This is a genomic window from Bacillus sp. RB3, assembly GCF_030164735.1.
In the GTDB taxonomy this organism is placed as follows: Bacteria; Bacillota; Bacilli; order Bacillales; family Bacillaceae_G; genus Bacillus_A; species Bacillus_A cereus.
The window spans coordinates 519043-570949 of sequence record NZ_JASNGE010000001.1; the positions used below are offsets into that span (position 1 = coordinate 519043).

Consider the following 51907-nt stretch of genomic DNA (forward strand, 5'->3'; position numbering starts at 1 on the left):
CTTCCGCTTTTAATTAAAATACTTGTTCTACTTCGATAACGCCTGGTACTTCTTCAAGTAACGCGCGCTCGATACCAGCTTTTAGTGTGATTGTAGAACTTGGGCAGCTTCCGCATGCACCCATAAGGCGTAGTTTTACGATACCTTCTTCAATGTCTACTAATTCAACGTCTCCGCCATCGCGAAGTAAGAATGGACGTAATTTATCTAATACTTCTAATACTTGTTCTTGCATATGTGGGTTTTCCATTTTTATCGACTCCTTTCATCAGTTTTATTATAATCAAGATAGAGGGGAAAATCTATTTTTTCTCTTCTTGTTTTATTGTCGAAATTTTGTATCGTGTTTTTTCAGTATAGGGGTATGGAATAAGTTTGTAAAATGATGTGCTTATGTAATAAGACATCTGAATATACTGTTGGGACAAGAAGTGGGGGAGAAGAAATGGTTAATGTTCAAGTGTATGGGACGAAAGTAATTTGTGCGAGCTGCGTTGGAATGCCATCTTCAACAGAAACGTTTGAGTGGTTACAAGCGGCAATTGGTCGTAAATATGAAGGACAAGAAAATAAATTTAATTTCGAGTATATTGATTTCCAAGAAGAACAAGAAGATGCGGATAAAAAAGCATTCGCAGAGCGCGTAGTGGAAGAAGATTTATTTTATCCGGTCGTTCTTGTAAATGGAGAAATTGTTGGAGAAGGAAATCCTCGTTTGAAGGATGTTTACGAAGAAATCGAGAAATATTTATAAAACAAGAAGTCTTTGCGAATTTGCAAAGGCTTTTTTTATTGGAGGGATAGATATGAAAAATGGAGTGAAGCATGCGTTACCAACGGAAGTAGAGCAGTTAATGGAGCGGTACACAGTAGAATTAAAAGAAATTTTTTTGGATGAAAAAATAGTCGGGGTATATATTTACGGATCCATCGCACTAGGTGCATTTCATAAGGAAACGAGCGATGTTGATTTTGTTACAGTGATAAATGATTCCGTGAATGAAGCTGAAAAACAGCAGCTTGTGGAACTACATAAGAAACTTAGTGATAATATGCTAGGTAAAAGAATGGACGGTATGTATATTCCGCTTGCTGACTTAGGGAAATACAATGATGAAATGAACGAGTACGTGTATTGTGCAGATGGTAAAGCTAATGTTGGTCATTGGGACATTAATGCGGTCACATGGTGGACGTTGAAAAATCAAGGCATTACAGTTACCGGAAAAGAAGCAGAAGATCTTCCGCTGCAAATACAATGGAATGATGTAGTAAATACGATGAAATACAACGTAGAACAGTACTGGAGTGAAAAGGCGAAGAAGCCATATTTATTTTTTATAGAAGAGTGGGTAGAATCAGCTGTCGTTACGATGGGACGTATTTTATATACACTAGATCATAAAACAATCGTTTCAAAAGATAGAGGCTTGCAATACTTGTCAGAACGTTCAGCGGAAGAATGGGAGCTTTTATTAAAAGAAGTAGCGAGAATACGGCAGAACCCAAAAGAAAAGCGAATGCTCTCAAGGTGGAGAAGGGCAGATATGACGAAGAGGTACTTACTGCATTTAATTGAGATGTGTAGAGAGAAATGGTAGGGAAGAAAATGGACAATACAGTGGGGTGTATTGTCTTTTTTATTTTGTAGTAGATAGAAAAGTATTTACAAGTATTGTGTAGAGGAAAGATAATAGAAAAAAATATGTGCATGGGGGAAGATGATGAGTAAATATAAATTACATATAGATAGAGAACAATTATGGAAAGGATGCGTTTTAAATTCGATTGCCCATGCAATTAATGTAGCGCATTGTCCAGATTTCTCACATGAAAGTTCATGGGATGGATTTAACTATAGTATGCAAGATAGCCAAGGCGGACAAGGGGCAATTACGTTTCATCCGAATTACACGATTGTATGTCTTCAAGATGTGAATAGTGAGAGAATGGATGAGTGGATTGATGCGAAAAGTTATTTTGAAGGGGCACCTTCGGAAGTAATAGATATTGCCAAAGAAGAAGCACTTCAATACGTATTAGAAGAAGTAGAAGGCGAAACAGTTCCTTTTATTACAACTGCATTTTGGATTGAGGATAGTGGTGCGTATTCAATTGATTCATTTGAAGAGATGGAAGAGCACGGTGGATTCTTATTAGAAATTCCATTACTTGATACAGAATCAGCAATGGAAAGACTGGAAGAAGAGTATGAACTGACAGAGGAACAAATAGAGCTTTTACAACTCGTGTATGAGAAAAAAATCCAAAGGCCAAATGAGGAAATTAAGTTGTCTAAAGAAGAAGTAGTAATGATTGGAACGGAAGATAGCGAAGGATTGGAAGCTAGTAAGGAGTCATTTGCAGAAATGAATATTACTTGGGAGTTGTAGGATAGGATATAAAATTGTGATAAAGGACTAGTAGAAAGAACAATGTGAAATTACATTGCACTTTCTACTAGTTTTTTCATATACATATCAACTTCGTGAAAGAATATGGGCTCTTTTTCCTTAGTATTCAGATGCACGGTGCAATGTAAATATTGCTGTAAGTAGCGATTAGCTTGTTCGTACTGTTTTAATTTGTAGAAAGAAAAACAGGTAAGAAGTAGAAACGCTTTTTCTTCTAATATTGGAACGACAGCTAGTACCGGAGTAATGGAATGTATATTTATTTCCACTAAATTTTCATAAGATGTCCATGTTTGAAACCAGTCGAAAATAGTAGAAAGGTAATTCGGAATGTTGATAGTTTCATGTGAAACATTATGCAATAGCTGGTTCTGTTTGATATGTATAGGCTCTATTCTCGTTTGTAGAATGCAATCGAATATTGAAATGTTTTCTTTTATTTGTAATTGGTGCGTAATAAGCTGCGGGAGACCGATAGGGTGGACTCCTATATTTATATAAAAGTCATCTCCAAACTGGCTTTTTTGTATGTTAATGAGCTTATAAAATCCGTTTTCAGTTTTGAAAAATGTATGTCTTTTTTTCTTAAAGCCGAGTGGTTTTAAAGTGGCGTGTAAATTTGTAATAAAATCTTGCTCCTTTTTAGAGCCAGGTTTATTCTTCGTCATATTCATAAGTAGTTAAGTTTTGTAAGAAACTTTCAAAGTTAGGTGCTAATTCAATAATTTCCTCAAACTCATTATCGATAAATATAACTGGAGGATTTTCAGCTACATTTCGATAGTCTAATGCAATCCATGTATGTCCATCACCAGATAAAAGTATGATATTCTCAGGCATTTCCCATTCTCGAATTAAATAGTGGCTCTCTAAAATACTAGATTCATTTTCATCAAAAGAAATACTATATAAACCAGATACATTAACGTGATCGTCTGCCCAAGAATTTGGCTTTGAAGTAGGGTGAACATCGAGACGAAGAGTTCCCCCATTTTGTTCTTTTAGAAGGTTTATATATGATTCTGGAAGCTTTACGTTCAGTACTTCTTCTGCTTTTTTGATTAGTTCATCGTTAATGGGTGCTAGTTTTAAATAGTCATCGTCTGCCCAAATTGTACTCTTCATATTCGATCACCTCAAATAATAGTTTTAAGAATCTTATGTCATATATTATAGTTAGTTTAGATAACATGCAATAGAGGGAGGGACGGAGTATGGATGTGTATGAATACCTCGATCACGTAAATTCTAAAGAAGATTTATTAAAATTTCTTGTATACCTCCAAAAGGATTTTAAAGTGAATAGAGATGAATGGGAGAATGTAGAGGTAGAGACTTATTTAGAGGCATTAAATAGTTGGTTAGGTTCTTGTGAATCGGTTTATATAAATCAAGGAGAGAAGTTTCCAGAAAATATTTCATGGAAGTTTATTGCTCAAATGTTACTTGCGGCAGCTCATTATGAATAAAATTAGATTTTTAAAAGATAGAATGGAGAAGATATCTTGATTAACCATAATAAAATTAAACAACTTTTAGCACATGTAGATCGTGCTGATGATAATGAAATTGAGCTAGAGTATGAATCTGAACCTATGACGATAGAATTGTTTAATAGTGAAGAAATAGAAGAAAGGCAACTTGGTTATAGTTTTGATGAAGAAGGACAAAGCTTAGTCGGGAATGAAGAAGGAGATTGGAAAGAAGGATGGATTGTAATAGGGATAGATTCATATCTTGGAGACCCGATTTTTGTAGATAGTAATGATGAGAACTGTCCAGTTTATACAGCTATGCACGGTGAGGGAGAATGGGAGCCGGAATGTATAGCGGAGCGTATAGAAGATATTATTGAGAAAGTGAAGGGGAATGTGCGAGAAATAAAATAGTATTTCAATGTGATTAAGAGGGAGGGAATGTAGTATATATTCACTAAAAAAGATGTATAAAAATGATTTTGATGCATCCTTTTTAGTGAATATATAAAATAATTAACTTAGTGTATTAAATATATGATACATGATTATTTTAATATATTTAAAAGTAAAATGAAATAAGAAACGGATAATTGTCGGAATATATTCGATTTCCGTTCATTTTTATGAAATATGTGTACTTTTTGTTAGATTCCTTCATTTTGTGCATATACAATAAATGTATATAGAAATAAGAAAAGGATGATGCACGTGAAGGACACTGTTTTACAAGAAACGATTTCTCCACAAGAATTACATAAAGTTGTTCAAAAGAATACAGCTTATTATGACTTTAAGTGGGGGAAAGTAGAAAATCCAGCGCAAGGGAATACATGGAATTGGGTAGCCTTTTTCTTCCCAACTTTTTGGTTAGCTTATCGAAAAATGTATAAGTTATTTATTATATTTGCGTTATTGGCTATACCTAGTATAGTTATACCCCCTTTTATAGATATTCCAGATGGGATTTATGTAACATTTAATTTAGCTCTTCAATTAGGAATGATGATATTTACTGGATGGCAAGGAAACCGTTTATATTACAAGCATGCTGTTCGTGTTTTTCGTAAGGGAGAAGATTCGTCTGATCATGAGAAGGCGTATTTCTTACAATCAAAGGGTGGCGTGAGTATTGCTGGTATGATTGGTTTACAGGTTATAGTCGGGATTGTGTTTGGGTTAGCTGCGCTCGGGCTGTCCTTTTTACCAACTGAACCGAATATTAAAAACGTTGTTCGTTCAAGTGGTGAAGGGGTTATTTTAGAGATTATGACTGATAATCCAACTTGGAAGTTTGTTAAGAAAGAAAAAGATTATGACGTAGTAGAGTTTACTGGTTATGATTATACAGAGAAGAAAAACGTGAAAATTAAATTTGCTGTTTATTTCGATGAAGATTATTTCGAGTGGCAAGAGGTATATGAAAATAATAAGAAGTTAAGTGAAGAAGAAGTGGAAGAATATCAAATTTACATTGAAGAAAATAATTTGGGTTTCTAGAGAGAACTCGTTCATTTTGAAAAGAAGAATCTTGTGAAGGTTCTTCTTTTGTTTATTAGGGGGAGAGAAATGATTTCAGCATGAATAGAAGCTCTAATAGGATCTATTAGTTTAAGTACGGGTTTACACACGAAAAAGATTGATGCTAACATACGTTACTTGCAGCAGTATGAATGGTTTCGAATGATATATGAAGACGAGAAGTATCAAAAGTTATTTATTACGAACTACAAAGTTCGCTCATATTTACAAAGTAAGCTAAGAGTTCGATTGCTCGTGAAAAATAAAAATGCACAACGAAGATTTTTAAAATTAGTAGAAGAGCAAATAGAAAAACGGCATACAAATTGAAATTTTGTAAAATACAATAAAAAATGAGAATTTGAGGTAGGGTTGTCAATAACGTGAGACTATGGCACTATAAAGAAATGCTATACAAATTTTATTTATCGAGATGTAAACATCAATTTTGATTTTTACGTATAAATAATGAACGGAGGAAATGAATTTATGGCTACTTTACCAAATTGTCCAAAATGTAATTCAGAATATACGTATGAGGATGGCGTTCTTTTCGTATGTCCAGAATGTGCTCATGAGTGGGGCCAAGAAGCAGAAGCTGAAAATAATGATGGTGCAAAAGTTGTAAAAGATGCGAACGGAAACGTTCTTCAAGATGGCGACGCTGTTACTGTTATTAAAGATTTAAAAGTAAAAGGAACTTCTTCAGTTGTGAAGATCGGTACGAAAGTAAAGAGTATCCGTCTAGTTGATGGCGATCACGATATCGATTGCAAAATCGACGGTTTCGGAGCTATGAAGTTAAAATCACAGTTCGTTAAGAAGGCGTAAGTAAATAGAAGAGGAGGCGAATAGCCTCCTCTTTTTATTATGTCACTTTTTGTCGGTAAATCGATATTTCGTACAAAATCGTTGATATATTCTGAGTTATGATAGATATATTTGAAAAATCGTTGATATATTGCAAGTTATGATAGATATATTTGAAAAATCGTTGATATATTGCAAGTTATGATAGATATATTGAAAAAATCGTTAATATAATTTCACTCACCGAGAACGATGCATCATTTACCTCGCATCATAGTCAACCTCTTTCAACTGACATCGCTTATTAAAGAACGTTTTATATCCAAGCTGTAAAAAGATAATGACAGCAAAGGCAGTACTTCCAGAAATACCGAGTATGATGGCGATTTGATATTGAATGGCTGTGAATGGTGATACACCGGATAATATTTGACCAGTCATCATGCCTGGTAAGCTTATAATTCCCATTCCGACCATAGAATTAATTGTTGGTAAAATAGCAGAGTCAAAAGCTTCTCGAATGAGCGGAGCAGCAGCTTCTTTCGGTGTTGCGCCGAGCATAAGTGCACCTTCAATTTGACCTCTTTGCGATTTCATATTGTTTAAGAACGTATTTGCACCAAGAGAAACACCAGTCATGGCATTCCCAACTAACATTCCTGTAATAGGGACGATATATTGCGGAGCATACCAAGGGTCATGACCGATAATAACAAAGATAAATAGTAGAAGTGGCCCAATTGATCCGGCGACCATGGAAAGGGCGGCTACTCGTTTTAATTCTTTAGACATTGGGATGTTAACTCGTTTATAAATATTAAAAATTGCAAAGGTAGTAATAGAAGTGATGAGAGCGATTGTATAAAATGGATTACTGTTTTCAAATACGTATGTAAGGACATATGCAACAAGTACGAGCTGAATGGTCATACGGAATGTTGCGAGCGCGATTTGTTTTTCGCGAGGTATTCCTTTTAATTTTACAAGTCCAATTAAAATAAGAATGAAAATATAGGCAGCTGCAAGTTGCCAAATTTGGAGTTCAATAACGCCCTTCAACTGAGAGCACTTCCTTTCTAGTTGCACCCTTTGTTTTGCTAATTTCAATAATATCATCTGCAATTTCTTCTGGAAGTTGTTGTGAGTGTGTGATGAAGATAACTGTTTTTTTCTTTTTTCGTGCTAGTTCAGTAAATTGTTTCATTACGCGTCGTTCTGTATCACTATCTAATGCTGAAGTTGGTTCATCTAATAAATAGACAGGCGGATCCATAAGTACGATACGTGCAAAGGCAAGTCTTTGTTTTTCACCGCCGGATAATGAGGAGGTGCTATCTTCTAATTGCTTGTCTAAGCTAACGGTTTGTAATGCACTCCGCAGGGCATCATCATTTGGAAATGGTTTTTCAGAAAGACGAAGTCCCATTAATAGGTTGTCTTTAACGGTTCCATCAAAAATAGGTGGAGTTTGCCCAAGCATAACTACGTCACGACGTAATTGAATAGGGTAATAATCAGAAATTAATTTTCCGTTATATTCAATTGTACCGGATGTTGGGGATTGTAAATCGTTTAACATGCGAAGTAACGTGCTTTTTCCACTTCCGCTTTCACCGATAATACAAGTAATCTTTTCTTTTTGAATCTGTAAATAAGGAATGTGTAGTATATCTTTATATATAACGTCTTTTAATATAAACATAAATCGCTCCTTTCTGATTCTAGTTATATCGTATCAAAAAAAGAGGGGAAAATGGTTATAACGAACAACGTTTTTTCTTCGTCTTGAGTTTTATTAATAAGTTAAGTAAACGATCTAATTCTTGGCTGAAAGAAATCACTTTATCATGAGTGAATCCGTATCGTTCAACGAGATAGATTAGCTCTTTCTTTTTCGCTTCTATTCGATTGTTTAGTTTCGATAAGTTCATAAGTGGAATGTAATGCCTCCTACAAAAGTATTTATCACATGAAAAATAAGACCGAATGAACTCGGTCTTAAAGGAAGTAATAAAACAACTTACAAATAGCATACAATGTTTATCAATATTTTTTAATATAAAAATGAAAAATAAATCATTATAAATATTGAGAAAGATGTGTCTGATAATTTTTAAAAACTGATGCAAAGAGGCTGCCTACATAGTAGACAGCCTGTAAGGTATTAACCTTTATGATATTTGTACATCCAAAGAAGACCAGATTTTAATAATCTCGGTACACGTCCCATTAATGGTTGGTTTGCTAGTAAACCAAAGCCGTGCTTCTTACCAAGAGATCCTAGAACACCTTTTAATTTAATAACAGGTAGTTCATCCGGGAGTGGTTCATTATTCCAACGTTTTAATAATATTTGGACAATTTGTTCTCCTTGACCTTCAGCCAGTTGGGCAGATGGTGCATGTGGAAGTGCTGCGCAATCTCCTACAACGTAAACATGATCGTTATTTGGAATATTATGATATTTAGTTAAGACAACCCGTCCGCTACCATCTTGTTCAACTGGAAGGTTTCGAACAACTTCATTTGCTTGAATACCAGCTGTCCAGACGATTGCATCACATTCAAGTGGTTCATCGTGGTTGTACACAATATTTGGTTCTACTTTTGTAATGTTAGAGTTTCGTATAATGTTAACTTTATGCTTTACAAACCATTCTTCTACGTATCTACTTAATTTCTCTGGATATGGGAATAAAATTCTATCTTTTCGATCAAATAAATAGATTTTTAAATCAGAACGGCTTTCACGAAGTTCACTTGCTACTTCAACGCCACTTAAGCCAGCACCAACGACAGTTACTGTTGCATTTGGTTCTAGACTATTTAATTGTTCATATGTCTTACGTGTTTGTTCAATTGATTGTAGACTATGTGTATATTCTCTAGCTCCAGGAACGTTATGATATTTATCTTCACAGCCAAGTCCGATAATTAAATCATCATATTGGATCGCTTCGCCGCCATCAAGATGAACAGCTTTTTCTTCGAGGTCAATATTTGTTACTGTGCCGTATTGAATATTGAGGCGTGGGTGTTCAGGAAACGGTATACGAATATGCGTTTCTGAAATAGTACCCGCAACTAATGCATAATATTCAGTTTTGAAGCAATGATATGGTACTTTGTCGATTAATGTCACTTGTACATCATCTGGAAGTTGGTTGCTTGGAAGTAGCCTTTGCAGAATTCTCATTCCACCGTAGCCCCCACCTAGTATTACGAGGTGTTTCATGATGGATTACCCCTTTTCTGTTGAAATATCCCCTAATCATAAAATTTTATATTAATAAAATATTTTGACTTTACTCAATCAAATTATATCGAATTTGTGAACAAATAACAATGCATGAATGAATACTCTGTTGTACAATAAGAAGAAAAGTAAACTGTTTTTCTTTTTAAGTTACTCTTTCATTGTAAGTAGCATGTTATATAGAAGAAATCATCTACTTTGAAGTGAAGTAATGAAGTAACTAAATAGTTTAGACTGTGTAACGAAAACAACAAGAAACAGCTTAGTTTTCTTCTTATAGATAAAGTGAAAAGGTAATTTGTTTTGTAGTACAGGGGGGAGAATTTTGATTAAACCATTAATTGAATTTTGTGTAGGTAACCTTGCAAGTGGTTCACAAGCAGCTCTAGAAAAATTAGAAAAAGATCCGAATTTAGATGTAATGGAGTATGGTTGTTTAGGATATTGTGGCATTTGTTTTGAAGGACCATTTGCACTTGTAAATGGTGAAGTTGTACAAGGTGCAACAGTAGAAGAGCTTGTTAATAATGTATATGAGTATTTGGATGAAAATCCAATGTTTTAAGGTGTTGCGAATTAGTAGCACCTTTTTCATTAGATAAAACTTTATTTCGTGGGGAAGACTAATACTGAGTATTAGTCTTCCCCAATCGAAAATAGTAGGATAAATAAAAAAAGGCCCTTTTTAGAAGGGCTTTTTTCTTACACAAATTGTGTAAGAGTGGCTCATCGCCAAACGTTGTCAAATATGAGAAACGGGGGACATTCATATTGTGTTCTAAAAGCATGCATTTTATACTTAACATAACAAATTATTTTTGGAGTGAATATAAATGAGCCAATTTTCTTTTACAAAAATGCATGGTCTTGGCAATAGTTATATATATGTAAATATGTTTGAAGAGCAAATTCCTGAAGAAGATTTAGCCCTTGTGGCCGAAAAGGTTTCAAATATTAATACTGGTATTGGAGCAGACGGGATGATTTTAATTTGCCCTTCAGACGTAGCTCCGGTGAAGATGCGTATGTTTAATAATGATGGTTCTGAAGGAAAGAGCTGTGGTAACGGTTTACGCTGCGTAGCGAAATATGCGTATGAGCATAAACTAGTAGAAGAAACAGTTTTCACAATTGAAACGTTAGCTGGTATTGTAACGGCTGAAGTAACAGTAGAAGATGGTGTCGTGACATTAGCAAAAATCGATATGGGAGCACCTCGTCTAACACGTGCAGAAATACCGATGCTTGGTGAAGGTGAAACACCATTTATTCGTGAAAACTTCTTATACAATAATCATCGTTATGCATTTACAGCTGTTTCAATGGGAAATCCGCATGCGGTTATTTTTGTTGATGATGTAGAAAAAGCACCTCTTACAACACTTGGACCAGTTCTCGAGACACATGAAATGTTCCCAGAGCGAGTAAATGTTGAGTTTATCGAAATTTTGAATAATGACGAGATGAACTTCCGCGTTTGGGAACGTGGATCTGGTGTAACGCAAGCTTGCGGAACAGGAGCGTGCGCTGCAGTTGTAGCTGCTATTTTAAATGGAAAGATGGAACGTGGTAAGGAAATTACAGTCCATTTAGCTGGCGGCGATTTAATGATTGCGTGGACTGAAGAAGGAAACGTGTTAATGAAAGGACCTGCGGAAGTAATTTGCCGCGGAGTGTATGAGTACAAGATAGAAGCGTAAAGATGTATAATGAACTAAGAACAGAAAGGAAGGTGTATTTCATGATTGAAGTAACAGAACAAGCAGCTTTTCAAATTAAAGATATGTTAAAAGATGCTGAAGATGGAGAGAAGTATGTGCGCCTTGCTGTACACGGCGGCGGATGTAGCGGTCTTTCTTACGGCTTAGGATTTGAAGTAGAACCAAAAGAAGACGACACAGTGCTTGAGTTTTTCGGTGTTGAATTTGTTATCGATACAGAAAGTGCTCCAATTGTTAAAGGAGTAAAAATTGACTATAAACAATCTATGCTTGGCGGCGGATTCACAATCGACAATCCAAACGCAATCGCATCATGCGGATGTGGATCATCTTTCCGTACAGCATCGAATGCTGGTAAGCCAGAAGAGTGCTAAGTTTTTAGCAGAAATAGAGAAAGACCTTTTTAGCGATAGAATAAAATCGTTAGAAAGGTCTTTTCTTTTTGCGTTAAAACAGGAAATGTATGTAAAGTTAATCTAGATATTAATTTAAATGTTATTATATATGGTATATATGGTTAATACTGTGAATTCGAGATTCATATTGTTCATTTTAAGATAAGATTATGTAGAAAAAATGTAAATGATTAGCAAAAATATACTATTTATTAGTTATATTTAATGTTAATATTTGTAACGAAGATGATTGGCGAGGGCTGATTAAAGTTTCACTTTATACAAAAAAGGTGCATGAGCGAGAAGGCTATAGCAAATTGTATAGAACTGAATAGTTCCGTATTAATTAAAATACGTTGATTATTAGATATAAAAAACACCGGGGGGATTAGAGTGAAGTCATTTAAGAGAGTACTTATAGTAGGGATGGCGTTGACTACAGTATCGATTTTGGGAGCTTGTTCTAGCGATACGGACGTATTAACAAAAGCAGGAGCAAAGCAACCAGCGAAGGCGGAAGGTGAAGTACTAAAAGATCAGAAGAAAACACCTATGACTACGAGCAAACGTGAAAGTATTAAAAATGAGGATGCACCATCATCACAAAAGCGTTATATTTCTCATGATGAATCTCAAAAGATTGAGGAAGGGATGACGTATACGGATATTCTTAATACGATTGACTATGGTGGTGAGAACATAAAACATTATAATAACCATGAAAAACGCGTATTTTATACTGAAAAAGATACGGATGGTACATATGAAATTATGGTTGAATTAAATACATATGGTTATGTTGTAAACATTGAACGTACTGCTATAAAGGATGAAGATAAAGATACAGATAAAGAGAATCAGGTATTTACGAAACGTAGTGAAGGGCCTGTAAAGGAATATGAAGAAAAAAACGATCGTGTACCGTGGTATAAAGATGTAAATAACAATTCGGCAGCAGTAAGTTACAATCATTATTTGAAAATCAAAAAAGGTATGCCCGCGAATCAGGTAAAAGCTGCAATTGGACAGCCACATGTGATTGAGAAATATAAATCTTATTCAGTATATGACTATACTGGTTATGGTGGAGAAGGATCATTACGTGTAATCTTTGAACCGAATGGAACTGTTACGGATGTAGTGGAAGACGGTTTACCACGATAATAAATTAGTTACGGGAAGAATTGTAGTAAAGTTGTCTTTGATTTTATAAAGTTTTTGGGAGCATCTCCGAATATAGGTGAAAAAATAATTCTCTTAGCCATGTTAACTACAGTATTAGTATTTACCGAAGTTTCTTCCAAATTCAATAGCGTTATCGTGGATGTTGTTGTCGTATTATCTTTGTTGATATATACCGCAGTAGGGCAGAAATTGTAACTGGACGCGGAGGAGTAGCAGCTTCCTTTTAAAAGAAGGAGGAAAATATGATGGAGGATATTCTTGAATTTATAGGGAGATACGTAATTAAACCTATTATTAGTTTAGTGAGATATCTTGTAATAGAGATTATAATTGAGGGCATAATAGAAGGCGTAATAAACGGTATAAGGAAATTACGTGATAAGTGGCGAAATTGGCGTGAAAGACGTTATTGGCGGTAGTGTAGCTGATGAGCGTGAGAAACAAAAACGTTATACAGAAGCTTAATGGAATGACAATTTCTAAAGTGAAGAAATAATTATTATCTTACAAAAGTGTAATGTTCATGTCATGTTTTTGAATTTCTTCTTTAAGCTCCGGGCTTTAAGATAAGAATATAAGAAAAAACATATGAGGTGAAGGAAATGAAAAGATACATTGCACTATTTAGTATTTTAGTTGTATTTGCAAGTTTGTTAGTTGGTTGTGATTTAAACCGTATGGGTAAAGATGAGTATTATGTTCAAATTACAGTAGATGGAAAAGAATTTGATAGTAAAGCTAGTAATGGGCAGAAATTTAAAGATTATGAATATAAGCTGACTGGCTTTGATAAAGACGGTAAAGAGAAAGAATTAGAATTCATAGCTCAAAAAAATCTTCGTAAAGAAGCATTCCTACGCGTATACCACTCAGATAAAAAAGGTGTAACAGCTTGGGAAGAAGTGAAAAAAGACGAGCTTCCAGCGAAAGTGAAAGAAAAACTAAGTGTGAAATAAGACAGATAAAAAGGAATTGACGAACAGGGTCAATTCCTTTTTTTGTTTTCAAATTCTTCTTCTGAAATGACTTTAAATCCGTGTCTTTTAAATAAAGCAGTTGTCACTCCGAAACCAGTTTGCTTATTACCGTTAAATTCTCCAGTGTAAATCGTAGAACTACCACAAGATGGGCTGCGTTCTTTTAAAATAATATATTCTGGGTGTAAATCTTTAATTTGTTCTAATGCTTTATAAGCACCATTTACGAAAGCTGCTGTGACATCTTCACCATTTTTTGTTATCACTTTCGCTTTTCCGTCTAAAACGTCGTCGCCATTCCCGCCAATAATTTCAGCGGAAGGACGAGGTGTTGGTAGTCCTCCTAATACTTCAGGGCAAATGAGGACTGTATCTTCTTTTTGCAGAAGCTCCTCTATTTTTGAAACGAGATTGTCATTCCCGTCATAACGGCAAGCAATCCCACCTAAACAAGCGCTAATTACGATCATATTTTCATCTCCATTAAAAAATATTAACTATCACGCCAATTTCGCTTCCTGCCTCTTACTTATAAATGAGGTGATATAAATGGGAAGCTTATATAATTTAATGAAACCATATAGTGAATTTCGAAGTAAAGAAGAGTTTAATACATATCAAAAACAAGTTTTGAAGTGCTACCGATTTCAATTGAATAAAACTGATTCTATCATTATTCATTTTTTAGGAAAATATGCGGTGAATGAGAAACAAAAAACAGTAGGAGTCGCTTGTCCATTAATGGGGACGATTGCGACGAATGTTGGAAAGAGTATTCGTACAGTACGCCGTTCAATTGCAAAGTTAGAGGAACTAGGAATTATAAAGCGTGTTGCAACAAAAGAAAGGCATAAACGCGGCGGGTATAGTGCGAACTTATATGTATTTCTTACATCTGCGATTGACCGCATGGATGACCGTATGAAAATGTCCGCTTGTAAAACTGAGGATAATGCAACTGGCTGTAGTAAAAATGAGCAAAAAATTGCTGGGGAAACAATTCTTTCTAAAAACATTTCACAAATAAAAGAGAAAAGAAAAGGAACGTATGAGCTTGATGAGACGTATTGCCGTCATGATATACTGAAGCCTTTTATATACGCACTGGTGCCGATGACGAGTAATCCGAAGAAAATTAATATATTTTGGAGTAAGGTCGAGCTTGCGTATAAAAAGAGTGGGTTACTAGAACAAGGTGTTTTACTGGAGCAAATATTAGCTGACGAAGAAGTGTATGGAAATTTAATTTGGCGCGTGAAAAGTGTTGTAAGAGCATATAAATATGGGGAAATTCGTAAAGACATTGGGGCACTTTTATACAGTACAGTGCGAGATTTATTTTTAGAGGTTGGATTAGAATGGGGAGCAGCATTAAGGAGAAGTAAGGGAATATCACTATTTGATCCATTCAAAAAAGAGCCATGCGTATAATACATGACTCTAAGTGGCTAATCGAACTTCCTTACAACTGGAACACGAATCGCTACAAATAGTACGAAGACGATAACAGCTATTGCACCACTTTTCATAACGGTTACGATTGGAATTCCCATTGCAAGTGCAAGTGATGTGAATGCATAAGAGAGCGGGATAAAGCCCATTGATGATAGCATAAGTAAACTCATTACGCGTCCCATCATTTCTTCTTTTACTGTCGATTGAATCATTGCCATAAGCGGTACAATCGCCATTGCGATTGTAATACCATAAAACATGCCGGCTAATAGTGCTTGCCAAAGTACGGTACTAAAGTTGATAGCTAAGAAGAATATACCAGACAATAGCATCATGATAATACAAAATAGACCGCGTCTACGATTAATATTTTTTAAACCGACAATGACAGCACCGATTGCCATTCCGCCACCTACAGATGCTTCTAAGTAACTAAAATGGAGCGAATCACCATGCAGAACGTTTTTAACAAAAAGCGGGAAACCAACTTGCATCGGGCCGATTAAAAATAAGTTTAAAAAAGCGCTACAAATAAGGAAAGTTGAAAGGAATGGCGATTCCTTTACATATAAGATTCCTTCTTTAATGGAAGTGAACATACCTTTATCTGTATCTTTTTGTTCTGGCATCGTAAATTGTATTTTTTGAACGAGTATGGCAGCGACAATCAGTAATAAAATCGTAATGGAAAAGATTGTCTCATAGTTCGTAAATTTAATGAGAATACCACCAAGTACAGGGCCTAAGATGACCGATGCTTGGTTCGTCATTTGTGTAAGCGAATTTGCTTGTGTTAACCGGCTTTTTTCTACCAATTCCGGTAAGATAGATCCATCTGCTGACCAGAAGAAAGCATCAGCAAGTCCAAAGAATAAAGCGAATAAAGCAAATGTATATAGTGTTACATCACCGACAATGAACCATGTGAGAATGGTTGCGACAAGAATCGCTCGAATGATATTGGAGTAAAACATAATGTTTTTTTTCGGGAATTTATCAGCTACAGCGCCGCCGACAATCATAAAAATAAGCCTTGGAACACTAAGAGCTACGAAAACAACACCGAGTGAAGCTTCAAGGTTTAATGTTTTTGCTATGTACCACGTTTGTGAAAAAGTAAAAAAGGCTAAAGCAAAGCTTGAAAAAAGAGTAGCTGCCCAAAGAAAAAGGAAATTCGTATTTTTTAATAACGGTTTTCCGCTTCCTTCTAAAGCAGTTTTATTTTGTTGTAGTTCCTCCATATTGCTTCCTTTCTATGTGACGAATTTAAACTAAAAAACTTATTAACAATCGTTTTATACAGTTTCTAATATTTCTATACTGCACTTTCTCATTGTAGACAATAATAATGAATTTGCCCAGTAGCTATTTAACGACAAAAAAAGATGCCGAATGGGCATCTTTTTTTAGGCTAACGCAATATAAATATCCAATTGAACGTTGTTTGGATCTAACGCTCTTTCATCGTAAAGCTCAAAGTCTGTTGTGAAGGCACGTTTATTTTCTTTCGACCATTTCCAAATATATTCCCAAGCTTCACAAACGACTTCAGCAACTGGTCCTTTTCTTGTTGTAAATACCGCATATGTAGCGGCAGGTATTGTTAAAGTTGTCATATTTTCAGGAACGTCTTCTAATGAAGAAACAGGCATACCGATTGTAAATTGATATGTACCGGTTTCATCTGATTCGTAGTTTGAGTAGAAAGCGAATGTTTCTTTCGTTTGTTGATTTGGGATGTGATGCATCATTTGTTCTTGAAAGTATCGGTTCCAAAGTTGTGGAATGTTTCCTTCAGTAGATGCCTCTTTTTCATTAGTCGTCGTAACCGAAACGCCGATTGCGTGGAAAGCTTCTTTTTTTACGATAATAGGTTCGTGTAGCATAAAAAATTCCTCCTTTTTTAAAAAAGAACATTTGTTCTTGTTTTAATATAACATATTTTTACATGTAACGGTTGTTATTTTTAGAAAATTTTAATCATAAAAAACAAACTGAAAATAACTAAAAAATGGTAAATTTTCTATTGTATGTATAAATAGGATGAGGAGTATGTTAAAATTTTTAAGTATCCTTTAACTGTTATATAAACCTATACAGCACGGTGTTTTTACTATATTAAAAGTATGGTAACGGTTTGTATAAGTGTCCGGTATATATGCTATTTTTGATAAATTAAAATAGTAATATTCTATGAGATTTATATTGTTGACATTGGGATTTCAACGATACATTTTCGTAGGTCGGATTGTTGCGAGTGGATATATATTGCTATGTATTCGGCTACTAAATGAAAGGGTTACTGAAATGAAGTAGGCGGATAGCAAGTATATAGAAAGGAGAAAGGTAGAAAATATGAAGCAAGTATTGAAGTGTTTTAATGTCGTAACAATGATCACACTTCTTCTATCCATCATATTGCCTTCGCCCAGTGCTTTTGCTACAGAGATAAATAAAAAAAGCTGGGATGAGTTACAAGGAAATGATGTGAAAATTAAGGCAGATCAAGTGAATGCTGAAATGTATAAGGGAGAAGTAGCGGAGAGGGAGCACGTATTTCAATATAAGATTGAAAATACGGGAGATACACCAATCCGAGAATTAGTAATTAAACAAAATAATGACAATGGAATTGAGTTTCTTTCGCAATCTGTGAAAGTAAACGGAGAGAAGTTACTTGAAAATAAGGTAGCGGATTTCTATGTAGAGGAAAAAGATAATGGAGGAAAGGTTCTTTCTTCTAATCTTAAAATTCAAGATTTAAAATCACATGAAAAAATGACTGTATTAATAAAAGCTCGTCGTGCGCAACATTTTAATAAAGAGTATAAGCAAAAAATTAGTGTGCAAAAGGATCAACTACAAATAGGAAACATGTCTGTAGATGTTGAAGGGCTTCCTTCTGAAGAGAAGTTAGAAGCTAATACCGATGATGAGGCTGACAGTAGTAAGAAAGCTATCGGATCAACAACTGATTCAAAAACTAAAGAAGTGGATGGAAAATTAAAAGTATCTGTAGAAGATAAAAATACATCTGCACAAAAAACAAAAATAGAGAAGATAAAACAACCTGAGGCTGAGAAGCAACTAGAAAAAGAGAAAAAGCAATCACCTTTAGCAGTAAAGCAGAGTGATGCAGAAGTACAAGCTGCATCAGAAAATGCTTCGAAGGTTCAAATCCAAACAGGAGATAAACAAGGATTTGGAGACCCGTTGTATTCTACAATTGCTCCTGGTAATTTAGTACAGACTGGTAATGTGACGCTTGGTTTGACATCTGATCATTATGGCAGACAAAGTATGGGTTATAAAACGAATAAAATGACGGTTGATGTTGATAACGATGATAGTACTTTTAATTCGTCAACAGGTGCATTTCCTAACATTCCTGCTGGAAGTAAAGTGAAAAAGGCTTACTTATTCTGGACAGCAGCAATGGGGTTACCAGGAAATATCGCTGATAGAAAGGTTACCGAGGATCAAGTAAGGCAACCAGTCAAAATGAGAATGGGAAATAAAGAATATGCAGAGGTAACTGCTGATAGCATAAGAAAAGCTGATTATCTACCTTATATTTCTAATTACTCAGGTAGTGGCGCAGGATATGTAGCGTATGCAGATGTAACAAATATAATTGCACAGCAAGGTATTTCTCAAACGTTGACAGTTGCAAATGTGCCACAAATTAAAGATGTAACAGGTGGCGGCTATTACTGGGGTAACTGGAATCTTATATTAGTTTATGAAAACTATAAAGAAACAGTAAAAGACATGAAGATTTGGGAAGGGCTAGTCTCTCAAAAAAGTACAGCCTGGACAGATATTAGTGTTAATAAAATAAACACACCAAAAGAAGGCGCTTTTAAGGCGAAATTTAGTTATTTTTCATCGCAAGGTGATCCAGCTGATAATGATGGATATGCCTATGATTATGGAGAGTATGATTTTGGGTTAGGGTATCAAAAGTTTAAAAATATTAAAGGTAAAGATAATGATGTTAATGACTCATCTATGACAGAAGTACAAGTAGATGGCACTAACGAATTTGTTACGAAAAAATACCCAGGATATAATCCAGATTGGACAAATTCTTTCAGTACAGATATTCATACGTATCACCTTGAAGGACCCACTCAAGTAAAGAATGATTTGAAAGAAGGAAAAATGCGTTTTAGAGCATATGGTGGTGGCGGTGATATTTACGTATTAAACAACGCCACATTCGTTACAGAACATAATGCTCCAAACTTACAAGTTGATAAAAAGGCATTAGATAGTACCGGTAAAGAAGTTAAGGAAATTAAAGCTGGTGAAGAGTTTACGTATCAAATTGAAGTGAAAAATGATACGAAAAATAATCAAGCGCCGGTATCGAATGTAAAAGGTTTTGATAAATTAGATGACCGTTTAGAGTATGTTCCAGGGTCTATTCAATATGTTTCTGGAAGTAGTAAAGGAAATAAAACAGATGATGCAAGCGATGATGAAGCGGAGTTTGTAAATAATCAAATTGATTTCCGTGTTGGTGAAGGTGCTAATGCTAAAGACGGCGGTGTTTTAAAGCCTGGTGAAAGTACCGTTATTACATTCAAAGTAAAAGTGAAAGATTCTGTACAATCAGATACAACAGTAAAAAATGTCGTTGTTGTAAAGGGACAAGATAGTGCCGAGATAAAGTATGAAACTGAGGACGATGCAAATGTTACGGTTACTACCCTAAAAGAAGTTCCAGGGGAAATAGAGGCGAGAAAAATAGCTTCTAATAAAACACCGAAGTTAGGTGATGAGGTAGAGTATCGTATTACATTTAAAAATAAGACAAAAGATGGACGTCTAGATGTATTGACCATTGAAGACGAATTACCAAGTAGTCTTGAATACGTGAAAGATAGTTTGAAAGCTGAAGGTGTAAAACCAGAGCCAGTAGAGCTGAAGTTTGAAAATGGAAAAGTAATTGCAAAGTATCCAGAAATTATGGATATGGAAGAAAGAAGTATCGTCTTTAAAACAAAAGTAAAAGAAACTGCAAAAATTGGTGAAGAAATTGTTAATAAAGCAACCGTTAGAGATAAAACAAATCCATCAAAGAATCTAGAAGAGAAGATTACACCACAGCATAAGGCCGGTAAAATTGCTGCAAAGAAAAAAGCAACAAATAAGAAGCCGAAGCTAGGAGAAGAAGTTGAATATCAAATTAGCTTTAAAAATACGGTGGAAAACGGAAAACTAGATGCAGTTACAATAGAAGATGAAATTCCAGCTAACTTAGAATTTGTTCAAGGCAGTGAGAGGGCTGAAGGTACTGAACCAAATCCGGTAGAGTTAAAAGAAGAAGCTGGAAAAATTACAGCGAAGTATGAAAATATTACTGATACAGCTGAGCGTAGCATTATCTTTAAGGTAAAAGTAACAGAAGCAGTAAAAGTCGGGAAGAAAATCGTGAATACGGCAATTGTGGATGATGATAATCCGAAGAATCCTCCGCAAAAACCAGAAGCGATTATTACACCGGAGTATAAGAATGGAAAAATAAAAGCTGAGAAAACAATAAATAACCCAGCTCCAAAATTAGGAGAAGAAGTAGAGTATCGAATTACGTTCCGTAACGTAGTTGAGCACGGAAAATTAGCGAAGGTGAAAATTAAGGATGAATTACCAAACAGTTTAGAGTTTGTAGAAGGTAGCGAAAGAGCTGAGGGGGATAATCCAAAACCGTTGCATGTAAAAGTGAAAAACGGCATAGTACTCGCAGAATATCCAGAAATTACGGATACGAAAGAAAGAAGTATCGTCTTTAAAGCAAAAGTGAAAGAAAAAGCTAAAATTGGCGAAGCGATTGTGAATACGGCGGTTGTGGAAGATACTATAAATCCACCAGAGAAACCGAATGTCGCGATACAACCTCAACATAAAGAGGGTGTATTACAAGCTGAAAAGACAGTGAGTAACCATGAACCGAAGTTAGGAGAAGAAGTAGAATATCGAATTAGTTTTGAAAATACAGTAGAAAACGGCAAACTAACTGAGGTAAAAGTAGAGGACGAAATTCCAGCTGGTTTAGAATACGTACAGGATAGTATAAAGTCTGATGGGCCGGAACCAAATCCAGTAGAACTTAAAGTTGAGAATGGAAAAGTAACAGCAAAGTATCCAGAAATTACGGATACGAAAAAAAGAAGTATCATCTTTAAAGTGAAAGTACAAGAAACGGTACAAGTAGGAAAAGAAATTATAAACAAGGCGGTTGTGGATGATAATAATCCGACAAATCCACCAGTTGAGTCACTTATACCAATTACACCTCAATATAAAGATGGGAAACTAGAGGCAAGGAAAGAAGTAAGTAACCATGAACCAAAGCTAGGGGAAGAAATCGAATATCGAATTACTTTTAACGGCACAGTAGATGGCGGGAAGTTAGTTGATGTAAAGATTGAAGATGAAATTCCGTCTGGTTTAGAGTATGTGAAAGAAAGTCTGGAGGCCGTAGGTGATAAGCCTGTGCCAACAGAACTTAAAATCGAGAATGGAAAAGTAACAGTGAAGTATCCAGAAATTACGGATACGAAAGAAAGAAGTATCATCTTTAAAGTAAAGGTAAAAGAATCAGTAAAAGTTGGAGAGGAAATAACAAATAAAGCGATCATTCATGTAGATGATCCAGATCATCCAGTTATGGAACCGACAGCGACAATAAAGCCAGAATATAAAGATGGTAAGTTAAAAGCGACGAAGACAGTAAATAATAAAGAACCGAAGCTAGGAGAAGAAGTAGAATACCGAATTAGTTTCAAAAATACGGTAGAAAACGGCAAACTAGCAGAGGTAAAGGTAGAAGATGAAATTCCAGCCGGTTTAGAGTACGTGCAAGATAGCATTAGATTTGAAGGGGCTGAACCAAATCCAATAGAGTTAAAAATGGAGTTTGGAAAAGTAATAGCAAAGTATCTAGAAATTACAGATACGAAAGAACGTAGTATTATTTTTAAAGTGAAGGTAAAAGCAGCACCAAGTAAAGGGATAACAAATAGAGCGGTAGTGGACGATAAAATAAATCCACCACTTGAGCCTACAGTTACAATTTTACCGAAAACAAAAGAAGATCTTAAGATACCAGAAGAGCCGAAAGAACCAGAAGTGAAACCGGAGGAACCGAAAGATCCGAAGGAACCAGAAGTGAAACCGGAGGAACCGAAAGATCTGAAGAAACCAGAAGTGAAACCGGAGAAACCGGAAGTAAGACTGGAAAAGTTAATTAAAGAACCGCAAGTAAAAGTAGAAAAAGAATTACCGAAAACAGGGGCAGCACATTCATGGATGATGTCAGTTGGTGCGGGAATTTCATTCTTAGTTGGCGGAGTATTATTCGTATTAGGTAGAAGAAGAAAACAATAATTTTTTAGACGAAAAGCACACTGAGTTCGATAGTTTATTGGACTCAGTGTGCTTTTATGTTATATAAAAGGAAAGCTCCTTCCACGTATGGAAGGAGCTTTATTTTTGCATATTAAAACATACTTGAGCTATGCATCGGTTGAAGTTTTGCATTTGGATCGAAGTAAGCTTTTGCATTGTTTACTGCTGTCGGTGCTTCGCCAAATCCACAAGCGATAAGTTTTACTTTTCCTTCATATGTACAAATGTCACCAGCAGCGTAAATGCCAGGAATATTTGTTTCCATTTTTGAATTTACAAGGATGCTGTTTTTTTGTATATCTAAGCCCCAGTTTTTAATTGGGCCAAGAGAAGAAACGAAGCCGTAGTTTACGATTACGTCATCAACATCGATGATAATTTTTTCCTCCGTTTTTACATGTTGAAGAACGACTTGTTCAATCTTGTCATCACCAATGAGTTCTACTGGAACGTATGGTGTACTTACTTCTGCACGAGAATTCATTAAGCTTTCTACGCTATGTTCATGCGCACGGAATTTATCACGACGATGAACGATTGTAACTTTTTCAGCAATCGGTTCTAACATCATTGTCCAGTCTACTGCTGAGTCGCCACCGCCAAATACTACGACGCGCTTACCAGCAAATTTATTCATATCATCAACGAAATAATGTAAGTTTTTCTTTTCGTATTTCGCTGTACCTTCTAATTCTAAGCGGCGTGGTTGGAAAGCACCATTGCCAGCAGTAATAATAACTGATTTAGAATAGTGAGTTTGCTTATTCGTAACAAGTTTAAATATACCGTCAGCTTGTTTCTCAAGCGTATCGACAGCTTCTTCTAAACAAACAGTTGGGTCAAATTTCTTCATTTGCTCTTTTAAGTTATCAACTAATTCTTGTGCGCGCACTTTTGGAAATCCAGCCACATCATAAATGTATTTTTCAGGGTAGAGTGCGGATAATTGTCCGCCAAGTTGAGGTAAGCTTTCAATGATTTTTACACTTGCTTGTCTCATACCGCCATAAAATGCTGTGAACAGTCCCGTTGGACCACCACCAATAATTGTTATGTCGTAAACTTTTTGATTTTCTGCCACTTTCATTCCCCCTATAGATGGAATTTTGATATTGATTTCATATATTGTTCATATGTACACGAAAATCCTGCAAATGATGACACTTTCAAATAAATGATAGCATATTTGAGTTCATAATACTTCTGAAAACGACTGAATTGTGTGTAAGTTTTCGCATCGGTTCTTTTTTATTGTATAAAATATACAGAAAGGAAAATACATGAAAAAAAGGCTAAAAAACCCTTGAAAACGCTATGTTATTTTAAAATATTGATAATTCTCCAGACGCTTGAATTCTGGAATAAAACCGACTAATATAGGGAAGTATTATGTTAAATTTCTATGACAAAATTCGTACGATTTTTTGACTGCGTTTTGTTATGATATAGAATGTGATAAATTCCACATTCTTGACAAATAGAGTTTTTAGTACTTGGTATTATTTTTTATTACTATTATATAAAGAAAAGGGTTGTGATTTGGTGAAGACTCCAAAAATCGTAGTTTTAGGTGCAGGTTATGGCGGGATGATTACGACTGTTCGTCTGCAAAAAGCATTATCTGTAAATGAAGCTGAAATTACGCTAGTAAACAACAACAGCTATCACTACCAAGCGACTTGGTTACATGAGAGCGCAGCTGGTACATTACAAGATGAAAAAATCTGTCTAGATATTCAAGACGTTATTGATACAAATAAAGTGAACTTTGTACAAGACACAGTAGTAGAAATTAAAGCTGCTGAAAAACGCATTATCTTAAAAGATGGTGAGTTAGAGTATGATTACTTAGTAATTGGTCTTGGTTTCGAATCAGAAACATTCGGAATTACAGGATTAAAAGAGCATGCATTCTCAATCGCTAACATTAATGCAACTCGTGAAATTCGTGAGCATATGGAAGCTAGTTTCTCTAAATATGCAACTGAACAACGCGATGAGTTAGTAACAATCGTTGTTGGTGGTGCTGGATTTACTGGTATCGAGTACGTAGGTGAGCTTGCAAACCGTGTTCCTGAACTTTGCAAAGAGTATAATGTACCACGTGAAAAAGCACGTATCATCTGTGTAGAAGCTGCTCCAACAGCACTTCCAGGTTTCGATCCAGCGTTAGTAGAATACGCTGTAAAACAGCTTGAGAAAAAAGGTGTAGAATTCCGCATCGGTACAGCAATTAAAGAAGCAACTGAGGAAGGTATTATCGTTGCGAATGGCGATGACACTGAATTAATTAAGTCTGAAACAGTAGTTTGGGCTGCAGGTGTTCGTGGTAATGGTATTGTGGAAGAGTCTGGCTTTGAAGCAATGCGCGGACGTGTAAAAGTTGATGAGTACATGCACGCTCCAGGATACGAAGATGTATTCATGGTTGGTGACGCAGCGTTAATCATTAATGAAGAAATTAACCGTCCTTACCCACCAACAGCACAAATTGCAATTCAACAAGGTTACAATATTGCACACAACTTAACTGTATTAGTTCGTGGCAAGGGCGAAATGAAGAAATTCGCATTCGATAATAAAGGATCTGTATGTTCTTTAGGTCATGACGATGCAATGGGCGTTGTTATGGGTAAAAAGTTAACAGGTTGGAAAGCTTCCTTCATGAAGAAAGTAATCGATAACCGTTACCTATTCTTATTAGGTGGACCTTTATTAGTTCTTAAAAAAGGTAAATTAAAGTTCTTTTAATATATAGTAGAAAAAGCAGAAACGGCTAAGAGCTGTTTCTGCTTTTTTCATATTAAAAATATAGTATAATATATAAAAAAGAAAGAATATTCTGTCCGTTCTGATGGAGGAGGTTATTACATCATGGAGAAACGAGGGAAGGTATGGCTAGCTGTTAGTGGTTTAGTAGCTACAAAAGATGGTAGGTGGCTATTTGTTAAGAAGAAATACAGTGGATTAAAAGGGAAATGGTCTTTACCGGCTGGTTTTGTAAATGAAGGTGAGACGGTTGATGAAGCTGTGAAACGCGAAGTGTTAGAAGAGACAGGCATTGTCGCTCATGTGAAGGGGATTATTGGTGTTCGATCGGGTGTTATTCGTAATGAGATTAGTGATAATATGATTATTTTCCTTTTGGAACCTGAAGGAGAAAATATTATTGTACAGGAGAAAGAATTGTCTGAAGTGGCGTTCTTACATCCGGATAAGATTGTAGACGATCCGAATACGTCTGTGCTTATTAAATATTTGTTAGAAGGAAGATCAGAACTACATCTTGAAGTGGACAAAACATTAAATCCAGGTGAACCATTTGGTTATACAGCTTATCACGTATTTACGGCACGTGCGGAGGAGAGGGGAAAAGAGTGAGTATACCGGTACTACTTATTTCAATGATGTTATTCTTTATTTTGTTCTTTGGAATTGGATTTTTACTCAATATGATTTTGCGAGCTACTTGGGTAATGGTTATTGTGTATCCGATTGTTTGTATGCTTATTATTAATAAAGCGAGTATGTGGGATTATTTTTCAAAACCGAAAGAAGCATTTTCTTCATTTGGGACAAGTGTATCGCACTTAGGACAAGCAGACGTATTTATTCTATCTACTGGATTAGTAGGGGCTGCTTTAGCAGGAGTCGTAATCAAGAAACTTCGGAAAAGCGGATATCAAATGTTTTAATCTCCAATTAAGTTGGAGATTATTTTTTTGCATATTCCTTCATCGTATAGGGAATGATTAACGATGAAGGAGTGTGGAATATAAAAATGTTAAAACGATATTGTATTCGCATTATGATGACTTGTTTACTTGCAATTGCATTATGCGTAACATGGAATGCTTTCACAGGAGTTTCTTTATTAGAGATTGTAAAGATATATGAAGGAATGAGTGCAAAAGAAGTACATGCAGCAGAAGTTAAGAGAAATGTTGCTCCGAGTAAAGAAGTGATAAATGCTTTAGAGCAGGCAAACGACTGGTCTAAATATCGTTCAATTGAAATGACTGCAACAGGTTATACATCGGGGATTGAGTCAACTGGTAAGAGGCCAGGGCATCCAGAGTATGGTATTACATATTCAGGTGTCAAAGTGAAAAGGGATTTATATTCCACAATTGCTGCGGACTTACGCGTATTCCCGATTGGAACGATTCTCTTCGTGCCAGGTTACGGGTATGGTGTAGTAGCTGATAAGGGCGGTGCAATAAAAGGAAACCGTCTTGATCTATATTATGATACGGTGAAAGATGTTTATAGCCAATGGGGTAAGAAAAAAGTAAATGTGTACGTAGTAAAAGTAGGAAATGGTAAGTTTACAGAAGAAGAGTTAACGATGTTAAATCAAGACGAAACGATGCAAGTGTTTCGTGGTCAATATTTAAAACAAAGATAGTCTAGTCGTAATTACGCTAGACTTTTTTTCTTGGCTTATTTCATGATAGAGGAGATTTTGGATCTGCGATTTTACACGCCATATAACTGTAGTTAGAATTATCGCATTTTATCGAAAATAAAGTTATAATGGTGGTAGAGAAATTTAGGGGGTCTGAACATGTTTCAAGTACAAAAAGAATTAGCAGGTCATGAAGCGGTAATTGTTGCTTTATTTGAAGAAGAGAAAATGAGTAGTTTTGTACAAGAACTGGACAAAGCGTTTGAAGGGCAATTACAAGTTTTACTAGAAGAGAAAGAATTATCTACGAAGAAAAAGGCCATTTCGAAAGTACATAGCTTAGGGAAAACAAATGTGAAACGTTATTACTTTGTTGGTTTAGGAAAGAAAGAATCTTACACGACAGAAACGTTACGTGCGGCTCTTGGTAAGGCGTTTAAAACACTGCAAGCAGCAAAAGTACGAGATGCAGCAATCTTACTTGATTCTTTCGTAACAGAGAAATTAGACGCGATTGATGTCGCTCATATTGCGGCAGAGGTACAAGGCCTTGGTACATATGAGTTACAAACGTATAAATCAGATAAAAAGGATCGTGTAGAGTTAGAGAAGTTCACGGCTATTACAGCGGAAGATGCACAAGAAATTGAAGCAGCATTAACAGTTGGCTACGTACATGGACGTGCAACAAATTCAGCTCGTACACTTGTAAATATGCCGCCAAACGTATTAACAGCGACAAAGCTTGCTGAGTATGCTGTTGAATTAGCGGAGAAATATGATATGGACTATAAAGTTCTTGAGAAAGAAGAGATGGAAGACCTTGGTATGGGTGCGTTACTTGCAGTAAACCAAGGTAGTGTAGAGCCACCAAAAATGATTGCTCTTATTTATAAAGGAAAAGAAGAGTGGACAGATGTCATTGGGTTCGTTGGAAAAGGTATTACATACGATACTGGTGGTTATTCTTTAAAACCACGTGAAGGCATGGTTGGTATGAAAGGTGATATGGGCGGTGCAGCTGCTGTATTAGGTGCGATGGAAATTATCGGTGAACTTCGCCCAGAACAAAATGTGATCGCTGTTATTCCTTCAACTGATAACGTTGTAAGTGGTACGGCATTTAAGCCAGACGATGTAATCACATCTATGAGCGGAAAAACAATTGAAGTATTAAATACGGATGCAGAAGGTCGTCTAGCTTTAGCTGACGGTATTACGTATGCGAAAAAACTTGGTGCAAACTACCTTGTTGATGTTGCAACATTAACAGGCGGTGTAATTGTTGCACTTGGAAACTATACGACAGGCGCAATGACAAATAATGAAGAGTTATTTGAGCAAGTGCTAGAGGCTTCTATGGAAACAGATGAGCCAATTTGGCAACTACCGATTTTTGATCGTGATAAAGAACGTGTGAGAAACAGTAAGTTTGCTGATTTAAATAACTCACCAGGTCGTGAAGGACATGCGGTTATGGCAGGTACATTCTTAGGCGAATTCGCTGAAGATACACCATGGGTACACTTAGATATCGCTGGAACATCAGAAATAAAAGGTGCGCACGACTTAGGTCCAGCTGGAGCAACTGGCGCAATGGTACGTACACTTGCGACACTTGTGGAGCGTTTTGGAGAAGAATAAGAGTATAAGTGAAGACTGTTCCGATATTTTGGAACAGTCTTCTTTTTTGTAGGTTTGTTTATCCCACTATTTGCCGGGTAGTAAGACCCATAACTCAAAATTCAGCGAAAGGAAAGCAGTTAGGTCGGATTGCCGGTAAACGCTCGATTGGTGAGGGCTGATTAAAGTTTCACTTTATAAAGAAATCGTATACAAAACCCCATTTAAAGCAAAAGAAGTACGGCCCGTTTCTTCAGAGACAACTAATATAAGTGCATCACTCTTTTCAGATAAGCCAATTGCAGCTCTGTGACGTGTTCCTAGCTCAGGATCAACTTCTGTACTTTTCGTTAAAGGAAGAATATTAGCAGCTGAGACAATATGATTATTTTTTACGAGAACGGCACCGTCATGAAGAGGGTTACCTGGATAAAATATTGATTCGAGTAATGGCGCAGTTAAATGAGCGTTTAATGTCGTTCCAGTTTGAATGAGAGCTTCAAGCGTCTCGTTTCGTTCCACGACGATAAGAGCACCATGTTTTCTGGCGCTTAAATGTTGGATAGCTGTCGTAATAAAAGATGAACTTTCCGTATAAGGTGATAAATATGCCTGAATATAGTATGTAGCTGCCAATGTTTGTACATTTGCTAACATATGATGAATATCTTCCATTTTGCATAAAATACATTCGTCTTCTTTATCGATTGCGTTCCTCATAATCGATAGTTCTTTTTCAGCAATTTCAATCATTTGCTTTGTTTGTATTTTGAGCTCTTCTGACAAGCCCCATTCGTGCATAATCCTCATTCCCTTTAGTGGAGTATTTAACAATAGTGTATACAAATATTCCTAGTAAAATCCTGTTAGATTTTATAAAATATTGAGATACAGCATGTTTTTTTCATATAATAAAGGTATGACGAGCGAGAGGAGAGAGAAGAATGAATTGGAAACAAGAATTTAGTCGCTGGCTTTCTTACGCACAATTAGATGCAGAATTAAAAGAACAGCTAGAAAATATGAAGCAAGATGAGAAGAAAATCGAGGATAGCTTTTATAAAAATCTAGAGTTTGGCACAGGTGGTATGCGTGGTGAACTTGGTGCTGGTACGAACCGTTTAAATGTATATACAGTTCGTAAAGCAACAAAAGGATTAGCAAGCTTTATCGAAAAGTTAGGTGAGGAAGCGAAAAAACGCGGTGTTGTTGTAGCCTATGATTCTCGTCATAAATCACCTGAGTTTGCAATGGAAGTTGCTGCTACACTTGGTGCATGTGGTATCACAACATATGTGTTTGAAAGCTTACGTCCAACGCCAGTACTTTCTTTCGCAGTTCGTCATTTACATACAGTAAGTGGAATCGTTCTTACGGCAAGCCATAATCCACCTGAATATAACGGATACAAAGTATACGGTGAAGATGGTGGACAGTTACCTCCAAAAGAGGCAGATGAGTTAATTAGCTACGTAAATGCAGTAGAAGATGAATTAACAGTTGAAGTCGCTGATGTAGAGCAATTAAAAACTGACGGTTTATTACATATTATTGGACAAGAAGTAGATGATGCATATGCTGCAGAATTGAACAATGTCATCATTAATAAAGAAATGGTGGAAAAGGTCGGTAAAGACTTAAAAATCGTCTTTACACCATTACACGGAACATCAAATATTTCTGTACGCCGTGGTTTAAAAGAAGTTGGATTTACAGATGTAACAGTTGTAAAAGAACAAGAGTTACCAGATCCAAACTTCTCTACAGTAAAATCACCGAACCCAGAAGAGCACGCAGCGTTTGAGTATGCAATTCGTGACGGTGAAAAGGTAGGCGCAGATGTATTAATCGCAACTGATCCTGACGCAGACCGCCTTGGTGTAGCAGTGCGTAATCATAATGGTGAGTTCCAAGTATTAACAGGAAACCAAACAGGTGCATTAATGCTTGATTACTTACTATCTCAAAAGAAAGAAAACGGAACGCTTCCAGAGAACGGTGTCGTATTAAAAACAATCGTAACGTCTGAAATTGGTCGTACAATTGCAAAAGCATACGGTTTAGATACAATTGATACGTTAACTGGATTTAAATTTATCGGTGAGAAAATTAGACAGTATGAAGAAAGTGGACAATATGAATTCCAATTCGGTTATGAGGAAAGCTATGGTTATTTAATCCGCCCATTCTGCCGTGATAAAGATGCAGTACAATCTGTTCTATTTGCATGTGAAGTAGCTGCATACTACAAATCACAAGGGAAAACGTTATATGACGGTCTATTAGAAGTATTTGAGAAATACGGCTTCTTCCGTGAAGACCTTGTATCGTTAACGTTAAAAGGAAAAGATGGAGCGGAAAAAATCCAAGAGATGATGGCAACGTTCCGTGAGAATCCTCCGAAAGAAGTGGCGGGCTTAACAGTCGTAGCAGTGGAAGACTATAAAGCAAGCATCGTTACATCTTTACAAGATGGACATAAAGAAGAGATTCACTTACCGAAATCAAATGTGTTAAAATATCAATTAGAGGATGGTTCATGGTTCTGCCTACGCCCATCTGGAACTGAGCCGAAGATTAAGTTTTACTTTGGTGTAAAAGATAGTTCTTTACAAAATAGTGAACAAAAGTTACTTACTATTAAAGAAGACATTATGAATCGTTTATAATACAAAGTAATTTTAAGTAGTAAGGAACAAAAGGGAGCGAAATCTCCCTTTTGTTTTATGTAGGAAATGCTTGCTATTGATTCCGACAGGAGAGAGGGTATTTTGTGATGAAAAAAGTAAGAAAAGCGATAATCCCAGCAGCTGGATTAGGAACACGTTTTTTACCAGCAACGAAAGCAATGCCGAAAGAAATGTTACCGATAGTAGATAAACCAACGATTCAATACATTGTAGAAGAAGCAGTGAAATCGGGAATCGAAGATATTATTATTGTTACTGGTAAAACAAAGCGCTCTATCGAAGATCATTTTGATAACGCATTTGAACTAGAACAAAACTTATTAGAGAAGAAAAAATATGAGTTGCTTGAAAAAGTACAAGCTTCTTCAAAAATGGTAGATATTCATTACATCCGTCAAAAAGAGCCGAAGGGACTAGGACATGCTGTTTGGTGTGCACGTAAATTCATTGGTGATGAGCCATTTGCAGTGTTACTAGGTGATGATATTGTCCAAGCTGAGAAACCGTGTTTACGTCAATTAATGGATGAGTATGAAAAAACACTTTCTTCTGTTATTGGTGTACAAACTGTTCCGGAGTCGGAAACACATCGCTATGGAATTATCGATCCATTAGAACAAGAAGGTCGTCGTTACCAAGTTCGCAATTTCGTTGAAAAACCAGCACAAGGTACAGCTCCTTCAAACTTAGCGATTATGGGGCGCTACATTTTAACGCCTGAAATCTTTATGTTCTTAGAACAGCAACATGTCGGTGCTGGTGGTGAAATTCAGTTAACAGATGCAATCCAAAGCTTAAATGAAATCCAACGTGTATTTGCCTACGATTTCGAAGGAAAGCGCTACGACGTAGGTGAAAAGCTAGGATTCGTTCAAACGACAATTGAAATGGCCCTGCAACACCCAGAATTACGTGATGACATGGTTGCAATGATGAAGAAAATTTTAGAAGAACAAGCGAATCAAGAGTCATAATAAAAAATGAGTTATTTCAGTATACTGAAATAACTCATTTTTTTATTATGAAATCGTCGAATGAGAATGCTGATAAGCAGAACGACGCACAGCATAATATATGCGAGGTGCGATAATAGCACCGATAATTGTAAATGCAATATCTTTTACTGCAAACCACATCATAATCATCCCAGCAGCTTTATAGCTCATATTACCGCCCATAAAGAGATTGACTGCCCCGTACATGTAAGTAGTACCGATTATATAAGTTAAAATAATTCCTGTGAAAGAGGCAACTGCAAATGTAATGAATGTTGGTCTTTCTTTTTGTTCTACTAGTTTTCCGGATACGTAAGCAACGATAATAAATGCGATAATAAAACCACCAGTAGGATCTAAAAGTGCTCCAAATCCAGCTTTGAAGTTAGCGAAGATTGGTGCGCCGGCTACGCCAACGAGCATATATACAGTCATGGATAAGGCACCAAGTCTACTTCCAAGAAGAAGACCTGCTAAAATTGCGAAAAATGGTTGCATAGATAATGGGATGCCTGCTACTTGAAGGAATGGTGCCCAAGATACAATATTTGCACCGATTGCCATAAGAGCAACGAACATGGCAGCTAATGCTAAATCTAAAACATGAAATCTTCTCATAATGTTAACCTCCTGTTGTTTTTAGGTTAACATTATCGTAGCGAAAATATTTACTTGTTGTCAATCAAAATATTTTGATAAGAAGGCTTTAAATAGTCTCTTAGCAACGTATATGGAATACGAAATTGCGGAATTCCACTTGAATAGGGAGCAATCTCATATAAAGGGAAATAAATGACGAGATTGTCTGGCTCTAAAAAGAAGTGGAATTTTTTCATACTCATTACTTTTTCAGTTGCATCAGGAAAATAAATGCTTTCATTTTGTTTAATTTGTCGTACAATCTCCGCACGGATTACATCTTTATATTTATCCTTTTGTTCAAATAAATCGTCTAAGTGCAGTACCTTTTTTTCGTTTAAATCGAATGTATTTGCCTTCCACGTATAAAGACCGTGTGCTCCGCCAGTATATTGATAGTAATTCACATATAGGCTAAGAAAAGGTGGTTTGTTTAAAGAGACTTTATAATCAACATTTGCTACGTACGGATGAAATGGTGTACTAGATCCTTCTGTCTCTTTATAATATTTTTTTGCTTCTTTTTCTAATTTGGTTTTAAATTTGTCAGTGGATTTTTTGTAGTATAAATTGAGTTTATTTTGAAATTTAGAGTCAGAAAATTCGTGAAAAGAAGGCCTGTTTATTTGATATTCTATATAAGGTTTCTTACCTTTTTGCGTTACAGTCTTAACATCGATTGTCAGGTTAGATGCTTTGGCTGTTATTGCACAATTTGGTACAATAGTCAGCAAGGAGAACATAAGCAGTAATATACAAAATTTCTGTTTCATTTAGGTGAAGCCTCCTTATATAAGTGTTATAAGTAGTTTGAAAATAAATAGGTAAAATTATACATTTAATTAAAGTAAGAGAAGGGGGAAGCGATATGGCAAAAACTTTAATGGATTCACTTGGAATTGAGTTGTTAGAGATGACAGAAGATAAGGTGGTTGCTACGATGCCTGTTGATGAGCGTACGCATCAGCCATTTGGATTTTTACATGGTGGTGCATCGGTTGCATTAGCAGAAACAGTGGCAAGTGTTGGTTCATATAATTTAATTGATCAAGAAAAATGTATTTGTTTCGGATTAGAAATTAATGCGAACCACATTCGCTCAAAGAAAGATGGAATTGTAACAGCGATTGGAACACCAATACATAGAGGACAATCGACAATGGTTTGGGATGTTCGCATTATTGATGAAAATGATGATTTACTATGTATATCAAGATGTACAGTAGCAATTAAAGAAAAACGTGAAAAATAAAAAAGAGGCGCTCTTATGAGCAGCCTCTTTTTCTTATAATTAGAACCGGATTTTCTTCTCTAAGAAACCTTTTAGTTCGCTAATTGGCATACGAACTTGTTCCATTGTGTCACGGTCACGTACTGTAACAGCTTTGTCTTCAACTGAGTCGAAGTCGTATGTGATACAGAATGGTGTACCGATTTCGTCTTGACGACGGTAACGTTTACCGATAGAACCAGTTTCATCAAAGTCTACCATGAAGTCTTTAGCTAATTCTGCGAATACTTCAGTAGCACCTTCAGATAGCTTTTTAGATAATGGTAAGATAGCTGCTTTGTATGGTGCTAAAGCAGGGTGGAAACGAAGAACTGTACGAGAATCGTTTTCTAATTGCTCTTCTTCATATGCATCACATAAGAATGCTAATGTTACGCGGTCTGCGCCTAAAGATGGCTCGATGCAGTATGGTACGTAACGCTCATTCGTTTGTGGATCGATATAGTTAAAGTCTTCGTTTGAGTGTTCCATGTGACGTTTTAAGTCGAAGTCTGTACGAGATGCAACGCCCCAAAGTTCGCCCCAACCGAATGGGAATTTGAATTCAATGTCAGTTGTTGCATTACTGTAGTGAGATAACTCTTCTTCACCGTGGTCACGAAGACGCATGCTCTCTTCAGACATACCAAGTGAAAGTAACCAGTTTTTACAAGTTTCACGCCAGAATGCGAACCACTCTAAATCTTCACCAGGCTTACAGAAGAATTCAAGTTCCATTTGTTCAAATTCACGTGTACGGAATGTGAAGTTACCAGGTGTGATTTCGTTACGGAAACTCTTACCGATTTGGCCGATACCAAATGGAAGCTTTTTACGCATAGAGCGTTGAACGTTTTTGAAGTTTACGAAAATACCTTGTGCTGTTTCAGGACGAAGGAAGATTTCGTTTGTGCTAGACTCTGTAACACCTTGGAATGTTTTGAACATTAAGTTGAACTGACGGATTTCAGTAAATTCTTCACTACCGCAATCAGGACATTTTACTTCATGTTCTTTCATTAAGTCAGCCATTTGGTCGAAAGTAAGACCGTCAACAACCATTTCGATGCCTTTTGCATCTAAAGCATCTTCAATTAATTTGTCAGCACGGTGACGAGCTTTACATTTTTTACAGTCGATCATTGGATCGTTGAAGTTACCAACGTGACCAGAAGCGATCCAAGTTTTAGGGTTCATTAAAATAGCTGCGTCTAAACCAACGTTGTGTGGAGATTCTTGAATGAATTTTTTCCACCAAGCTTTTTTAACATTATTTTTTAATTCGATTCCAAGTGGACCGTAATCCCAAGTGTTTGCAAGACCACCGTAAATTTCAGAACCAGGGAAAACAAAACCGCGATGTTTCGCTAAGTTTACAACTTGTTCCATTGAATACATAAGAAAATCCTCCTTTTGAAAGTTAACGTATTGGCGATGACATACTCTGATACTTTGGAAACGGGCAGTATATGTTAAAAAGAACATAAAAAAACGCTCATCCCAAGGCTTATTTGCCTAGGGACGAGCGTTTGCCCGCGGTTCCACCCTAGTTGATACACAAAAGGTGCATCCACTTTATCATGTATTGCTCGAGACTGCCGTTTCCTTGCGTCTTCAGGCTTTCACTATCCCTGAATCGCTTTTTATGCAAGTACTTATAAGTCCGTCATCGCTACTTATATTAATAATAATGAACATATTCTAACACGTTCTTTTTTAAATCTCAATAGAGGAACGCGTCTATCTATGATAGAGTCTCGCCTATTTTTTCATTATTTATTCCGTAATTTTGCTTAATATGCTTAATTGCTTCACGCTTACTTAATGGAGCGAGCTCATTGCTTTGCACGTATTCCCAAACTACATCCTGATTTGTTTTTGCATATTCACGAAGGACCCAGCCAATTGCTTTTTGAATGAAAAATTCTTTTGAAGAATGTAGTTGTCCAATAATCCAGAAAAGAAGTTCTTCATCCATCTTTTGTTTATATTTGAGTTGGAATAAAATAGTGGCACGTTGTAACCAAATGTTATCTGATGCAATCCATTTTGGGATATAGGCAGAAATCAATTCTGGATGTTGTAAAAAGATATTACCTAAAAATGTAGGTACGATGCTATCGACAGTGTCCCACCAAGATTTTGTTACAATCAATTCTTCTAAGAAGGGGATATGTGTTTCGTTTATATGCTTTTTATATTTTTGCATAATATCAAGTGCAGCCGCTTGGAATTCACGTTCTGGTAAGTCCCAAAGTTCAAGTACGATAATTTGGAAGTCTCTTTTATCTGGGAGAGTATGTATTTGAATGATGTCTTTTAATAATTGGCGTCTTTCCGGTGTTTGAATACCTAGAAATGGGAAGTGATTTTTCATATAACGAGCCATAGGTTCTGCTTTTTCAAGATTTTGATGAGCTGTAAAATGCTCTTGTAATGCTTTTACAAATGGATGCATACGTGTTTCTCCTCTCTTATTCTCTTTCTTCTCTTATTATACAAAGAGTTTGGATAAATTTTAAAACATAACTTGCAATGTAATGAAATATGTTGAAAGTAGAGAGGAGAGGATAAGATGGAGGATCAAGGCGTACTAGCAGGTTTCTTTGCTCTTAGTTTTGCGTTTATTCTTGTTATATTGATTTGGGCAATTATTTCATATTTGTTAACGGCTTTTGCACTTTATTCGATGGCGAAAAATGATGGTGCAACGGACGGGGTGCTTGCGTTTATTCCGTTTTTGAATAGTAAGACGTGGGGGGACTTAGCGAAAGATAAATTACCAGATTTTTTGAAGGAAGAAGCAGGGTGGAAAGTATTCGGCATATATGTTGCATGTTTCATTTTTAATTTCGTACCAATTATAAGTTTACTAGCAACAGCTGTATCGATTGTATTGTCCATTTATCTTATCTACGCTATTTTAGACAGATACGGAACGAACTCTATATTATTTACGATTATTCATGTAATCACATTTTCGGTGTTCTTACCGATTCACTTATTTATTATTCGAAATGAACCGGTGAGATATAAAGAGTAGATTTTTCATTTTTGTTGATAAGTAGATATAAGTAAAAAAGCGCTCTGATTATCAGAGCGCTTTTTCTACTACATAAGGTAGCGTAAATAAATATAAATGTGAGAAATGATTAATGAAACGATCATAATTGGGAAACCGACTTTTAGGAAGTCCATGTAACTAAATTTATGTCCTTCGCGGCTCGCGATACCTGCAACGATTACGTTAGCAGAAGCTCCGATTAATGTTCCGTTTCCGCCCAGACAAGCACCTAGTGCTAATGCCCACCATAATACATCGATTTGTGCGTCAGATGGTGATAAGCCTAGCCCAACTGCCATATCGTTAATAAGTGGAATCATTGTTGCGACGAATGGGATGTTATCAATTGTTGCAGAGGCGATACCAGATACCCATAAAATAAGGATGGATGCGTAAGAAATATCTCCGCCTGTTATACCAATTACTTTTTGAGCTAACATTTTGATAAGACCGATATCGATAAGTCCTCCAACAAGTACGAATAACCCTGCGAAGAAGAAGATTGTTACCCACTCTACGCTTGCAAATACTTCTTCAATTTCATGCTCTTTCACACCAATTAACATAAGTACAGTAGCACCAGTTAAGGCGATAATAGCGGCATCGATATGGAAAATAGAATGAGTCATGAAACCTACAATCGTAAGTCCAAGTACCGTTAAAGATTTTTTCATTAATACTGGGTCTTTAATGTATTGTTTTTCATCTAAGCTCATTAATTTTTTAACTTGTACAGGATCGGCAATTAATTGTTTGCGATACATGAAGTAAAGTATTATCGCTGTAACTGCAATAATAATAATTACAATAGGTGCTAGATTCAATAGGAAAGCATTGAAGTCTAAATGCTTATTTGCAGAACCAATCATAATGTTAGGTGGATCACCAATTAATGTTGCTGTTCCTCCAATGTTTGAAAAAATAATTTCAGAAAGTAAATAAGGAACAGGATTTACTTGCAGTATGCGCGTAATAGATAAAGTAACTGGAACGACAAGAAGTACAGTTGTAACGTTATCTAAAAATGCGGAGCCAAGCGCGGTAAGTAAGGAAAGTGAAATTAAAATTTTAATTGGATTTCCTTGTGCCCCTTTTGCTGCTTTAATTGCAACGTATTGGAAAACACCTGATTTACTCGTAATGTTCACCAAAATCATCATACCGATGAGTAGCGTAATCGTTCCCCATTCAATATGTTTCGTAAAGGCGTTATGTAAATCGACGACCCCCACAATTACCATGAGTGCTGCACCAAGAAGTGCGATGACAGCGCGATTAATTTTTTCAGAAATAATAATGGCATATGTAATTAAAAAGACTGCGATAGCAAAATAATACTGCCAGTTAGCGAGTTCTTGCGTTGTTTCGTGCAAAAATCTCATCTCCTTTCATTCACTTTTTCTTAGTGTGTCAAAAATGCTCTAGAAGAAACACACATAACGTCATTATAAAGTAGGAAAATGGCGGATGTAAATGAAAGGAGAGATTTTGTCATATTTTCTGCATAGGTCATTTTTTCTTATTTTTTAAAATATTTGTGGGCATTTGACATATATATAAGATACATCCAATCTGAATATTTAAAATGGAATTAGCATTCGAGCTTGTTCGTGTAGGAGTGTCAAATAGAAAGGAATGACAAAAATGATAAGGAAGGGATCGTATGGATGAACAACGATTTTTATTTTTAGACTTTGAGTTTACGATGCCCCAGCATAGAAAGAAACCGAAAGGATTTTTTCCAGAGATTATTGAGGTAGGACTCGTTTCAGTTGCTGGCTGTAAGGTAGAAGATACGTATTCATCACATGTTAGGCCGAAAACATTTCCCTCTTTAACGGATCGATGTAAGAAGTTTTTAGGAATAAAACAAGAAGTCGTGGATAAAGGGATTTCATTTCCTGAACTCGTTAAGAAGCTTTCAGAATACGAAACGAAATGTAAACCGACAATTGTAACGTGGGGAAATATGGATATGAAAGTGCTGAAGCATAATTGTGAAATGGCAGGGATAGCTTTTCCATTCTTCGGACAGTGTCGTGATTTATCGCTTGAGTATAAGAAGTTTTTTGGAGAAAGAAATCAAACAGGATTATGGAAAGCAATTGAGGCGTATGGAAAAGTAGGGACAGGGAAGCATCATTGTGCGCTTGATGATGCAATGACGACGTACAACATTTTTAAACTAGTAGAAAAAGATAAAGAGTATTTAGTAAAACCAGCACCTCCAACATTAGGAGAACTTGTTGATTTTTCAAAAGTGTTAAAGAAAGTGAGCACACAGTAACGACCAAATTGCACATTATGTAATTTGGTCGTTTTGTTTTTTAGAGTTTGTAGTCTTTCTTTAACTGTTCTAATGTTTCTAGACTACGCTCTGCAAAAGGTGAATCATCTTCAGAAAATGAATTCATTTGAGTTTCTAATGCTAATTTTAGTGAATCTGTATAATCCGGAATTTCTCCTTCATATTTCTTCACCATTTGTTCTGGAATGTTCGTTTGCTCACGAAAAGCTAAAGCACGTCTTTCGTGGAAAAATGGTACGTCAGCTTGTTTTACGTTATGTAAGTCACCTTGCACCGGATGTTTTAAAACAGCTAATACTTTTACGACGTAACTGCCAGGGCGGCTATTTGTAACCTCGCCAATGTATTTTCCTGTTTTATAAATACCAGTAACGATTTCACCAATTTCAAATGTTTCTCTCATATTTTTCACCTCAAGTTTATAGTAAGGAAAGTGAGGGAAGGAGTCAAAGAAATCCTTCGTTTTCAGAACGCCCCTTGAGAATATGGGTAGGTTGCACTATAATTTAAAATGATATAACAGAAAATTCTGATGTTTTATAAATCGTATAATAAGGAGTGTTCTATATGATGCCTTTATATTTTCCGGAAGATAAAACAGAATATATTATTCCGGGGATTGTTTGCGTTCTATTTATTATCGGTGCTATTGCCACGTGGCGCATGTTTATTCGTATATCAAAAAGAGAAGCAGACCGATTACAGAAAGTTGAAGAAAAACTATTAGCTGAAAAGAAACAGTAACTCATTTTTGTATGTTTCCTTCTATGCTCGGACAATCTAAGGGCAGAATATATTTTGGAGGGAATAAAATGAAAAAACGGCTTTTTTTCAGTTGTTGTTTACTATTTCTGATGGCAGGTTGTGACCAAGGAAAGCCGAAAGAAATTGACGTGAAATTACATAATGCTTCAGGTGATGAAGTGGGGACTGCGAAAGTAACTCAGCAAACAAGCGGAGTGAAAATTAAGATTAAAGGGGAAGGTTTCACGCCAGGCCCGCACGGCATACATGTGCACGAAATTGGTGAGTGTAAAGCACCACGATTTGAATCATCTGGGAATCATTTTAATCCTGATAATAAAAAGCATGGACTCCTTAATCCGAAGGGTGCAGAAAACGGTGATTTACCGAACGTAGTTGCAGATGGTTCTGGAAAGATTAAAGCAGAAATCGATGCACCTCACATTACACTTGAAGAAGGGAAAACGACGATTCATAGAAAAGATGGAGCGTCTATTATTATTACAGAAAACCCTGATGATGGTATGACTCAACCGACAGGTAAATCAGGGGATCGAATTGCTTGTGGCGTAATTGTAAAAAAAGCATCGGATATGAAGAAAAAGTAAAAGCTACCGTGAATGGTAGCTTTCTTTGTGAAATGTAATTGAAAATATATCAGCGATTATTGGAATATATCGACTTACCGACAAAATATGATAAAGGAGTCTGCCCAAGAATGATTAGGGGCAGACTCCTTTCTTATTATGAAAACGTATGACGCAGTCTGTTTAAAATTTCTTCTAAAACAGATCGTGGACAGCCGATGTTAATTCGAATATGTTCTTCGCCACCTAACCCGTATTTCTCACCAGGTTCAACGATGATTTTTCCTTTTTCCTCAAGTAGTGCGGTACGCTCGTTTTGAGAAAGCTTTAGACGAGAACAATCAATCCATAATAAAAAGCTACCTTCTGGCTTCGTTACGGAAAGAGCAGGTATGTGAGTTTTAATATATTCATAAGCAAATTGAGCATTATCTTCTATATATAATCGAATTTCGTTTAGCCAATCATTACATTCTGTATAGGCACTTTGCATCGCTGTATAAGCGAAGATATTTAACCCGTGGAAGCCCTGTCTATACTGGATAGCAGTAAAGGCGTGACGGAGTTTTTCGTTTGGAATGATAATGATCGATGCTTGTAATCCAGCGATATTAAATGTTTTACTTGGAGCCATACAAGTAATCGTGCGAGCTGCTAATTCTTCAGATAAAGAAGCGAACGGTGTATGTGTATGGTCTGCATAAATGATATCGGAATGAATTTCATCCGCCACAACGATTACGTCATATTTAGTACATAACGATCCGAGCTGCACAAGTTCCTTTTTCGTCCAAACGCGTCCGATTGGGTTATGAGGGCTACAAAGAAGCATGAGTTTGATGCCTTGCTGAAACTGCTTTTCTAAATGCTTGAAGTCTATCACATATGTATCATTTTGTTTCTGTAATGGACTCACGCATAACTGCCTGTTGTTTGTTGTGACCATTTCGAAAAATGGAGGATAAATAGGTGGTTGTACGAGAACAGATTCGTTTTCTTTGGTGAAAGCCTGTATGCTCGTACTAAGAGCTGGAACGATTCCGGCGCTAAAGACAATCCATTCTTTTTGAATATCCCAGTTGTATTGTTGTTTTGTCCAGTTACAAATAATATCTCCAATATTTTCGGGAGGAAGTGTATAGCCAAAAATCGGATGTTCGATTCGTTGTTTTAAGGCAGTTTGAATTGGTTTTGGTACTTCAAAATCCATATCAGCAATCCAAGCATGGATAAGTTCTTCGTTTTTATATGTATCCCATTTTATACTATGCGTTCCACGTCGATTGATTGCTTTATGAAATAGTTGCATAAGTTTGCTCCCTTCTTCTGTAAAACCAATAAGTTATGAAAGTTCTCTCTCTTCTTATAGAATAGCTGATGTGATAGGATAAAGAAAAGTATTAAAAAGTGAAAAGGCGGGAAGCGAATGGGTACATATGAAAAGATGATAGAGGTTGTGAAGAATTGGGATCCGTTTCAAATGGGACCGGAGTTTTATGAAACAGAAGCGAGCGATGTTGTGAGCGTCATAAGTGTGTTTGACGATCCAAAATATATCGCAAAGAAGATTCAACATATATACTTTATGTCTTTTGAGGAAGTACCTGCGCTTGAAAAATGTGAGAAATTAGCTGTGGAATTACTTGTAATAAAAGAAGGCGGAAGCTGTTCATTATAGGCTGTCGGGATTTCCGACAGCCTTTTTTATATTATCCCGCTATTTGCTGGGTAGTAAGACCTTCACCTCAAAATTTAGTGGAAGCAAAGAAGTTAGGTGGAGGCTGATTAGAGTTTCATTTTATTGCGCGGAAAAAGCGATAATTTCTTCATAAACATGTTCAGGCTTTTCTTCAGGTAGTAAATGTCCTGTATTTTCGTAAGAAATAAATTTTGAATTCGGTAAATCTTTGTGTAGACGATGACCTACATGTACAGGGACGACGCGGTCTTTTTCACCCCAAATGAGTAGGATAGGTGTTTCGATTTTTTGTAATTCAGTTGAAGATAAGTCACCTTCACGGTCTCGTATCATGCGAGTTAAAGCGGGAAATATACGGTCGTCATAAAAAGGAGCGGAGTAACCTTTTTTCATTTCATCGTCAATTAATGAGTGATCATGAACGACATTCATTAAGTTATGAACAATGCCGCGCCTTATAATCCAGTTCTTTACGTATAAATGAAAGAACGGTAAATAAGAAGAGTATAGTAAAGGTAAGGTTGCGCGAGCTAAATAGCTCGAGCTACATAGTAAAATCGTCTTTGAAATGAGTTCAGGACGTATACGGTTTACATAGAGAGAAATTTGCCCACCCATAGAATGCCCAACTAATACAATGTTTGAGAGAGATAAATGTTCAATTAAATCAATAATAATCGTTGCTAAATTGTGATAAGAATACTTAAACAGATGAGACTTATCACTTTTTCCGAACGGTGGTAAATCAAGAGCAATGACTGTTCCTTCCTTCGATAGTAAAGGAATGAGACGGCGGTAACTGAATGAGGAAGATAAAAAGCCGTGAACGAGTATGAAAGTAGGACGTTCTGTTTTATTATCATGTTCATACAATTCGTAATGAACAGTAGTGCCGCGAGTGGAAAAAGTGAAATAAGGACAAGTATATTTATGATTCATTTTTTGTCACTCCATTGATTTTTGTTCATATCATCTCCAAGGAAGAAGAAAATATGTTAACAAAAAAAGGCAAGATGACGATGTCATCTTGCCTTTCGTTTATTCAGCATTACCCGCGAACAATATTAGGCGGTGTTTTTCCTTGTAACCCTGCAACTAAATTTTCAGCGGCGGTCATGGCCATTTGCTGACGAGTTTTTAATGTTGCAGATCCGATATGTGGTAAAGTCACAACATTTTGTAATGATAAGAGTGGATTATCTTTTTGAATCGGCTCTTGTGTAAATGTATCGATACCTGCTGCAAAGATTTTCTTTTCTGTTAAAGCATGGATTAACGCTTTTTCATCTACTGTTTTGCCGCGAGAAGCATTAATGAAGATTGCTGTGTCTTTCATTAATGAAAATTCCTTTTCTCCGATAAGGTGATATGTTTCATCTGTTAATGGAGTAAGAAGAACAATAAAGTCAGACTGCTTCAGTAGCATCTGTAAATCACAATATGTAGCATCGAATTTTTGTTCAGCTTCTTCTTTACGACGGCGGTTATAGTAAAGAACATTCATATCAAATCCGAATTTTGCTCGTTTTGCAACGGCTTCTCCAATTCGGCCCATACCGATAATACCAATTGTGCTATGGTGTACATCTAGTCCGAAGTGTTCTTTTCCGATTTCAGCGTTCCATTCACCATTTTTCACGTAAGAATCGAGTTCGCAAACGCGGCGCCCAGCTGATAACATAAGGGCGAAAACGAGATCAGCTACTGTATCATCTAATACGTAGGGTGTATTCGTTCCGATAACATTTCGGTTTTTCATCGCTTGTAAATCAAAATTATCGTAACCGACAGAAATGTTGCTCACTACTTTTAAGTTAGGAGCTACTGTCAGTAATTCTTCATTAATAGCAGATCCGAAATTTAATAACCCATCTTTATCTTGTATTTTCTCTAATAGAACATCACGAGGTACTTTCTCATTTTGATCCCATTTTTCATAATCACAGTGTTCTGATAAATAGTTTTCTACAAATGTTGGAACTGGTTCAGCAATATAAACTTTTGGTTTCACGGTTCCATCCCCTTTCGCTTTATCACGTATTTTTCTGCTGATTAAAGTTTCACTTTACCCCGCATTAACGGACAGTAAGTCTCCCACCTCAAAAAGCAGCTCAAGCAAAGAGGTTAGGTGGGAGAGCAACTGTCCGTAAAAGCCCGATTGGTGTGGGCTGATAATCAGCGTGGTGAAGCATTTCGCTGATTAAAGTTTCACTTTATTTTTACATAATTCAATAGAAAAATCTTCTTTTCAAACTGGAAAGGGTATTTGTATAATTTAGACACAAACGAAAAGGAAGGATGATTTATATGGTGACAGAAAAAGAATTAGAATTATTAGCTTGTCTTGAAAAGAGTAGTCGATTATCTGTAGATACATTAGCGAAGCTGTTAAATATAGAAGTAGAAGAAGTAAAGAAGATGGTTGCGAGATTAGAAAATGAACAGATTATTGTGGATTATGTAACACATATTGATTGGACGAAAGTGAAAGAACATACAGGTTTAACGGCAATGATCGATGTGAAAGTTACGCCAAAGCACGGCGTTGGGTTTGATGCGGTTGCTGAGCAAATTTATCGTTATTCAGAAGTGAAATCCGTTTATTTAATGTCAGGGACATATGATCTTTCTATTACATTAGAAGGGAAAACGATGGGGGAAGTAGCGATGTTTGTTTCTGAGAAATTAGCAACAATTGAATCTGTCGTTTCTACAACTACTCATTTCATTTTGAAGAAGTATAAACATGAGGGTGTTATTTATGAAAAAGACGATGATGATAAGCGAATTGTGGTGACACCATGAAGCAATTTGAACTATCTAGATCAGCAGAATCTTTAAAACCATCTGGTATTCGAAAATTTTTTGATTTAGCAGCAAATATGAAAGGTGTTATTTCCCTCGGGGTAGGAGAGCCAGATTTTGTTACCCCTTGGAATGTAAGGCAAGCATGTATTCGTTCTTTGGAACAAGGGTATACGTCATATACAGCAAATGCAGGATTATTGGAGCTCCGTCAAGAAATAGCAAAGTATCTAAAAAAACAATTTGCAGTATCTTATGACCCAAGTGATGAAATCATTGTTACAGTTGGAGCGAGCCAGGCGTTAGATGTAGCGATGCGCGCCATTATAAATCCTGATGATGAAGTGCTCATTATTGAACCAAGCTTCGTTTCTTATGCACCACTTGTGACATTAGCTGGAGGAGTTCCAGTTCCTGTGGCGACTACTTTAGAAAATGAGTTTAAAGTACTACCAGAACAAATTGAAGCAGCTATTACAGCGAAAACAAAGGCGATTTTGCTTTGTTCACCAAATAACCCGACAGGTGCAATGCTAAATAAATCCGAGCTTGAAGAAATAGCAGTGATTGTTGAGAAGTACAATCTAATTGTATTATCTGATGAAATTTATGCAGAGCTTGTATACGACGAAGTATATACAAGTTTCGCGAGTATTAAAAATATGCGTGAGCATACGATTTTAATTTCGGGATTTTCAAAAGGGTTTGCGATGACAGGATGGCGTCTCGGTATGATTGCAGCTCCTGTTCAATTTTCAGAATTAATGCTCAAAATCCATCAGTATTCAATGATGTGTGCACCGACGATGTCTCAGTTTGCAGCACTTGAGGCGTTACGCGCAGGGAACGATGAAGTGATTCGAATGAGAGATAGTTATAAGAAGCGTCGTAACTTCATGACGAAATCTTTCAATGAAATGGGCTTAACGTGTCATGTGCCAGGCGGAGCATTTTATGTTTTCCCTTCTATATCTTCAACAGGATTATCTTCAGCGGAATTTGCAGAACAGTTATTGCTGGAAGAAAAAGTGGCTGTTGTCCCTGGTAGCGTATTTGGCGAAAGTGGTGAAGGTTTTATTCGTTGTTCTTATGCAACATCGCTTGAACAAATTATGGAAGCAATGAAGAGAATGGAACGGTTTGTAGAGAATAAAAAAAGGACAAAACGTAATACGTTTTGTCCATAAAAGGGGGGGAATACTAGAAAGCCATGTGTTAGTAGTCTATCCCAATATTGGATAATTATACTTCTTTAAGGGAAATTTTTCATGAATTTTGAATGAGTTCTGTCATAGTGGTATAATTTACTAATATAAGGTATACGCATTCTAGATAACGTTATCTAGAATGCGTACTAACCAATCGGATATTTAAAATAAATATATCTGCTTTGCTCTCTATAATTGTAGAGAGAATGGTAAACGTATGGGAGTGTTTCATATGTCAGAACAATATACAACAGGAGTGGTTGTAACAGGGAAAGTGACTGGAATTCAAGATTACGGTGCGTTTGTAGCGTTAGATGCAGAAACACAAGGGCTTGTGCATATATCTGAAATTACAAATGGATATGTAAAGGATATTCATGACTTTTTAAAGGTCGGCGATACAGTAGAAGTAAAGGTACTTTCAATTGATGAAGAGCACAGAAAAATGAGTTTATCGTTAAAAGCGGCGAAAAGAAAACAAGGAAGGATTCTTATACCGAACCCATCTGAAAACGGATTTAATACGCTGCGAGAAAAGTTGGCAGAATGGATTGAAGAGTCCGAGTTAACAAAGTAAAAGAGGAACGCATATGAGCGTTCCTCTTTTACTTTATCTTATGATATATATTTGCAAATATGATTGCATGCAATCATATTCGTATGTCGGAGGTGAAAGGACATACTGATTATCGAATTTCGTTTGTTTCTGGGTGCGTACCAAGATTTTCAGATGGTTTAAACAGTAAACCAAGGTTGATAAGCCCAGATATACCAACGATGCCGTAAATAATACGTGCAAGAGCTGAATTTTGTCCACCGAAAATGGCTGCTACTAAGTCAAACTGGAAAAACCCGATTAGTCCCCAGTTCACAGCGCCAATTACAGTAAAGACTAATGCGATACGTTGTAAAGTACTCATGAAAAAGCCCCCCTTAATTGTGAAGCATGAGCAAGCGATGAGTTAATTAACTCTTTTATAGAATGGGGTAGTTATGTTGTTTTTATACATAAAAAATGTTTGAAAGAAGATGTATATACATCTATACCGAAAAATGCGAATTTTTATGCAAAAAATGAACTTTTTCTAAAAAATATATATTGGTTACGTTTACAATGTTTGAATCGCTTGATTTACAACTTCAGTTTCGCTAAAGTGAATACAGAAATACATATCCATAATTGGAGGGAAAAAGATGAGTACACATGTAACGTTCGACTATTCTAAAGCGTTATCCTTCATCGGTGAACATGAAATCACTTATTTACGTGATGCAGTGAAAGTAACACATCACGCAATCCACGAAAAAACTGGAGCTGGGAACGATTTCCTTGGGTGGGTAGACCTTCCGCTTCAATATGACAAAGAAGAATTTGCTCGCATTCAAAAATGCGCAGAAAAAATTAAAAATGACTCTGACATTTTACTTGTTGTAGGTATCGGTGGTTCTTACTTAGGAGCACGTGCAGCAATCGAAATGTTAAACCATTCTTTCTACAACACGCTTTCTAAAGAACAACGTAAAACTCCACAAGTGCTATTTGTTGGACAAAACATTAGCTCCACTTACATGAAAGATTTAATGGACGTATTAGAAGGTAAAGACTTCTCTATTAACGTTATTTCCAAATCAGGTACAACAACAGAGCCAGCACTAGCATTCCGTATCTTCCGTAAGTTATTAGAAGAAAAGTATGGAAAAGAAGAAGCTCGCAAACGTATTTATGCAACTACAGATAAAGCGCGTGGTGCATTAAAAACATTAGCTGATAACGAAGGTTACGAAACATTTGTTATTCCAGATGATGTTGGAGGTCGTTTCTCTGTATTAACGCCAGTTGGTTTATTACCAATCGCAGTAAGTGGCTTAAATATTGAAGAGATGATGAAAGGTGCAGCTGCTGGTCGTGATGACTTCGGAACATCAGAACTAGAAGAAAATCCAGCTTACCAATATGCAGTAGTTCGTAACGCTTTATACAATAAAGGAAAAACAATTGAAATGCTTGTTAACTATGAACCAGCACTTCAATACTTCGCTGAGTGGTGGAAACAGTTATTTGGTGAAAGTGAAGGAAAAGATCAAAAAGGTATTTTCCCATCTTCAGCAAACTTCTCAACTGATTTACACTCATTAGGTCAATACGTTCAAGAAGGTCGTCGTGACTTATTTGAAACAGTCCTTAAAGTAGGTAAATCTACACATGAACTAACAATCGAATCAGAAGAAAACGATTTAGACGGATTAAACTACCTTGCTGGTGAAACTGTAGACTTCGTAAACACAAAAGCATACGAAGGTACATTACTTGCACATAGCGACGGGGGAGTACCAAACTTAATCGTCAATATTCCTGAATTAAATGAGTACACATTCGGTTACCTTGTATACTTCTTTGAAAAAGCATGTGCGATGAGCGGCTACTTATTAGGCGTGAATCCATTTGACCAACCTGGAGTAGAAGCATATAAGAAAAACATGTTTGCTTTACTTGGTAAACCAGGATTTGAAGAGTTAAAAGCAGAATTAGAAGAGCGTTTAAAATAATAAAAAGCGACCGGAATCCGGTCGCGTTTTATTATTTTATCGAAAAGTCCATCAGTATATTCAAACTAAAGTGGGTATGCTAAAGGAAAAGTCTAGGAGGGATGGGCTTGATTCCGATTCAATCAAATTTAGAAGGACGTACATATGCGTTATATAAGTTAGAAGAGATTATGAAACCACTTGGATATAGCATTGGTGGTAATTGGGATTATGATAAAGGATGCTTCGATTACAAAATCGATGAAGAAGATGGGTATCAATTTTTACGAGTTCCATTTACAGCCATTGATGGAGAACTAGATGTACCAGGCGTAATAGTTCGTCTTGGAACGCCGTATATTCTTTCGCACGTATATCAAGACGAACTAGATGATAATGTGAATACTTTAACAGCTGGAACAAGTGGAATGGATCAATTTGCTGAGCCGAAAGATCCAGATGGAGATGTGAAAAGAAAATATATCAATATTGGGAAAGTGCTCATGCAAGAATTAGAGCGTCATTTTACTAATGGTGAATAACAATGAGTATGTCGCTTTCAATGAGAACAAAGGAATGAACTGGATTAATTATATATTGTTCGTCGCGCTTTATACCTAGTAAGAGAATATTTTGCTTTAAAAGAGTATAGCTACAATTGGCAAAAGTTTGTCCGGTGCAGGACGATGGAAGCTCCATCAGTTGTAATTTATTATCAGAGATTTCGTCGTAAAGTGAAAATAGTACACCTGAAATGGAAGGGAATAAAAGAGAAGCGGTAAATACATAGCTCGTTAATTTATTTCCTTCTATAATTTCTGACACGCCAGCTCTCGTTGCATTTTGTATTTGTTCAGAAGTAAGAAGTTCAGCGATGCAGTGAATGTTTGGGTTGAGCCCTTTTGCAGTTAAAATATTTAAAATGGACTGTGTATCCGCTAAGCTTTCGTTTTTTTCTTTATCAGCTGTTATTAATATGGTGTGTGCCGTTGCAATATTAGCCTTTAATAAAGTTTGATCGTGATGCGGACAACCTTTTATAAATTCTAAATGATGAAATGGTTTTGGGAGTAAAGAAAGTGTTTCATCAATTAAAACGATATCAAGGTTTGGTTGTAATACGTGCATTTGCTTTACAACATGTTTTGCGCGCTCATTCCAGCCAACGATAATCATATGACCGTTAGAAGTAGCGGCTTCTTCACCTTTAATTTTCATATATTGTTTATTAATCATTTCAGTAGCAAACAGCACCATATAATAAGAACAAAAGCCAGTTCCTAATAAAATAATACTTATACCTATTAGTTTTCCTATCGTCGTATGGGGAGCAAAGTCGCCATATCCAACTGTAAAAATGGTAACGATTGACCACCAAATTCCGTCAAACCATGTAGTGAAATGAAAAGGTTCTAATCTATGTATAAGAAAACCGGAAAAAGCAGTCAGTACAATAATAAAACAAATTAAACGAAAAATAATGGAATCACGAAATGTATCTACTAAATTCGGACGGGATTTCAATTGCCTATTCCTCCTTACTTTGTAGGACTACATTCATTGTTGCCAATATAGAAAAAAGAAAAACTCTCTAATTAAAGAGAGTTTGTTTTACGTTACATACTTTCCACTTCAGTTTGTTGGACACTTTCAAGATGCTGGAGAGCATAGTAAACATCAGCGGTATGTCTTTTTTGATCAATGGACAGTTTAAGATGTAAATAGTGAGAACCGTTTTCTAATGTTTTAAGCTTCATATTCTTAACTTTTATATCCATTTCTTTTATTTCTTCAATTACGATTGGGATATTGTCCATATTTCGTACAACAAGTTTCACAGCGATATCACGTTGACGAAATGATCTAGGGCCTACATATTTCATTGCGAGTGGTATAAGTTCGACACTAATCATAAGGAAACACATTCCGAATATCGCTTCAATATAGAATCCGGCCCCAACAGCAATACCAATACCAGAAGCACCCCAGATCATAGCGGCAGTCGTGAGCCCTGCAATGCTATCGTTGCCTCTTCTTAAAATTACGCCAGCACCTAAAAAACCAATTCCTGATACAATTTGAGCGGCAAGTCGAAGTGGATCCATATTCATATGATCGGTATGTGGTAAGTTATAAGCTGCTTTAATAGAAACAATCGTTAGGAGGCAACTAATAATAGAAATAACTAAACACGTTTTTAAACCAAGTGGTTTCCGTTTTAATTCGCGTTCTAAACCAATGGCAAATCCTAAAATAGCCGAGAGACCTAGTTTGATTAATAAATCGGTATAGTCCATATATATTCCTCCTTGTATGATATGCTATATGAATAAAACGCTTATTATAGAAAGAAACGTCTTTTGATAGAGTAACTTTATATAAAATATATGTAGGAATTGCTCATACATGAAAGAGATATTTCGTTTAAGTATATGATATAAAAAAAGAAATGTGGGCAGTTTTAAAAAAAAGTTTATAAAAGGTGTTGCATTTCATTTTTCACCATGATATATTAATAACCGTCGCTGATGCGGAAACGCAGAAAACGACAAAAAAGAAATTGAAAAACTTAGTTGACATCGAAAAACGAAGATGTTAACATAAGGAAGTCGCAAATGAGCGACCAAGTAGTTCTTTGAAAACTGAACGAAACAAACAACGTGAAACGTCAATTTTTATTTTAGATGCTAGACAAACTAACTTTATTGGAGAGTTT

Annotated in this window: 57 protein-coding genes and 1 pseudogene; 34 read left to right on the top strand and 24 right to left on the bottom strand. The window is 36.1% G+C overall.

The window, feature by feature from the left end:
* Nucleotides 1-13: 13 nt before the first annotated feature.
* Nucleotides 14-250, bottom strand: a complete 237-nt coding sequence (locus QO049_RS02535; RefSeq protein WP_000431159.1) for a NifU family protein — start codon at nt 248-250, stop codon at nt 14-16.
* A 195-nt stretch (nt 251-445) separates the two neighbouring features.
* Here QO049_RS02535 and QO049_RS02540 point away from each other — a divergent pair, with 195 nt between their 5' ends.
* The 3 genes from QO049_RS02540 to QO049_RS02550 all read left to right on the top strand — a co-directional run bounded on the left by QO049_RS02540 (nt 446) and on the right by QO049_RS02550 (nt 2393).
* Nucleotides 446-754: a YuzD family protein gene (locus QO049_RS02540; RefSeq protein WP_000248588.1), complete on the top strand. Its 309-nt coding sequence runs from the start codon at nt 446-448 to the stop codon at nt 752-754.
* 52 nt (nt 755-806) lie between these two features.
* Complete coding sequence (locus QO049_RS02545; RefSeq protein WP_001986998.1) at nt 807-1601, top strand: nucleotidyltransferase domain-containing protein; 795 nt, start codon at nt 807-809, stop codon at nt 1599-1601.
* A gap of 123 nt (nt 1602-1724) precedes the next feature.
* On the top strand, nt 1725-2393 hold the full coding sequence (locus QO049_RS02550; protein WP_284489109.1) for a hypothetical protein: 669 nt from the start codon (nt 1725-1727) through the stop codon (nt 2391-2393).
* A 50-nt stretch (nt 2394-2443) separates the two neighbouring features.
* On the opposite strand, the gene QO049_RS02555 is transcribed toward QO049_RS02550, so the two are convergent.
* Together QO049_RS02555 and QO049_RS02560 are read right to left on the bottom strand one after the other, a co-directional pair.
* Entirely contained in the window at nt 2444-3082 is a 639-nt protein-coding gene (locus QO049_RS02555) for a DUF4304 domain-containing protein (RefSeq protein WP_246963098.1), read from the bottom strand.
* Nucleotides 3069-3539, bottom strand: coding sequence for an SMI1/KNR4 family protein (locus tag QO049_RS02560; RefSeq protein ID WP_246961514.1), 471 nt, complete (start codon nt 3537-3539; stop codon nt 3069-3071). Before QO049_RS02560 ends, QO049_RS02555 begins: the two co-directional genes overlap by 14 nt.
* A gap of 89 nt (nt 3540-3628) precedes the next feature.
* Between QO049_RS02560 and QO049_RS02565 the strand changes: the two genes are divergently transcribed.
* From QO049_RS02565 to phnA, 5 genes are all read left to right on the top strand, one after another.
* The gene (locus QO049_RS02565; protein ID WP_000383681.1) at nt 3629-3883 is read left to right on the top strand and encodes a DUF7660 family protein; all 255 of its coding nucleotides are present in this window, start codon (nt 3629-3631) and stop codon (nt 3881-3883) included.
* Nucleotides 3884-3919: 36 nt separating this feature from the next.
* Nucleotides 3920-4303 carry a hypothetical protein gene (locus tag QO049_RS02570; protein WP_246961512.1) on the top strand — a complete coding sequence of 128 codons (384 nt, stop codon included), beginning with the start codon at nt 3920-3922 and terminating at the stop codon, nt 4301-4303.
* 297 nt (nt 4304-4600) lie between these two features.
* Nucleotides 4601-5389 carry a DUF2628 domain-containing protein gene (locus QO049_RS02575; RefSeq protein WP_246961510.1) on the top strand — a complete coding sequence of 263 codons (789 nt, stop codon included), beginning with the start codon at nt 4601-4603 and terminating at the stop codon, nt 5387-5389.
* Nucleotides 5390-5473: 84 nt separating this feature from the next.
* Nucleotides 5474-5740, top strand: a complete 267-nt coding sequence (locus tag QO049_RS02580) for a hypothetical protein (RefSeq protein WP_246963096.1) — start codon at nt 5474-5476, stop codon at nt 5738-5740.
* Between the two features lie 159 nt (nt 5741-5899).
* Nucleotides 5900-6241 (top strand): alkylphosphonate utilization operon protein PhnA, encoded by a 342-nt coding sequence (gene phnA, locus QO049_RS02585; protein WP_000212737.1) that lies wholly within the window; start codon nt 5900-5902, stop codon nt 6239-6241.
* A 240-nt stretch (nt 6242-6481) separates the two neighbouring features.
* Here the strand turns inward: phnA and QO049_RS02590 are convergent, their stop codons facing one another.
* The 4 genes from QO049_RS02590 to QO049_RS02605 all read right to left on the bottom strand — a co-directional run bounded on the left by QO049_RS02590 (nt 6482) and on the right by QO049_RS02605 (nt 9455).
* The gene (locus QO049_RS02590) at nt 6482-7279 is read right to left on the bottom strand and encodes an ABC transporter permease (protein WP_097796600.1); all 798 of its coding nucleotides are present in this window, start codon (nt 7277-7279) and stop codon (nt 6482-6484) included.
* Nucleotides 7263-7922 carry an ABC transporter ATP-binding protein gene (locus tag QO049_RS02595; protein ID WP_000470265.1) on the bottom strand — a complete coding sequence of 220 codons (660 nt, stop codon included), beginning with the start codon at nt 7920-7922 and terminating at the stop codon, nt 7263-7265. Before QO049_RS02595 ends, QO049_RS02590 begins: the two co-directional genes overlap by 17 nt.
* Before the next feature lie 55 nt (nt 7923-7977).
* Nucleotides 7978-8151, bottom strand: a complete 174-nt coding sequence (locus QO049_RS02600; protein WP_001054089.1) for an aspartyl-phosphate phosphatase Spo0E family protein — start codon at nt 8149-8151, stop codon at nt 7978-7980.
* A gap of 233 nt (nt 8152-8384) precedes the next feature.
* Nucleotides 8385-9455, bottom strand: a complete 1071-nt coding sequence (locus tag QO049_RS02605; RefSeq protein WP_246961508.1) for an NAD(P)/FAD-dependent oxidoreductase — start codon at nt 9453-9455, stop codon at nt 8385-8387.
* Between the two features lie 346 nt (nt 9456-9801).
* On the opposite strand from QO049_RS02605, the gene QO049_RS02610 reads away from it, so the two are divergent.
* From QO049_RS02610 to QO049_RS02635, 6 genes and pseudogenes are all read left to right on the top strand, one after another.
* The gene (locus QO049_RS02610) at nt 9802-10041 is read left to right on the top strand and encodes a YuzB family protein (RefSeq protein WP_000595026.1); all 240 of its coding nucleotides are present in this window, start codon (nt 9802-9804) and stop codon (nt 10039-10041) included.
* Nucleotides 10042-10309: 268 nt separating this feature from the next.
* A complete protein-coding gene (gene dapF, locus QO049_RS02615; protein WP_000077397.1) occupies nt 10310-11176 on the top strand; it encodes a diaminopimelate epimerase in 867 nt (288 codons plus the stop codon).
* A 41-nt stretch (nt 11177-11217) separates the two neighbouring features.
* Nucleotides 11218-11571, top strand: coding sequence for a HesB/IscA family protein (locus QO049_RS02620; protein WP_000573825.1), 354 nt, complete (start codon nt 11218-11220; stop codon nt 11569-11571).
* 414 nt (nt 11572-11985) lie between these two features.
* Nucleotides 11986-12756, top strand: coding sequence for a hypothetical protein (locus QO049_RS02625; RefSeq protein WP_000834604.1), 771 nt, complete (start codon nt 11986-11988; stop codon nt 12754-12756).
* Nucleotides 12757-13167: 411 nt separating this feature from the next.
* A pseudogene (locus QO049_RS02630) lies at nt 13168-13236 on the top strand (methyltransferase); the annotation flags it as partial.
* A 143-nt stretch (nt 13237-13379) separates the two neighbouring features.
* On the top strand, nt 13380-13733 hold the full coding sequence (locus tag QO049_RS02635; RefSeq protein ID WP_000833145.1) for a YxeA family protein: 354 nt from the start codon (nt 13380-13382) through the stop codon (nt 13731-13733).
* A 29-nt stretch (nt 13734-13762) separates the two neighbouring features.
* Here QO049_RS02635 and QO049_RS02640 read toward each other — a convergent pair whose 3' ends face one another.
* The gene (locus QO049_RS02640; RefSeq protein WP_000635484.1) at nt 13763-14224 is read right to left on the bottom strand and encodes a 2-thiouracil desulfurase family protein; all 462 of its coding nucleotides are present in this window, start codon (nt 14222-14224) and stop codon (nt 13763-13765) included.
* Between the two features lie 79 nt (nt 14225-14303).
* On the opposite strand from QO049_RS02640, the gene QO049_RS02645 reads away from it, so the two are divergent.
* Nucleotides 14304-15185, top strand: coding sequence for a helix-turn-helix domain-containing protein (locus QO049_RS02645; RefSeq protein ID WP_246961504.1), 882 nt, complete (start codon nt 14304-14306; stop codon nt 15183-15185).
* A gap of 17 nt (nt 15186-15202) precedes the next feature.
* Here QO049_RS02645 and QO049_RS02650 read toward each other — a convergent pair whose 3' ends face one another.
* On the bottom strand, nt 15203-16450 hold the full coding sequence (locus QO049_RS02650; protein WP_000391938.1) for an MFS transporter: 1248 nt from the start codon (nt 16448-16450) through the stop codon (nt 15203-15205).
* A 165-nt stretch (nt 16451-16615) separates the two neighbouring features.
* Nucleotides 16616-17095, bottom strand: a complete 480-nt coding sequence (locus QO049_RS02655) for a GyrI-like domain-containing protein (RefSeq protein WP_000902159.1) — start codon at nt 17093-17095, stop codon at nt 16616-16618.
* A gap of 469 nt (nt 17096-17564) precedes the next feature.
* On the opposite strand from QO049_RS02655, the gene QO049_RS02660 reads away from it, so the two are divergent.
* Nucleotides 17565-22604, top strand: a complete 5040-nt coding sequence (locus tag QO049_RS02660) for an isopeptide-forming domain-containing fimbrial protein (protein ID WP_246961502.1) — start codon at nt 17565-17567, stop codon at nt 22602-22604.
* A 112-nt stretch (nt 22605-22716) separates the two neighbouring features.
* Here the strand turns inward: QO049_RS02660 and QO049_RS02665 are convergent, their stop codons facing one another.
* Nucleotides 22717-23706, bottom strand: coding sequence for an NAD(P)/FAD-dependent oxidoreductase (locus tag QO049_RS02665; protein WP_000829788.1), 990 nt, complete (start codon nt 23704-23706; stop codon nt 22717-22719).
* Nucleotides 23707-24167: 461 nt separating this feature from the next.
* Between QO049_RS02665 and QO049_RS02670 the strand changes: the two genes are divergently transcribed.
* The 5 genes from QO049_RS02670 to pepA all read left to right on the top strand — a co-directional run bounded on the left by QO049_RS02670 (nt 24168) and on the right by pepA (nt 28677).
* On the top strand, nt 24168-25376 hold the full coding sequence (locus QO049_RS02670) for an NAD(P)/FAD-dependent oxidoreductase (protein ID WP_000856612.1): 1209 nt from the start codon (nt 24168-24170) through the stop codon (nt 25374-25376).
* Between the two features lie 123 nt (nt 25377-25499).
* Nucleotides 25500-26006 carry an NUDIX hydrolase gene (locus tag QO049_RS02675; protein WP_000415320.1) on the top strand — a complete coding sequence of 169 codons (507 nt, stop codon included), beginning with the start codon at nt 25500-25502 and terminating at the stop codon, nt 26004-26006.
* The gene (locus QO049_RS02680) at nt 26003-26320 is read left to right on the top strand and encodes a YuiB family protein (protein ID WP_000027011.1); all 318 of its coding nucleotides are present in this window, start codon (nt 26003-26005) and stop codon (nt 26318-26320) included. The genes QO049_RS02675 and QO049_RS02680 overlap by 4 nt, the downstream gene beginning before the upstream one ends.
* An 86-nt stretch (nt 26321-26406) precedes the next feature.
* Complete coding sequence (locus tag QO049_RS02685) at nt 26407-27033, top strand: 3D domain-containing protein (protein WP_000920098.1); 627 nt, start codon at nt 26407-26409, stop codon at nt 27031-27033.
* 159 nt (nt 27034-27192) lie between these two features.
* A complete protein-coding gene (gene pepA / locus QO049_RS02690) occupies nt 27193-28677 on the top strand; it encodes a cytosol aminopeptidase (RefSeq protein WP_284489110.1) in 1485 nt (494 codons plus the stop codon).
* Between the two features lie 174 nt (nt 28678-28851).
* On the opposite strand, the gene cdaS is transcribed toward pepA, so the two are convergent.
* A complete protein-coding gene (gene cdaS, locus QO049_RS02695) occupies nt 28852-29457 on the bottom strand; it encodes a sporulation-specific diadenylate cyclase CdaS (RefSeq protein ID WP_000545253.1) in 606 nt (201 codons plus the stop codon).
* Nucleotides 29458-29600: 143 nt separating this feature from the next.
* Here cdaS and QO049_RS02700 point away from each other — a divergent pair, with 143 nt between their 5' ends.
* The gene (locus tag QO049_RS02700; protein WP_098219840.1) at nt 29601-31325 is read left to right on the top strand and encodes a phospho-sugar mutase; all 1725 of its coding nucleotides are present in this window, start codon (nt 29601-29603) and stop codon (nt 31323-31325) included.
* A gap of 107 nt (nt 31326-31432) precedes the next feature.
* Nucleotides 31433-32320 carry a UTP--glucose-1-phosphate uridylyltransferase GalU gene (gene galU, locus QO049_RS02705; protein ID WP_002097988.1) on the top strand — a complete coding sequence of 296 codons (888 nt, stop codon included), beginning with the start codon at nt 31433-31435 and terminating at the stop codon, nt 32318-32320.
* Between the two features lie 45 nt (nt 32321-32365).
* On the opposite strand, the gene QO049_RS02710 is transcribed toward galU, so the two are convergent.
* A complete protein-coding gene (locus QO049_RS02710) occupies nt 32366-32959 on the bottom strand; it encodes a biotin transporter BioY (protein ID WP_284489111.1) in 594 nt (197 codons plus the stop codon).
* 50 nt (nt 32960-33009) lie between these two features.
* Entirely contained in the window at nt 33010-33753 is a 744-nt protein-coding gene (locus tag QO049_RS02715; protein WP_000810318.1) for a DUF3298 and DUF4163 domain-containing protein, read from the bottom strand.
* A gap of 95 nt (nt 33754-33848) precedes the next feature.
* On the opposite strand from QO049_RS02715, the gene QO049_RS02720 reads away from it, so the two are divergent.
* On the top strand, nt 33849-34232 hold the full coding sequence (locus QO049_RS02720; RefSeq protein WP_001140612.1) for a hotdog fold thioesterase: 384 nt from the start codon (nt 33849-33851) through the stop codon (nt 34230-34232).
* Between the two features lie 39 nt (nt 34233-34271).
* On the opposite strand, the gene QO049_RS02725 is transcribed toward QO049_RS02720, so the two are convergent.
* Both QO049_RS02725 and QO049_RS02730 read right to left on the bottom strand, forming a co-directional pair.
* Nucleotides 34272-35648: a glycine--tRNA ligase gene (locus tag QO049_RS02725; RefSeq protein WP_246961500.1), complete on the bottom strand. Its 1377-nt coding sequence runs from the start codon at nt 35646-35648 to the stop codon at nt 34272-34274.
* A 346-nt stretch (nt 35649-35994) separates the two neighbouring features.
* Nucleotides 35995-36708 (bottom strand): DNA alkylation repair protein, encoded by a 714-nt coding sequence (locus QO049_RS02730; protein WP_048568249.1) that lies wholly within the window; start codon nt 36706-36708, stop codon nt 35995-35997.
* 117 nt (nt 36709-36825) lie between these two features.
* Here QO049_RS02730 and QO049_RS02735 point away from each other — a divergent pair, with 117 nt between their 5' ends.
* Nucleotides 36826-37293, top strand: coding sequence for a hypothetical protein (locus tag QO049_RS02735; RefSeq protein ID WP_000390061.1), 468 nt, complete (start codon nt 36826-36828; stop codon nt 37291-37293).
* Between the two features lie 68 nt (nt 37294-37361).
* Here QO049_RS02735 and QO049_RS02740 read toward each other — a convergent pair whose 3' ends face one another.
* Complete coding sequence (locus tag QO049_RS02740) at nt 37362-38687, bottom strand: ArsB/NhaD family transporter (protein ID WP_000545231.1); 1326 nt, start codon at nt 38685-38687, stop codon at nt 37362-37364.
* Between the two features lie 290 nt (nt 38688-38977).
* Between QO049_RS02740 and kapD the strand changes: the two genes are divergently transcribed.
* Nucleotides 38978-39601: a 3'-5' exonuclease KapD gene (gene kapD, locus QO049_RS02745; protein WP_000344358.1), complete on the top strand. Its 624-nt coding sequence runs from the start codon at nt 38978-38980 to the stop codon at nt 39599-39601.
* 40 nt (nt 39602-39641) lie between these two features.
* Here the strand turns inward: kapD and kapB are convergent, their stop codons facing one another.
* Nucleotides 39642-40025: a kinase-associated lipoprotein KapB gene (gene kapB, locus QO049_RS02750; RefSeq protein WP_001209340.1), complete on the bottom strand. Its 384-nt coding sequence runs from the start codon at nt 40023-40025 to the stop codon at nt 39642-39644.
* 164 nt (nt 40026-40189) lie between these two features.
* Here kapB and QO049_RS02755 point away from each other — a divergent pair, with 164 nt between their 5' ends.
* Nucleotides 40190-40366 (top strand): hypothetical protein, encoded by a 177-nt coding sequence (locus QO049_RS02755; protein WP_000982755.1) that lies wholly within the window; start codon nt 40190-40192, stop codon nt 40364-40366.
* A gap of 68 nt (nt 40367-40434) precedes the next feature.
* The gene (gene sodC / locus QO049_RS02760) at nt 40435-40974 is read left to right on the top strand and encodes a superoxide dismutase [Cu-Zn] (protein WP_000746503.1); all 540 of its coding nucleotides are present in this window, start codon (nt 40435-40437) and stop codon (nt 40972-40974) included.
* 136 nt (nt 40975-41110) lie between these two features.
* On the opposite strand, the gene QO049_RS02765 is transcribed toward sodC, so the two are convergent.
* A complete protein-coding gene (locus QO049_RS02765; protein ID WP_098582159.1) occupies nt 41111-42262 on the bottom strand; it encodes a MalY/PatB family protein in 1152 nt (383 codons plus the stop codon).
* 117 nt (nt 42263-42379) lie between these two features.
* Between QO049_RS02765 and QO049_RS02770 the strand changes: the two genes are divergently transcribed.
* Complete coding sequence (locus QO049_RS02770) at nt 42380-42631, top strand: YugE family protein (protein WP_000537645.1); 252 nt, start codon at nt 42380-42382, stop codon at nt 42629-42631.
* A gap of 120 nt (nt 42632-42751) precedes the next feature.
* Here the strand turns inward: QO049_RS02770 and QO049_RS02775 are convergent, their stop codons facing one another.
* The gene (locus QO049_RS02775; RefSeq protein WP_001015858.1) at nt 42752-43591 is read right to left on the bottom strand and encodes an alpha/beta fold hydrolase; all 840 of its coding nucleotides are present in this window, start codon (nt 43589-43591) and stop codon (nt 42752-42754) included.
* 109 nt (nt 43592-43700) lie between these two features.
* A complete protein-coding gene (locus QO049_RS02780) occupies nt 43701-44693 on the bottom strand; it encodes a 2-hydroxyacid dehydrogenase (protein ID WP_097797008.1) in 993 nt (330 codons plus the stop codon).
* A gap of 266 nt (nt 44694-44959) precedes the next feature.
* Here QO049_RS02780 and QO049_RS02785 point away from each other — a divergent pair, with 266 nt between their 5' ends.
* The 3 genes from QO049_RS02785 to yugI all read left to right on the top strand — a co-directional run bounded on the left by QO049_RS02785 (nt 44960) and on the right by yugI (nt 47242).
* Nucleotides 44960-45457, top strand: coding sequence for an Lrp/AsnC family transcriptional regulator (locus QO049_RS02785; RefSeq protein ID WP_000255698.1), 498 nt, complete (start codon nt 44960-44962; stop codon nt 45455-45457).
* Nucleotides 45454-46644: an aminotransferase gene (locus QO049_RS02790; protein WP_246961494.1), complete on the top strand. Its 1191-nt coding sequence runs from the start codon at nt 45454-45456 to the stop codon at nt 46642-46644. Before QO049_RS02785 ends, QO049_RS02790 begins: the two co-directional genes overlap by 4 nt.
* A 253-nt stretch (nt 46645-46897) precedes the next feature.
* Complete coding sequence (yugI, locus tag QO049_RS02795; RefSeq protein WP_000003764.1) at nt 46898-47242, top strand: S1 domain-containing post-transcriptional regulator GSP13; 345 nt, start codon at nt 46898-46900, stop codon at nt 47240-47242.
* 109 nt (nt 47243-47351) lie between these two features.
* Here yugI and QO049_RS02800 read toward each other — a convergent pair whose 3' ends face one another.
* Complete coding sequence (locus tag QO049_RS02800; protein ID WP_000105788.1) at nt 47352-47585, bottom strand: DUF378 domain-containing protein; 234 nt, start codon at nt 47583-47585, stop codon at nt 47352-47354.
* A gap of 274 nt (nt 47586-47859) precedes the next feature.
* Between QO049_RS02800 and QO049_RS02805 the strand changes: the two genes are divergently transcribed.
* Both QO049_RS02805 and QO049_RS02810 read left to right on the top strand, forming a co-directional pair.
* A complete protein-coding gene (locus QO049_RS02805; protein WP_000103658.1) occupies nt 47860-49212 on the top strand; it encodes a glucose-6-phosphate isomerase in 1353 nt (450 codons plus the stop codon).
* A gap of 107 nt (nt 49213-49319) precedes the next feature.
* Nucleotides 49320-49733: a YugN-like family protein gene (locus QO049_RS02810; protein WP_000612334.1), complete on the top strand. Its 414-nt coding sequence runs from the start codon at nt 49320-49322 to the stop codon at nt 49731-49733.
* Here the strand turns inward: QO049_RS02810 and QO049_RS02815 are convergent.
* Nucleotides 49720-50715 (bottom strand): potassium channel family protein, encoded by a 996-nt coding sequence (locus QO049_RS02815; RefSeq protein WP_097856213.1) that lies wholly within the window; start codon nt 50713-50715, stop codon nt 49720-49722. The genes QO049_RS02810 and QO049_RS02815 overlap by 14 nt on opposite strands.
* Nucleotides 50716-50807: 92 nt before the next feature.
* Nucleotides 50808-51488, bottom strand: coding sequence for an MgtC/SapB family protein (locus QO049_RS02820; protein ID WP_000386676.1), 681 nt, complete (start codon nt 51486-51488; stop codon nt 50808-50810).
* Nucleotides 51489-51907 lie beyond the last annotated feature (419 nt).

Coding starts and splice junctions, on each gene's coding strand:
- QO049_RS02535 (WP_000431159.1), bottom strand. CDS start 250: ATGGAAAACCCACATATGCAAGAACAAGTATTAGAAGTATTAGATAAA.
- QO049_RS02540 (WP_000248588.1), top strand. CDS start 446: ATGGTTAATGTTCAAGTGTATGGGACGAAAGTAATTTGTGCGAGCTGC.
- QO049_RS02545 (WP_001986998.1), top strand. CDS start 807: ATGAAAAATGGAGTGAAGCATGCGTTACCAACGGAAGTAGAGCAGTTA.
- QO049_RS02550 (WP_284489109.1), top strand. CDS start 1,725: ATGAGTAAATATAAATTACATATAGATAGAGAACAATTATGGAAAGGA.
- QO049_RS02555 (WP_246963098.1), bottom strand. CDS start 3,082: ATGACGAAGAATAAACCTGGCTCTAAAAAGGAGCAAGATTTTATTACA.
- QO049_RS02560 (WP_246961514.1), bottom strand. CDS start 3,539: ATGAAGAGTACAATTTGGGCAGACGATGACTATTTAAAACTAGCACCC.
- QO049_RS02565 (WP_000383681.1), top strand. CDS start 3,629: ATGGATGTGTATGAATACCTCGATCACGTAAATTCTAAAGAAGATTTA.
- phnA (WP_000212737.1), top strand. CDS start 5,900: ATGGCTACTTTACCAAATTGTCCAAAATGTAATTCAGAATATACGTAT.
- QO049_RS02595 (WP_000470265.1), bottom strand. CDS start 7,922: ATGTTTATATTAAAAGACGTTATATATAAAGATATACTACACATTCCT.
- QO049_RS02600 (WP_001054089.1), bottom strand. CDS start 8,151: ATGAACTTATCGAAACTAAACAATCGAATAGAAGCGAAAAAGAAAGAG.
- QO049_RS02605 (WP_246961508.1), bottom strand. CDS start 9,455: ATGAAACACCTCGTAATACTAGGTGGGGGCTACGGTGGAATGAGAATT.
- dapF (WP_000077397.1), top strand. CDS start 10,310: ATGAGCCAATTTTCTTTTACAAAAATGCATGGTCTTGGCAATAGTTAT.
- QO049_RS02620 (WP_000573825.1), top strand. CDS start 11,218: ATGATTGAAGTAACAGAACAAGCAGCTTTTCAAATTAAAGATATGTTA.
- QO049_RS02635 (WP_000833145.1), top strand. CDS start 13,380: ATGAAAAGATACATTGCACTATTTAGTATTTTAGTTGTATTTGCAAGT.
- QO049_RS02640 (WP_000635484.1), bottom strand. CDS start 14,224: ATGATCGTAATTAGCGCTTGTTTAGGTGGGATTGCTTGCCGTTATGAC.
- QO049_RS02645 (WP_246961504.1), top strand. CDS start 14,304: ATGGGAAGCTTATATAATTTAATGAAACCATATAGTGAATTTCGAAGT.
- QO049_RS02650 (WP_000391938.1), bottom strand. CDS start 16,450: ATGGAGGAACTACAACAAAATAAAACTGCTTTAGAAGGAAGCGGAAAA.
- QO049_RS02655 (WP_000902159.1), bottom strand. CDS start 17,095: ATGCTACACGAACCTATTATCGTAAAAAAAGAAGCTTTCCACGCAATC.
- QO049_RS02660 (WP_246961502.1), top strand. CDS start 17,565: ATGAAGCAAGTATTGAAGTGTTTTAATGTCGTAACAATGATCACACTT.
- QO049_RS02675 (WP_000415320.1), top strand. CDS start 25,500: ATGGAGAAACGAGGGAAGGTATGGCTAGCTGTTAGTGGTTTAGTAGCT.
- QO049_RS02685 (WP_000920098.1), top strand. CDS start 26,407: ATGTTAAAACGATATTGTATTCGCATTATGATGACTTGTTTACTTGCA.
- pepA (WP_284489110.1), top strand. CDS start 27,193: ATGTTTCAAGTACAAAAAGAATTAGCAGGTCATGAAGCGGTAATTGTT.
- cdaS (WP_000545253.1), bottom strand. CDS start 29,457: ATGCACGAATGGGGCTTGTCAGAAGAGCTCAAAATACAAACAAAGCAA.
- QO049_RS02700 (WP_098219840.1), top strand. CDS start 29,601: ATGAATTGGAAACAAGAATTTAGTCGCTGGCTTTCTTACGCACAATTA.
- galU (WP_002097988.1), top strand. CDS start 31,433: ATGAAAAAAGTAAGAAAAGCGATAATCCCAGCAGCTGGATTAGGAACA.
- QO049_RS02710 (WP_284489111.1), bottom strand. CDS start 32,959: ATGAGAAGATTTCATGTTTTAGATTTAGCATTAGCTGCCATGTTCGTT.
- QO049_RS02715 (WP_000810318.1), bottom strand. CDS start 33,753: ATGAAACAGAAATTTTGTATATTACTGCTTATGTTCTCCTTGCTGACT.
- QO049_RS02720 (WP_001140612.1), top strand. CDS start 33,849: ATGGCAAAAACTTTAATGGATTCACTTGGAATTGAGTTGTTAGAGATG.
- QO049_RS02725 (WP_246961500.1), bottom strand. CDS start 35,648: ATGTATTCAATGGAACAAGTTGTAAACTTAGCGAAACATCGCGGTTTT.
- QO049_RS02730 (WP_048568249.1), bottom strand. CDS start 36,708: ATGCATCCATTTGTAAAAGCATTACAAGAGCATTTTACAGCTCATCAA.
- QO049_RS02735 (WP_000390061.1), top strand. CDS start 36,826: ATGGAGGATCAAGGCGTACTAGCAGGTTTCTTTGCTCTTAGTTTTGCG.
- kapD (WP_000344358.1), top strand. CDS start 38,978: ATGGATGAACAACGATTTTTATTTTTAGACTTTGAGTTTACGATGCCC.
- kapB (WP_001209340.1), bottom strand. CDS start 40,025: ATGAGAGAAACATTTGAAATTGGTGAAATCGTTACTGGTATTTATAAA.
- QO049_RS02755 (WP_000982755.1), top strand. CDS start 40,190: ATGATGCCTTTATATTTTCCGGAAGATAAAACAGAATATATTATTCCG.
- sodC (WP_000746503.1), top strand. CDS start 40,435: ATGAAAAAACGGCTTTTTTTCAGTTGTTGTTTACTATTTCTGATGGCA.
- QO049_RS02765 (WP_098582159.1), bottom strand. CDS start 42,262: ATGCAACTATTTCATAAAGCAATCAATCGACGTGGAACGCATAGTATA.
- QO049_RS02770 (WP_000537645.1), top strand. CDS start 42,380: ATGGGTACATATGAAAAGATGATAGAGGTTGTGAAGAATTGGGATCCG.
- QO049_RS02775 (WP_001015858.1), bottom strand. CDS start 43,591: ATGAATCATAAATATACTTGTCCTTATTTCACTTTTTCCACTCGCGGC.
- QO049_RS02785 (WP_000255698.1), top strand. CDS start 44,960: ATGGTGACAGAAAAAGAATTAGAATTATTAGCTTGTCTTGAAAAGAGT.
- QO049_RS02790 (WP_246961494.1), top strand. CDS start 45,454: ATGAAGCAATTTGAACTATCTAGATCAGCAGAATCTTTAAAACCATCT.
- yugI (WP_000003764.1), top strand. CDS start 46,898: ATGTCAGAACAATATACAACAGGAGTGGTTGTAACAGGGAAAGTGACT.
- QO049_RS02800 (WP_000105788.1), bottom strand. CDS start 47,585: ATGAGTACTTTACAACGTATCGCATTAGTCTTTACTGTAATTGGCGCT.
- QO049_RS02805 (WP_000103658.1), top strand. CDS start 47,860: ATGAGTACACATGTAACGTTCGACTATTCTAAAGCGTTATCCTTCATC.
- QO049_RS02820 (WP_000386676.1), bottom strand. CDS start 51,488: ATGGACTATACCGATTTATTAATCAAACTAGGTCTCTCGGCTATTTTA.